The sequence below is a fragment of the Streptomyces mashuensis genome (assembly GCF_014654785.1).
Lineage (GTDB): Bacteria > Actinomycetota > Actinomycetes > Streptomycetales > Streptomycetaceae > Streptomyces > Streptomyces mashuensis.
Genome location: NZ_BNBD01000001.1, coordinates 57,672 through 115,342 on the forward strand (window position 1 = coordinate 57,672; position 57,671 = coordinate 115,342).

43 protein-coding genes, 1 pseudogene and 1 riboswitch (2 of these 45 cut by a window edge) are annotated in these 57,671 nt (G+C 73.8%); of the genes and pseudogenes, 33 read left to right on the plus strand and 11 right to left on the minus strand.

Annotation, left to right across the window (positions count from 1 at the left end; all coding sequences use genetic code 11):
- A protein-coding gene (hflX, locus tag IE305_RS00215; protein WP_190127266.1) for a GTPase HflX crosses the window boundary here: on the plus strand, positions 1-1,221 show its 3' portion. 282 nt of this gene lie to the left of the window's left edge; 1,221 of the gene's 1,503 nt are visible here — the last part of the coding sequence; the start codon falls outside the window, past its left edge; its stop codon occupies positions 1,219-1,221.
- A 75-nt stretch (positions 1,222-1,296) separates the two neighbouring features.
- Here the strand turns inward: hflX and IE305_RS00220 are convergent, their stop codons facing one another.
- Positions 1,297-2,499, minus strand: a complete 1,203-nt coding sequence (locus IE305_RS00220; protein WP_190127267.1) for a trypsin-like serine peptidase — start codon at positions 2,497-2,499, stop codon at positions 1,297-1,299.
- A gap of 250 nt (positions 2,500-2,749) precedes the next feature.
- Between IE305_RS00220 and IE305_RS00225 the strand changes: the two genes are divergently transcribed.
- The 4 genes from IE305_RS00225 (at position 2,750) to IE305_RS00240 (ending at position 9,121) form a co-directional block, all read left to right on the plus strand.
- The gene (locus IE305_RS00225; protein WP_190127268.1) at positions 2,750-4,255 is read left to right on the plus strand and encodes a diaminobutyrate--2-oxoglutarate transaminase family protein; all 1,506 of its coding nucleotides are present in this window, start codon (positions 2,750-2,752) and stop codon (positions 4,253-4,255) included.
- 28 nt (positions 4,256-4,283) lie between these two features.
- Positions 4,284-6,215, plus strand: coding sequence for an IucA/IucC family protein (locus IE305_RS00230; protein ID WP_190127269.1), 1,932 nt, complete (start codon positions 4,284-4,286; stop codon positions 6,213-6,215).
- Between the two features lie 59 nt (positions 6,216-6,274).
- Positions 6,275-7,006: a GNAT family N-acetyltransferase gene (locus IE305_RS00235; protein WP_190128139.1), complete on the plus strand. Its 732-nt coding sequence runs from the start codon at positions 6,275-6,277 to the stop codon at positions 7,004-7,006.
- 126 nt (positions 7,007-7,132) lie between these two features.
- Positions 7,133-9,121, plus strand: a complete 1,989-nt coding sequence (locus tag IE305_RS00240; RefSeq protein WP_190127270.1) for an ATP-dependent DNA helicase — start codon at positions 7,133-7,135, stop codon at positions 9,119-9,121.
- A gap of 122 nt (positions 9,122-9,243) precedes the next feature.
- Here IE305_RS00240 and lexA read toward each other — a convergent pair whose 3' ends face one another.
- Positions 9,244-10,047, minus strand: coding sequence for a transcriptional repressor LexA (gene lexA / locus IE305_RS00245; RefSeq protein WP_190127271.1), 804 nt, complete (start codon positions 10,045-10,047; stop codon positions 9,244-9,246).
- 491 nt (positions 10,048-10,538) lie between these two features.
- On the opposite strand from lexA, the gene nrdR reads away from it, so the two are divergent.
- The 4 genes from nrdR to IE305_RS00265 all read left to right on the plus strand — a co-directional run bounded on the left by nrdR (position 10,539) and on the right by IE305_RS00265 (position 15,643).
- Positions 10,539-11,081, plus strand: coding sequence for a transcriptional regulator NrdR (gene nrdR / locus IE305_RS00250; RefSeq protein ID WP_190127272.1), 543 nt, complete (start codon positions 10,539-10,541; stop codon positions 11,079-11,081).
- A 140-nt stretch (positions 11,082-11,221) separates the two neighbouring features.
- Entirely contained in the window at positions 11,222-14,095 is a 2,874-nt protein-coding gene (locus IE305_RS00255; protein WP_190127273.1) for a vitamin B12-dependent ribonucleotide reductase, read from the plus strand.
- A 78-nt stretch (positions 14,096-14,173) separates the two neighbouring features.
- The gene (locus IE305_RS00260) at positions 14,174-15,004 is read left to right on the plus strand and encodes an arylamine N-acetyltransferase family protein (protein WP_190127274.1); all 831 of its coding nucleotides are present in this window, start codon (positions 14,174-14,176) and stop codon (positions 15,002-15,004) included.
- 33 nt (positions 15,005-15,037) lie between these two features.
- Complete coding sequence (locus IE305_RS00265) at positions 15,038-15,643, plus strand: YdbC family protein (RefSeq protein WP_190127275.1); 606 nt, start codon at positions 15,038-15,040, stop codon at positions 15,641-15,643.
- Between the two features lie 48 nt (positions 15,644-15,691).
- On the opposite strand, the gene IE305_RS00270 is transcribed toward IE305_RS00265, so the two are convergent.
- A complete protein-coding gene (locus IE305_RS00270; RefSeq protein WP_190127276.1) occupies positions 15,692-16,348 on the minus strand; it encodes a TetR/AcrR family transcriptional regulator in 657 nt (218 codons plus the stop codon).
- Between the two features lie 51 nt (positions 16,349-16,399).
- Between IE305_RS00270 and IE305_RS00275 the strand changes: the two genes are divergently transcribed.
- From IE305_RS00275 to IE305_RS00295, 5 genes are all read left to right on the plus strand, one after another.
- Positions 16,400-18,070, plus strand: a complete 1,671-nt coding sequence (locus IE305_RS00275) for an ABC-F family ATP-binding cassette domain-containing protein (RefSeq protein WP_190127277.1) — start codon at positions 16,400-16,402, stop codon at positions 18,068-18,070.
- A 9-nt stretch (positions 18,071-18,079) separates the two neighbouring features.
- On the plus strand, positions 18,080-18,739 hold the full coding sequence (locus tag IE305_RS00280; RefSeq protein WP_190127278.1) for a phosphoglycerate mutase family protein: 660 nt from the start codon (positions 18,080-18,082) through the stop codon (positions 18,737-18,739).
- A gap of 11 nt (positions 18,740-18,750) precedes the next feature.
- Positions 18,751-19,647 (plus strand): ADP-ribosylglycohydrolase family protein, encoded by an 897-nt coding sequence (locus IE305_RS00285; RefSeq protein ID WP_190127279.1) that lies wholly within the window; start codon positions 18,751-18,753, stop codon positions 19,645-19,647.
- A gap of 62 nt (positions 19,648-19,709) precedes the next feature.
- A complete protein-coding gene (rnhB, locus tag IE305_RS00290) occupies positions 19,710-20,411 on the plus strand; it encodes a ribonuclease HII (RefSeq protein ID WP_190127280.1) in 702 nt (233 codons plus the stop codon).
- 60 nt (positions 20,412-20,471) lie between these two features.
- Positions 20,472-21,074: a hypothetical protein gene (locus IE305_RS00295; RefSeq protein WP_190127281.1), complete on the plus strand. Its 603-nt coding sequence runs from the start codon at positions 20,472-20,474 to the stop codon at positions 21,072-21,074.
- Positions 21,075-21,083: 9 nt separating this feature from the next.
- Here the strand turns inward: IE305_RS00295 and IE305_RS00300 are convergent, their stop codons facing one another.
- Positions 21,084-21,674 carry a hypothetical protein gene (locus IE305_RS00300; protein ID WP_190127282.1) on the minus strand — a complete coding sequence of 197 codons (591 nt, stop codon included), beginning with the start codon at positions 21,672-21,674 and terminating at the stop codon, positions 21,084-21,086.
- A 174-nt stretch (positions 21,675-21,848) separates the two neighbouring features.
- Positions 21,849-24,014 (minus strand): RecQ family ATP-dependent DNA helicase, encoded by a 2,166-nt coding sequence (locus IE305_RS00305; protein ID WP_190127283.1) that lies wholly within the window; start codon positions 24,012-24,014, stop codon positions 21,849-21,851.
- 169 nt (positions 24,015-24,183) lie between these two features.
- Here IE305_RS00305 and IE305_RS00310 point away from each other — a divergent pair, with 169 nt between their 5' ends.
- The 7 genes and pseudogenes from IE305_RS00310 to IE305_RS00340 all read left to right on the plus strand — a co-directional run.
- Entirely contained in the window at positions 24,184-25,698 is a 1,515-nt protein-coding gene (locus tag IE305_RS00310) for a DUF4192 domain-containing protein (RefSeq protein ID WP_190127284.1), read from the plus strand.
- A 137-nt stretch (positions 25,699-25,835) separates the two neighbouring features.
- Positions 25,836-27,875: a glycogen debranching N-terminal domain-containing protein gene (locus IE305_RS00315; protein WP_373311481.1), complete on the plus strand. Its 2,040-nt coding sequence runs from the start codon at positions 25,836-25,838 to the stop codon at positions 27,873-27,875.
- Positions 27,876-27,964: 89 nt separating this feature from the next.
- On the plus strand, positions 27,965-28,723 hold the full coding sequence (locus IE305_RS00320) for an NUDIX hydrolase (RefSeq protein ID WP_190127285.1): 759 nt from the start codon (positions 27,965-27,967) through the stop codon (positions 28,721-28,723).
- Between the two features lie 134 nt (positions 28,724-28,857).
- Positions 28,858-30,651, plus strand: coding sequence for an ATP-binding cassette domain-containing protein (locus tag IE305_RS00325; RefSeq protein ID WP_190127286.1), 1,794 nt, complete (start codon positions 28,858-28,860; stop codon positions 30,649-30,651).
- Positions 30,652-30,825: 174 nt separating this feature from the next.
- Positions 30,826-31,767, plus strand: a complete 942-nt coding sequence (locus tag IE305_RS00330; protein ID WP_308440219.1) for a FadR/GntR family transcriptional regulator — start codon at positions 30,826-30,828, stop codon at positions 31,765-31,767.
- Positions 31,768-32,167: 400 nt separating this feature from the next.
- On the plus strand, positions 32,168-33,742 hold the full coding sequence (locus IE305_RS00335; RefSeq protein ID WP_268255809.1) for an RNA polymerase sigma factor: 1,575 nt from the start codon (positions 32,168-32,170) through the stop codon (positions 33,740-33,742).
- A gap of 172 nt (positions 33,743-33,914) precedes the next feature.
- A pseudogene (locus IE305_RS00340) lies at positions 33,915-34,718 on the plus strand (S1 family peptidase); the annotation flags it as partial.
- A gap of 292 nt (positions 34,719-35,010) precedes the next feature.
- Here IE305_RS00340 and IE305_RS00345 read toward each other — a convergent pair.
- Positions 35,011-35,241 (minus strand): DUF7455 domain-containing protein, encoded by a 231-nt coding sequence (locus tag IE305_RS00345; protein ID WP_190127290.1) that lies wholly within the window; start codon positions 35,239-35,241, stop codon positions 35,011-35,013.
- Positions 35,242-35,674: 433 nt separating this feature from the next.
- On the opposite strand from IE305_RS00345, the gene IE305_RS00350 reads away from it, so the two are divergent.
- Complete coding sequence (locus IE305_RS00350) at positions 35,675-37,795, plus strand: DNA gyrase/topoisomerase IV subunit B (RefSeq protein WP_190127291.1); 2,121 nt, start codon at positions 35,675-35,677, stop codon at positions 37,793-37,795.
- Positions 37,796-37,878: 83 nt separating this feature from the next.
- Here IE305_RS00350 and IE305_RS00355 read toward each other — a convergent pair whose 3' ends face one another.
- Positions 37,879-38,571 (minus strand): response regulator, encoded by a 693-nt coding sequence (locus IE305_RS00355; RefSeq protein WP_190127292.1) that lies wholly within the window; start codon positions 38,569-38,571, stop codon positions 37,879-37,881.
- Positions 38,568-40,202, minus strand: a complete 1,635-nt coding sequence (locus IE305_RS00360) for a sensor histidine kinase (RefSeq protein ID WP_190127293.1) — start codon at positions 40,200-40,202, stop codon at positions 38,568-38,570. The genes IE305_RS00355 and IE305_RS00360 overlap by 4 nt, the downstream gene beginning before the upstream one ends.
- A 309-nt stretch (positions 40,203-40,511) precedes the next feature.
- On the opposite strand from IE305_RS00360, the gene IE305_RS00365 reads away from it, so the two are divergent.
- Genes IE305_RS00365 through IE305_RS00375 form a run of 3 tightly spaced genes read left to right on the plus strand, consistent with a single transcriptional unit; the run spans position 40,512 to position 43,366 of the window.
- Complete coding sequence (locus IE305_RS00365; RefSeq protein ID WP_190127294.1) at positions 40,512-41,381, plus strand: ABC transporter ATP-binding protein; 870 nt, start codon at positions 40,512-40,514, stop codon at positions 41,379-41,381.
- Positions 41,382-41,412: 31 nt separating this feature from the next.
- Positions 41,413-42,243 carry an ABC transporter permease gene (locus IE305_RS00370; protein WP_373311513.1) on the plus strand — a complete coding sequence of 277 codons (831 nt, stop codon included), beginning with the start codon at positions 41,413-41,415 and terminating at the stop codon, positions 42,241-42,243.
- A 52-nt stretch (positions 42,244-42,295) separates the two neighbouring features.
- Complete coding sequence (locus IE305_RS00375; RefSeq protein WP_190127296.1) at positions 42,296-43,366, plus strand: ABC transporter substrate-binding protein; 1,071 nt, start codon at positions 42,296-42,298, stop codon at positions 43,364-43,366.
- A gap of 22 nt (positions 43,367-43,388) precedes the next feature.
- Here IE305_RS00375 and IE305_RS00380 read toward each other — a convergent pair whose 3' ends face one another.
- Positions 43,389-44,321, minus strand: coding sequence for a ferredoxin family protein (locus IE305_RS00380; protein ID WP_190127297.1), 933 nt, complete (start codon positions 44,319-44,321; stop codon positions 43,389-43,391).
- Between the two features lie 128 nt (positions 44,322-44,449).
- On the opposite strand from IE305_RS00380, the gene IE305_RS00385 reads away from it, so the two are divergent.
- Positions 44,450-45,517, plus strand: a complete 1,068-nt coding sequence (locus tag IE305_RS00385) for a CobW family GTP-binding protein (RefSeq protein ID WP_190127298.1) — start codon at positions 44,450-44,452, stop codon at positions 45,515-45,517.
- 46 nt (positions 45,518-45,563) lie between these two features.
- On the opposite strand, the gene IE305_RS00390 is transcribed toward IE305_RS00385, so the two are convergent.
- Positions 45,564-48,020 carry a DNA gyrase/topoisomerase IV subunit A gene (locus IE305_RS00390; RefSeq protein ID WP_190127299.1) on the minus strand — a complete coding sequence of 819 codons (2,457 nt, stop codon included), beginning with the start codon at positions 48,018-48,020 and terminating at the stop codon, positions 45,564-45,566.
- Between the two features lie 285 nt (positions 48,021-48,305).
- Here IE305_RS00390 and IE305_RS00395 point away from each other — a divergent pair, with 285 nt between their 5' ends.
- From IE305_RS00395 to IE305_RS00410, 4 genes are all read left to right on the plus strand, one after another.
- Positions 48,306-49,679, plus strand: a complete 1,374-nt coding sequence (locus IE305_RS00395; RefSeq protein WP_229890555.1) for a M16 family metallopeptidase — start codon at positions 48,306-48,308, stop codon at positions 49,677-49,679.
- 41 nt (positions 49,680-49,720) lie between these two features.
- Positions 49,721-51,088 (plus strand): M16 family metallopeptidase, encoded by a 1,368-nt coding sequence (locus tag IE305_RS00400; RefSeq protein ID WP_190128141.1) that lies wholly within the window; start codon positions 49,721-49,723, stop codon positions 51,086-51,088.
- A gap of 249 nt (positions 51,089-51,337) precedes the next feature.
- Positions 51,338-51,495: riboswitch (cyclic di-AMP (ydaO/yuaA leader) on the plus strand.
- Between the two features lie 13 nt (positions 51,496-51,508).
- Positions 51,509-52,306, plus strand: coding sequence for a M23 family metallopeptidase (locus tag IE305_RS00405; protein WP_190127301.1), 798 nt, complete (start codon positions 51,509-51,511; stop codon positions 52,304-52,306).
- 247 nt (positions 52,307-52,553) lie between these two features.
- On the plus strand, positions 52,554-53,381 hold the full coding sequence (locus IE305_RS00410) for a GntR family transcriptional regulator (RefSeq protein ID WP_190127302.1): 828 nt from the start codon (positions 52,554-52,556) through the stop codon (positions 53,379-53,381).
- 29 nt (positions 53,382-53,410) lie between these two features.
- Here the strand turns inward: IE305_RS00410 and IE305_RS00415 are convergent, their stop codons facing one another.
- The gene (locus tag IE305_RS00415; RefSeq protein ID WP_190127303.1) at positions 53,411-53,692 is read right to left on the minus strand and encodes an HPr family phosphocarrier protein; all 282 of its coding nucleotides are present in this window, start codon (positions 53,690-53,692) and stop codon (positions 53,411-53,413) included.
- Between the two features lie 143 nt (positions 53,693-53,835).
- On the opposite strand from IE305_RS00415, the gene IE305_RS00420 reads away from it, so the two are divergent.
- The 3 genes in view from IE305_RS00420 to IE305_RS00430 are tightly spaced (at most 55 nt apart) and all read left to right on the plus strand, a layout consistent with a single transcriptional unit that may run on beyond the window.
- Positions 53,836-56,622 carry a bifunctional acetate--CoA ligase family protein/GNAT family N-acetyltransferase gene (locus tag IE305_RS00420; RefSeq protein WP_190127304.1) on the plus strand — a complete coding sequence of 929 codons (2,787 nt, stop codon included), beginning with the start codon at positions 53,836-53,838 and terminating at the stop codon, positions 56,620-56,622.
- Positions 56,623-56,677: 55 nt separating this feature from the next.
- Complete coding sequence (locus tag IE305_RS00425; protein WP_190127305.1) at positions 56,678-57,268, plus strand: DUF5998 family protein; 591 nt, start codon at positions 56,678-56,680, stop codon at positions 57,266-57,268.
- Positions 57,265-57,671 carry the 5' end (the start) of an alkaline phosphatase family protein gene (locus IE305_RS00430; RefSeq protein WP_190127306.1) on the plus strand. 814 nt of this gene lie beyond the right edge of the window, so the window shows 407 of its 1,221 coding nt (coding positions 1-407); its start codon is at positions 57,265-57,267; its stop codon lies off the right edge, out of view. Before IE305_RS00425 ends, IE305_RS00430 begins: the two co-directional genes overlap by 4 nt.

The window sequence follows — 57,671 nt, forward strand, 5'->3', positions numbered from 1 at the left end:
GAGAACTCCCTCGCGGAGCTCGCCGCCCTCGCCGAGACGGCGGGCGCGCTCGTCCTCGACGGCGTGATCCAGCGCCGCGACAAGCCGGACCCGGCCACGTACATCGGCTCCGGCAAGGCGCAGGAGCTGCGCGACATCGTGCTGGAGTCCGGCGCCGACACCGTCGTCTGCGACGGTGAGCTCAGCCCCGGCCAGCTGATCCACCTCGAGGACGTCGTCAAGGTCAAGGTGGTCGACCGGACCGCCCTGATCCTCGACATCTTCGCCCAGCACGCCAAGTCCCGCGAGGGCAAGGCGCAGGTCGCGCTGGCGCAGATGCAGTACATGCTGCCGCGGCTGCGCGGCTGGGGACAGTCGCTGTCCCGGCAGATGGGTGGTGGCGGCTCCGGCTCGTCCGGCGGCGGCATGGCCACCCGAGGCCCCGGTGAGACCAAGATCGAGACGGACCGGCGGCGGATCCGCGAGAAGATGGCGAAGCTGCGCCGGGAGATCGCGGAGATGAAGACCGGCCGCGACGTCAAGCGCCAGGAGCGCCGCCGGAACAAGGTCCCGTCGGTGGCCATCGCCGGGTACACCAACGCCGGCAAGTCCTCGCTCCTCAACCGGCTGACCGGTGCGGGCGTCCTGGTGGAGAACGCCCTGTTCGCCACCCTCGACCCGACCGTGCGCCGGGCCGAGACCCCCTCCGGCCGGGTCTACACCCTGGCCGACACGGTCGGCTTCGTCCGGCACCTGCCGCACCACCTGGTCGAGGCGTTCCGCTCGACGATGGAGGAGGTCGGCGACTCCGACCTGATCCTCCACGTCGTGGACGGCGCGCACCCGGCGCCGGAGGAGCAGCTGGCGGCCGTCCGCGAGGTGATCCGCGAGGTGGGCGCGGTCGACGTGCCCGAGATCGTCGTGGTCAACAAGGCCGACGCGGCCGACCCGCTGGTCCTCCAGCGGCTGCTGCGCGTCGAGAAGCACGCGATCGCGGTCTCCGCGCGCACCGGCCAGGGCATCGAGGAACTGCTCACCCTGATCGACACCGAGCTGCCGCGCCCGGCCGTCGAGATCGAGGCGCTCGTGCCGTACACGCAGGGCGCCCTGGTCGCCCGGACCCACACCGACGGCGAGGTGCTCTCCGAGCAGCACACCGCGGAGGGCACGCTGCTCAGGGCCCGGGTGCACGAGGAGCTGGCGGCCGAGCTCCAGCGGTACGTGCCGGCGGGGCGCGCCTGACCGCCGCCCCACGCATGAGCGAAGGCCCGTTCCCGGGACGTCCCGGGAACGGGCCTTCGGCCTTCCGAAGGGTGCTCAGCCCTTCTTGGCGAACTTCTTGCTCAGCGCCTCGTACACACCCTTGGCCTCCGGGCCCAGGCGCGGCCCCGCCAGCCAGGTGCTGTTGGACGGGCCGATCGAGGTGTTGGAGATCAGTACGGCCTTGCCGTCGGCGCCCCGGACGAACCAGCCGCCGCCGGAGGAGCCCCCCGTCATCGTGCAGCCGATGCGGTACATCGTGGGCTGCTGCGCGTCGATGGTCAGGCGGCCCGGCCTGTCCACGCAGTCGTACATCCGCTGGCCGTCGAAGGGCGGCGCGGCCGGGTAGCCCCAGGCGCCCATGCTCTGGATCGACTTGACCTGCGGCGTGCTGAAGTCGACCGCGAGCGCGTTGCCGACGGTCTCCTCCAGCGACTTGCCGGCGCCGGTCTCCGACCGGACGTGCAGCACGGCGAAGTCGTAGGGCGCGCCCGCGCCGCCCGTCTCGGCGCCCTGGGCGATCCACTGCGACGAGGTCTGCGCCCAGTCCGCCCACCACACGCCGTAGGGGGCGACGTCCTGCACCGGGGCGCTGTTGACCTGCGTGGCGGGCAGGCCCTTGTCGTTGTACGAGGGGACGAAGGCGATGTTGCGGTACCAGCCGCCCTGCTTGCCGGCGTGCACGCAGTGGCCCGCGGTCCACACCATGTTCGACTTGCCCGGGTGTGCCGGGTCCTTGACGACCGTCGCCGAGCAGACCATGTGGCCCTGCGGGCTGTCGAAGAACACCTTGCCGACCGGGGCGGCGTTGTCGTGGTACGGCAGGCCGACGGCCTGGGCCTTCACGGGGCGCGGCTCGGGGTCGGTGACGCCCTGGTCGCTGCTGATGCCGCCGGGCGCGGAGCCCTGGGCGCCCTGCGTGGCCAGCGTCTTGTCGCTGGAGCGGGCGTCCTTCATCGTGTCGGGCTTCCAGTGGCCCTCGATGATGGGATTGACGAAGTCGCGGGCCTCACGCATCCACTGGTCCTTGTCCCAGTTCTTCCAGGCCCCCTCCTTCCACTTCTTCTTCCACTTCTCGAGGTCCTGGGTGGGGATCCCCTTGGGCAGGGCGGGGAGATCGTCGCTCTGCCCGCCCGCGGTCGCGCTGGGCTTGGCGTCCCCCGCGGCCTTGTCGTCCGACGGGCCGCACGCGGTCGCGGTCAGGGCCAGGACGGCGGTGAGTGCGGCGGCGGCCAGCACCGGCCGGCGTGTCGATGGCATCGGCATCGTAAGTGGGCTCCCCCTGTGTTCTGTTTGCATACGTCCGCGCGAGTTGTCATGTACCGCCTCGGGTGGAGGCGGGCCACCACTATGCCGGTGCCGGAGGAGACGGGCGCGCCGGGGTCCTCGGTTCCGGCGCGAAGGATCTTGACGCCGGACCGTGATCCGCGGCGGTTGCCGTCGTTGGTACGTACGGGGGACACCCGCCCGTAGCGACCCGGGGTGCAACGGCAGGAGGAGGTACCGAGCCATGGCCATGACCCGACGACCGGCCTCGCCCGCCCTTGCGGCCGCCTTCGCCCCGGCCCTCGAGGGCGGCGCGGGAGTGGGGGCGGGGGCCGGGCCCGACGGCATCCTGCGCCGGCAGGCGGCCCGCGAGTCCGCGGCCCGGACGTACGCCCGCTCGCTGCCCATCGTGCCGGTGCGCGCCCGCGGCCTGACGATCGAGGGCGCCGACGGCCGCCGCTACCTGGACTGCCTCTCCGGCGCCGGCACCCTGGCGCTCGGCCACAACCACCCCGTGGTGCTGGAAGCCATCCGCGCGGTGCTCGACGCCGAGGCCCCGTTGCACGTCCTCGACCTGGCCACCCCGGTCAAGGACGCCTTCACCAGCGAGCTGTTCGCCACGCTCCCGGGCGACCTGGCCCGCTCGGCCCGCATCCAGTTCTGCGGGCCCGCCGGTACGGACGCGGTGGAGGCCGCGCTCAAGCTCGTCCGCACCGCCACCGGCCGCGACGGCCTGCTCGCCTTCTCCGGCGCCTACCACGGCATGACCTCCGGCGCCCTGTCCGTCTCCGGCGGCGCGCCCACCGTACGGGTGACGCGGCTGCCGTTCCCGCAGGACTACCGCTGCCCCTTCGGCGTCGGCGGCGAGGACGGCGCCCGGCTCGCGGCCCGCTGGACCGAGAGCCTGCTCGACGACCCCCGCAGCGGGGTGCGCGCCCCCGCCGGCATGATCGTCGAGCCCGTGCAGGGCGAGGGCGGCGTCCTGCCCGCCCCCGACGCCTGGCTGCGCCGCATGCGCGAGCTGACCGCCGCCCGCGGCATCCCCCTGATCGCCGACGAGGTGCAGACGGGCGTCGGCAGGACCGGCGCCTTCTGGGCCGTCGAGCACAGCGGCGTCGTGCCCGACGTCATGGTGCTGTCCAAGGCCATCGGCGGCAGCCTGCCCCTGGCCGTCGTCGTCTACCGCGAGGAGCTCGACTGCTGGCAGCCCGGCGACCACGCGGGAACCTTCCGCGGCAACCAGCTCGCCATGGCCGCCGGCACGGCCACCCTCCGCCACGTCCGCGAGAACGCGCTGGACCGCCGCGCCGGCGACCTCGGCCGGCGCATGCAGGAGCGGCTGCGGCAGCTGGGGCGGGAGTACGCGTGCGTGGGTGACGTCCGTGGCCGCGGGCTGATGATCGGCGTGGAGATCGTCGACCCCGAAGTGCCCGACGCCCCCGGCACCGGTCCCTGCGTCGCGGGCCCGCCGCCCCCCGCGCCCGACCTGGCCGCGGCCGTGCAGCAGGAGTGCCTGCGCCGCGGGCTCATCGTCGAGCTCGGCGGCCGCCACTCCTGCGTCGTCCGCCTGCTGCCGCCCCTCACCATCACCGACGAACAGGCCGAAGCCGTCCTGGACCGCCTCGCCGACGCCGTCGCGGCGGTCTGGCGCTCCGGCCGCCGCATCCCCGTCCCCCGGACGCCGGACACCCCCACCCCACCGGACACCCCCCGAACGCCGAAGGAGGCAGGCGCCCCGTCACCGGCCTGAGCGCCCTGACCCGCGCGCCGCACCCCGCATGAGCGCATCCTTCCCCACCGAGGCGTCCCCCGCAGGCGAGGACCGGGCCACCGCGGTGCCCCGCCAGGGCGGACGGCCCGCCCCGGCCCGGGCCGCCCTGCCCGGCCGGGCCGGCGACACGGACGTCCTGGACCACCCCGACCCGGCGGCGGCCGCCGACGCGGCCGCCGTGGAGAACCTGCTCCGCTGCTGGGTGCGGGAGAACGCCGTGGACCGCCCCGACGGCGACATCCTCTACCTCCCGCTGAACGCCAGCGGCATTCCCCTCAGCGTGCGCGTCGACCACTGGTCCCCGACCGGCTGGCACCGCTTCGGGCCCGTCACCCTCACCGGCGGGCCCGACGACGCGCCGCCCTTCGACGCCGTCACCCTCGCCGCCCTGCTCGGCCGCGAGGCCGCCCACCGCGCCACCCGGACGGGTGAGGCACCCGCCCGCGAAGGCGCCGAACTCGCCGCCCGGGTCGCCGACTCCACCCGCCGCACCGCCCGCTTCCTCGCCCACCGGCGCGAGCACCCCGCCGAACCCGACGCCGAAGAATTGTTCCTCCACGGCGAGCAGGCCCTCCTCCTCGGACACCCCCTGCACCCCACCCCCAACAGCCGCGAGGGCCTCTCCGACGCCGAGGCCCAGGACTACTCGCCCGAACTGCGCGGCCGCTTCCCGCTGCACTGGCTCGCCGTCCACCGCTCCGTCCTCGCCTGCGACTCCGCGTGGACCGAGCGCGGCCGGGCCGTCGACGCCCCGGTCCTGGCCGCCCGCCTCGCCGGCCCCGGCCTGTCCCTGCCGGCCGACACCGTGCCCGTACCCCTGCACCCCTGGCAGGCCCGCGACCTGCCGCACCGGCCGGCCGTCGCCGCGCTGTTCGACGCCGGGCTGCTGCACGACCTCGGGCCGCACGGCGACCCCTGGTACCCCACGTCCTCCGTACGGACGGTGTACCGGCCCGGCACACCCGCGATGCTCAAGCTCTCGCTGGGGCTGCGCATCACCAACTGCCGCCGCGAGAACCTCCGCAAGGAGCTGTGGCGCGGCGTCGAGATCCACCGCCTCCTGCGCAGCGGCCTCGCCGAGCGCTGGCGGGCCGCCTGCCCCGGCGGCATGGGCTTCGACATCGTGCGCGACCCCGCCTGGCTGGGCGTCGACGCGCCCGGCGGAGCCCCCCTGGCCGGGGTGGACGCCGTCATCCGGCACAACCCGTTCGGGCCGGGCGACGACGCCGTGTGCGTCGCCGGGCTCGTCTCGCCCCGGCCGTGGCCGGGCCTCACGGGACCGGACGGCCGGCCCCGCTGCCGGTCCCGGCTGGCGGCCGTCGTCGGCGGCCTGGCACAGCGCACCGGCCGGCCGGCGGGCGCGGTCGCCGCCGAGTGGTTCCTGCGCTACCTGGAGGCCGTGGTGCGACCGCTGCTGTGGCTGGACGGCGAGGCCGGCATCGCCCTGGAGGCCCACCAGCAGAACACGCTCGTCCTGCTCGACGCCGACGGCTGGCCCACAGGCGGGCGGTACCGCGACAACCAGGGCTACTACTACCGCGAGTCGTACCGGGCCGCCCTCGAACAGCAGCTGCCCGGCATCGGCAAGGAGAGCGACAGCTTCGTCCCCGACGAACTGGCCGACGAACGCTTCCTCTACTACCTGGGCATCAACAACGTCCTCGGCCTCATCGGTGCCTTCGGCTCGCAGCACCTGGCCGACGAGCACGTCCTGCTCGCGGCGCTGCGCCGGTTCCTGAAAGCGGTGGCCGGGGAGACGGGCGGTGCCTCGGGCGCCGGGCGGTCGCGGCTGCCCGAGCTGCTGCTGGACTCGCCCACCCTGCGCTGCAAGGCCAACCTGCTGACGCGGCTGCGCGGGCTCGACGAGCTGGCCGGCCCGGTGGACGGCCAGGCCGCCTACGTCACCGTCCCCAACCCCCTTGCCGCGACGGCGGGGTGAGGCGGGTGGCCACCGAGGGGGACGGGCTCCTTGACGACCACGCCTCCGCGAGGGGCGCCATGGACGCCGTGGGGTTCCCGGTTGGCGCAGGCGCCTCGGGTGCCCCACGGGTCGTGGACCCCGCGGACGCCGTGGACACCCTCGACCTGCGGATGACGGAGGAGTTCGCCACGCTCGTCCGGTTCGACCCGGCCGCGGTCGCCGCCGCGGCCGGGCGGCCCGACCTGCTGGACGGCGTGGGGCAGTGGGGGCCGGTCGCCACCGACGTGGGCCCCTTCCAGCTCCTGCCGGTGCTCCCCGAACGGGACCTGCGGCTGGTCAGCCGCTGGATGAACGATCCGGCGGTGGACGCCTTCTGGGACCTGGCCGGCCCCGAGCACGTCACCGAGGCGCACCTGCGCACCCAGCTGGAGGGGGACGGGCGCAGCGTGCCGTGCCTGGGCCTGCTCGACGGGGTGCCCATGAGCTACTGGGAGATCTACCGGGCCGACCTCGACCCGCTCGCCCGCCACTACCCCTCGCGGCCGCACGACACCGGGCTGCACTTCCTGCTGGGCCGCGTCCCGGACCGCGGGCGCGGGCTGGGCACCCGGCTGCTGCGGGCCGTCGCCGATCTCGTCCTGGACCGCCGGCCGCTGTGCGGGCGCGTGGTGGGGGAGCCCGACCTGCGCAATACGCCGTCGCTCGCCGCGTTCCTCGGCGCGGGGTTCCGGATGAGCGCCGAGATCGAGCTGCCGGGCAAGCGGGCGGCGCTGATGGTGCGCGACCGGTCACTGCGCGCGGTGCTGTGAGGGGTGCTGCGCGTGGTGCTGTGAGTGGTGGGGGCGCGTGGAGGGGCGCGACGGGTCGGGTCCGCGCCCGCCGGGTTTCCCGTCGGTGCCCGCGCTGTCAGTGCCGCACCGTAGGCTGACCACGCTATGACTGCCACCTCGTCTGCCTCCGCGACCACCCTGACCGACCTGCTGCACGCGGCCGTCTCCGCCGTCGGCGGCACCGAGCGGCCGGGCCAGGTCGCCATGGCCGAAGCCGTCGCCGAGGCCATCGACAGCGGCACCCACCTGCTGGTCCAGGCCGGTACGGGCACGGGCAAGTCGCTGGGGTACCTGGTGCCCGCCCTCGCGCACGGCGACCGCGTGGTCGTCGCCACGGCCACGCTCGCGCTCCAGCGCCAGCTCGTCGAGCGTGATCTTCCGCGGACGGTCGAGGCGTTGCACCCGCTGCTGCGCCGCCGCCCGGAGTTCGCCATGCTCAAGGGCCGCTCCAACTACCTGTGCCTGCACCGGCTGCACGAGGGCGTGCCGCAGGACGACGAGGACGGTCTGTTCGACGCCTTCGAGGCCGCGGCGCCCACCAGCAAGCTCGGCAAGGACCTGCTGCGCCTGCGCGACTGGGCGGACGAGACGGAGTCGGGTGACCGCGACGACCTCACCCCGGGCGTCTCGGACCGCGCCTGGGCGCAGGTGTCGGTCACCTCGCGCGAGTGTCTGGGCGCGTCCAAGTGCGCGTACGGCGCCGAGTGCTTCGCCGAGGCGGCGCGCGAGCGCGCCAAGCTGGCCGACGTGGTGGTGACCAACCACGCGCTGCTGGCGATCGACGCCATCGAGGGCGCGCCCGTGCTGCCCGGCCATGAGGTGCTGATCGTCGACGAGGCGCACGAGCTGGTCTCCCGGGTGACGGGCGTCGCCACCGGCGAGCTCACGCCGGGGCAGGTCAACCGGGCCGTGCGGCGCTCGGCGAAGCTGGTCGACGAGAAGGTCGCCGACGGGCTGCAGACGGCCGCCGAGAACTTCGAGCGGCTGATGGAGCTGGCGCTGCCGGGCCGGCTGGAGGAGATCCCCGAGGAGCTCGGCCACGCGCTGATGCTGCTGCGTGACGCGGCGCGTACGGCGGTGACGGCGCTGGGCAACACCCGCGACAAGTCCGTCCAGGACGAGGACGCCGTCCGCAAGCAGGCGATGGCCTCCGTGGAGAACGTGCACGCGGTGGCCGAGCGCATCCTGGAGGGCTCGGAGTACGACGTCGTCTGGTACGAGCGGCACGACCGCTTCGGCGCTTCGCTGCGGGTGGCGCCGATGTCGGTGTCGGGCCTGCTGCGGGAGAAGCTGTTCGCCGACCGGTCGGTGGTGCTGGCGTCGGCGACGCTCAAGCTCGGCGGCGACTTCAACGGGGTGGGTGCCTCGCTGGGGCTGGCGCCGGAGGGCGTCGAGGGCGAGGACTGCCCGCCGTGGAAGGGCGTGGACGTCGGGTCGCCGTTCGACTACCCCAAGCAGGGCATCCTCTATGTCGCCCGCCATCTGTCGCAGCCGGGCCGGGAGGGCAGCCGGTCCGACATGCTGGACGAGCTGGCGGAGCTGGTGGAGGCCGCGGGCGGCCGGACGCTCGGCCTCTTCTCGTCCATGCGGGCCGCCCAGGCGGCCGCCGAGGAGCTGCGCGGCCGGCTGGACGTGCCGGTGCTGCTGCAGGGCGAGGAGACGCTCGGCGAGCTGATCCGGAACTTCGCCGCCGACCCGCGGACGTGTCTGTTCGGCACGCTGTCGCTGTGGCAGGGCGTGGACGTGCCGGGGCCCAGCTGCCAGCTGGTGGTGATGGACCGGGTGCCGTTCCCGCGGCCGGACGATCCGCTGATGAGCGCGCGGCAGCGGGCGGTGGAGGCCGCGGGCGGCAATGGCTTCATGGCGGTGGCGGCGACGCACGCGGCGCTGCTGATGGCGCAGGGCGCGGGCCGGCTGGTGCGCGCCACCGGGGACCGGGGCGTGGTCGCGGTGCTGGACCCGCGGCTGGCCACGGCGCGCTACGGGTCGTTCCTGCGGGCCTCGATGCCCGACTTCTGGTACACGACGGACCGCAACCAGGTGCGCCGCTCGCTGGCCGCGATCGACGCGGCGGCGAAGGCGGAGGGCCGCTGAGGGCAGGGGCCGCGCGAACGCCTGGCGAACGCCGGGCGTAAGGCGTCAGGGCGTGGACCGGGGTGTGAAAGAGCCCCGGAACCGGCGCAGTGGTTCCGGGGCTCGGCCTATCGGCACCGGGCTCACACCCGCCGCAGAACGGCCACGACCTTGCCCAGGATGGTGGCCTCGTCGCCGGGGATCGGCTGGTACGCGGAGTTGTGCGGGAGCAGCCAGACGTGGCCGTCCTCGCGCTTGAAGCGCTTGACCGTGGCCTCGCCGTCGAGCATGGCGGCCACGATGTCGCCGTTCTCGGCCACGGGCTGGCGGCGGACGGTCACCCAGTCGCCGTCGCAGATGGCGGCCTCGATCATGGAGTCGCCGACGACCTTGAGGACGAACAGCTCGCCGTCGCCGACCAGTTGGCGGGGGAGCGGGAAGACGTCCTCGACGGACTCCTCCGCCAGGATCGGGCCACCGGCGGCGATGCGGCCGACGAGGGGCACGTACGAGGCGGCCGGCTTGCCGGTGGTGTCGGCGGGCTGCGTGCTGGGCTGATCGGAGCCGCGGACCTCGTAGGCACGGGGCCGGTGCGGGTCGCGGCGGAGGAAGCCCTTGCGCTCCAGGGCCATGAGCTGGTGGGCGACGGACGAGGTGCTGGACAGGCCCACGGCCTGGCCGATCTCGCGCATGGAGGGTGGGTAGCCGCGGCGCTGGACGGAGTCCCTGATCACCTCGATGACCCGGCGCTGCCGGTCGGTGAGCCCGGAGCTGTCCGCACGGATGCCCGGGGGGCGCCCGGGAAGCGAGCGGGCGGGCTTCTGCCCGTCGGCGTTCATCGCCGCGTCGTTCATCGGGTGTGCCTGCGGGTGTGCCTGGTCGAGTCGGCTCTGGGAGCGGTCCTGGGCGGTGATGGTGGCGCTGGCGCTGTCTGCGGTGGTGGTCACGTCGGCCCCTCTCGAGATGTTCTCCCTAGCTGGACAACGGTAGTTGCTTTCGAAAGGTTGCGCCAAACACACGTTCGAGTGAAAAACCGCAGAACGCCTGACTTGATCAGGGGGATGGGTGTACGGGCGAAGATCAATTCGCCCATTTACGGTAATGTCCGGTGTGCGCTCGGCGGCCCGTCGTGAGCCCGTGCCCGCTTCCAGTGTGGCATCCGTGCCGGAGCGATTGCTTCCGGCATCCCCTGCGGCGGGGCGTGTCCCGCGACACGCGGGTGGGCCCCTTCCGCCGCCCGGTACCAGATCTAGTGGTTTGATGGCGCCGGCTACCCACAAGTTGTGGTCGGTGCCCGCCCCGCGGTCATCCGTGTCGGGGGCATCGCCTATGCTGGGGGCTGCTCGGCGGAGGTCCCGGAAGGGGTCCGCCGGAGCCGAGACGTACGCAGTTCCCGGGGTGGCCGGGGTCCATCGTGGGTGAAGGAGGGTGGAGAGCCATGCACTGCCCCTTCTGCAGGCACCCCGACAGCCGGGTCGTCGACAGCCGGACCACCGACGACGGCTGTTCGATCCGCAGACGCCGCCAGTGTCCCGACTGCTCCCGCCGGTTCACCACGGTGGAGACCGCGTCACTCATGGTGATCAAGCGCAGTGGGGTCACCGAGCCCTTCAGCCGGACGAAGGTGATCTCCGGCGTGCGCAAGGCCTGCCAGGGCCGGCCGGTCACCGAGGATGCCCTGGCCCAGCTCGGCCAGCGGGTCGAGGAGGCCGTGCGCGCCACCGGCAGCGCCGAGCTGACCACCCACGACGTCGGGCTCGCCATACTCGGCCCGCTCCGGGACCTGGACCTCGTCGCGTACCTGCGGTTCGCGTCCGTGTACCAGGCGTTCGACTCGCTCGAGGACTTCGAGGCCGCCGTCGCCGAGCTCCGCGAATACCAGCGGGCCCGCGGCGCGACGGCCGGGGACGCACCGGCGGCGGCCGGTGCCGCGGCAGCCGGCGGCGCCGGTGTGCCCGTGCCCGCCACGGCCGGCGACTGACCCCGCCGGCACCGCGGCCACCAGGCACCGCGGCCATCAAGGACCTGCCCGGCGCGCCCCGCGCGACCGGGTGAAAGACACACACCGCACCACGGAAGATTTGGGTGCATCAGGGCGTTTTGCCCGTAAAGGGAGGCGGCATGACCGAGACGACGAGCGGCTCCGCGCGAGGTTCCCGCTCCAAGGGGAACAAGGGCGCCAAGGGGCTGCGCATCGAGCGCATCCACACGACCCCCGGCGTGCACCCGTACGACGAGGTGGTCTGGGAGCGTCGTGACGTCGTCATGACCAACTGGCGCGACGGCTCGATCAACTTCGAGCAGCGCGGCGTGGAGTTCCCCGACTTCTGGTCGGTGAACGCGGTCAACATCGTCACGAGCAAGTACTTCCGTGGTGCCGTCGGCTCCCCCGAGCGCGAGTCCAGCCTCCGCCAGCTGATCGACCGCGTCGTGAAGACCTACCGCCGCGCCGGCGAGGAGCACGGCTACTTCGCCTCCCCGGCCGACGCCGAGATCTTCGAGCACGAGCTCACGTACGCCCTGCTCCACCAGGTCTTCAGCTTCAACTCGCCGGTCTGGTTCAACGTCGGCACCAAGCAGCCCCAGCAGGTCTCCGCCTGCTTCATCCTCTCCGTCGACGACTCCATGGAGTCGATCCTCGACTGGTACAAGGAAGAGGGGATGATCTTCAAGGGCGGCTCCGGCGCCGGCCTGAACCTCTCCCGCATCCGCTCCTCCAAGGAGCTGCTCTCCTCCGGCGGCAACGCCTCCGGCCCCGTCTCCTTCATGCGCGGCGCCGACGCCTCCGCCGGCACCATCAAGTCCGGCGGCGCCACCCGCCGGGCCGCCAAGATGGTCGTCCTGGACGTCGACCACCCGGACATCGAGGCCTTCATCGACACCAAGGTGAAGGAGGAGGAGAAGATCCGCGCCCTGCGCGACGCGGGCTTCGACATGGACCTGGGCGGCGACGACATCACGTCCGTCCAGTACCAGAACGCCAACAACTCGGTCCGCGTGAACGACGAGTTCATGAAGGCCGTCGAGACCGGCTCGAAGTTCGGCCTGCGCGGCCGCCTCAACGGCGAGGTCATCGAGGAGGTCGACGCCAAGGCGCTCTTCCGCAAGATGGCCGAGGCCGCCTGGGCCTGCGCCGACCCGGGCATCCAGTACGACGACACGATCAACCACTGGCACACCTCGCCGGAGACGGGCCGGATCACCGCGTCCAACCCGTGCAGCGAGTACATGCACCTGGACAACTCCTCGTGCAACCTCGCCTCCCTCAACCTCATGAAGTTCCTCCGTGACGACGACCAGGGCAACCAGTCGTTCGACGCCGAGCGCTTCGCCAAGGTCGTCGAGCTGGTCATCACGGCGATGGACATCTCCATCTGCTTCGCCGACTTCCCGACCGAGAAGATCGGCGAGACCACCCGCGCCTTCCGCCAGCTGGGCATCGGCTACGCCAACCTCGGCGCCCTGCTGATGGCCACCGGCCACGCCTACGACAGCGACGGCGGCCGCGCGCTCGCCGGTGCCATCACCTCCCTGATGACCGGCACCTCGTACCGCCGCTCCGCCGAGCTGGCCGCGGTCGTCGGCCCGTACGACGGCTACGCCCGCAACGCCACGGCGCACAAGCGCGTCATGAAGCAGCACGCCGACGCCAACGACACCGCCCGGCGGATGGACGACCTGGACACCCCGGTGTGGGCCGCCGCCACCGAGGCCTGGCAGGACGTGCTGCGCCTCGGCGAGCAGAACGGCTTCCGCAACGCCCAGGCGTCCGTGCTGGCCCCGACCGGCACCATCGGCCTGATGATGGACTGCGACACCACGGGCGTCGAGCCGGACCTGGCGCTGGTGAAGTTCAAGAAGCTCGTCGGCGGCGGCTCGATGCAGATCGTGAACAACACCGTGCCGAAGGCGCTGAAGCGCCTGGGCTACCAGCCCGAGCAGGTCGAGGCGATCGTCGCCCACATCGCCGAGCACGGCAACGTGATCGACGCCCCGGGCCTGAAGCAGGAGCACTACGAGGTCTTCGACTGCGCCATGGGCGAGCGCGCGATCTCGGCCATGGGCCACGTGCGCATGATGGCCGCCGCGCAGCCGTTCCTCTCCGGCGCCATCTCCAAGACGGTCAACCTGCCCGAGTCGGCCACCGTCGAGGAGGTCGAGGAGGTCTACTTCGAGGGCTGGAAGATGGGCCTGAAGGCCCTCGCGATCTACCGCGACAACTGCAAGGTCGGCCAGCCGCTCTCCGCCAAGAAGAAGGAGGAGGAGAAGAAGGCCGAGACCGCGCCCGCCGCCCCGGAGAAGGTCGTCGAGTACCGTCCGGTCCGCAAGCGCCTGCCGAAGGGCCGTCCCGGCATCACCACCTCCTTCACGGTGGGCGGCGCCGAGGGCTACATGACCGCCAACTCCTACCCGGACGACGGTCTCGGCGAGGTCTTCCTGAAGATGTCCAAGCAGGGCTCGACCCTCGCGGGCATGATGGACGCCTTCTCCATCGCCGTCTCGGTCGGCCTGCAGTACGGCGTGCCGCTGGAGACGTACGTCTCGAAGTTCACCAACATGCGCTTCGAGCCGGCCGGCATGACGGACGACCCGGACGTGCGGATGGCGCAGTCGATCGTCGACTACATCTTCCGCCGCCTGGCGCTGGACTTCCTGCCGTTCGAGACCCGTTCGGCGCTCGGCATCCACTCCGCCGAGGAGCGTCAGCGCCACCTCGACACCGGTTCGTACGAGCCGGCCGACGAGGAGGTCGACGTGGAGGGCCTGGCCCAGTCCGCCCCGCGGCAGGTCGAGGCGCCCAAGCCCGACGTCCCGGCCCAGCAGCCGGCCGCGGCCCCGGCGCCCAAGCAGGCCCACAACTCCACCGAGCTGGCGGAGATGCGCCTCGGCCTGAACGCCGACGCCCCGCTGTGCTTCTCCTGCGGCACGAAGATGCGCCGCGCGGGCAGCTGCTACCTGTGCGAGGGCTGCGGCTCGACGAGCGGTTGCAGCTGATCAACTGATCGCTGTGTGAAGTGACGTGAGAGGGAGCCGGCTGTGTGCCGGCTCCCTCTCGGCGTCTAAGGTGCGGGAATGAGTACGTTTCTGTGGAGCGCCGACGAGCTGGACCTGGACGCCTACCTGGCGCGCATCGGGTACGAGGGGCCGGTGCGGCCGGACCTCGCGACGCTGCGGGCGGTGCACCGGGCCCATGTGGCGGCGATTCCCTTCGAGAACCTTGAAGTCATACTCGGCAGACCGGTGCTGCTGGACCTGAAGTCGCTCCAGGACAAGATGGTGGCGCAGCGCCGGGGCGGCTACTGCTACGAGCAGAACTCCCTCCTCGCGGCGGCTCTGGAGCGCATCGGCTTCTCCGTCACGGGCCTCGGCGCCCGGGTGCGCATGCGGGCCGACCGGATGCGGCCGGTCACGCACATGGCGCTGCGGGTGGAGGCCGACGGGGAGGCGTGGCTGTGCGACGTCGGGTTCGGCGGCGAGGGGCTGGTGGAGCCGCTGCGCCTGGTGGACGGGGAGCAGGCCGTCCAGGGGGCCTGGACGTACGCCCTCGCCCATGAGGGCGACGGTGTGCACGTCCTGCGCACGCTGGGCCCCGAGGGCTGGACCGACGTGTACGCCTTCGGCCCCGAGCAGCGCTTCCCGGTCGACTACGGCCAGATGAACTACTACACCTCCACGCACCCCGACTCCCCGTTCGTCTCGCGGGTCATCGTGCAGCAGACGGGGCCGGACGTACGGCGTGCGCTCGTGGGGCCGGTCCTCGTGGTCACGCGCCCCGACGGTCCGGCGGAACAACGTGTCGTGACGGAAGCCGAGTTGGCCGAGGCGCTGCGGAGCGAGTTCGGGATCGGACTGGGACCGGAGGACGAGGAGACCCTCGCACGGGTGTACCGCTCGCGTACGTGACCCGCGCCACTGCCGGGGCCGTACGATGGGTCGGTGCTGGTCAAGTGGATTCGCTGCACCGTGGTGGACCGCCGTGGGTTCGAGCGCGGGCAGCGGAAGTGGGCGGGACTGCTCGGCGAGCCCGGATTCCGCGGGCAGGGCGGCGGCTGGAGCCGTGCCCGGCCCGACGTGGTGCACCTCTTCGGCTTCTGGGAGAGCCGGGCGTTCTACGACTCGTTCATGGCGCGCTCGCACGACAGGCTGGCGGTCTCGCAGGCCGGCACGTTCAAGAACGCCCAGGTCCGCCTGTTCGAGCACCGCTTCGACGTCAAGGTCGGTTTCCAGCCGCAGTTCGCGGACGCGGACGTGGTGAGGTTCGCCCACTGCCGCGTCCGCGAGGACCGGGTGGAGCACTTCGCGCTCATGCAGGAGAAGGTGTGGAACCCGGCCATGGCCGGGTCCCCGGGCATGCTGCGCGGCGTGTTCGGCGAGGCGCCGGGCCAGGAGTTCCTGGTGCTGTCGATGTGGAACTCCGTGGCCGAGCACGGCAAGTACCGCACCGACCGCGTGGAGCGGCTCGCCCTGCGCGCGCAGACGGAGGCGGACGTCGCCGCGATCACGGGTGACGTGGTGGAGATAGAGCAGGCGTGGACGGTGTGACCGGCGTGGGCCGGTGACGGGCTGTCAGGTGTATCCGGTGATGGGCTGTCAGGTGTAGACGCCCGCGCGGGCCGCTGCGAGGGCCGCGTCGGCGGCCCGGTCCGCGAGGGTGCCGTCGATGGGCTCCCGGGTGACGAACAGCCGGAAGAACAGGGGCGCGGAGACTGCGCGGGCCACTTCGCCGGCGTCCGTGCCCTCGGGCACTTCGCCGCGTTCGACGGCGCGCGCGACGAGGGGTGCGCAGCGCGCGAAGCGCTCGCCGTAGAAGCCGCGCAACCCCTCGGCCGCCCGCTCCGACTGGAACGCCGCGGCGATGAACGCGGTGGGGACGGCGGCCTTCGCGGCATCGCCGAAATTGTCGACGATCTCGTGGGCGAGGGCCCGGAGGTCGTTCCGGAGCGAGCCGGTGTCGGGCGGCGTCCAGGTGTCCTCGCCGGCCAGGTCGAGGGCGTCGGCGAGGAGGCCTTCGACGCCGCCCCAGCGCCGGTAGAGCGTCGTCTTGTGGACGCCGGAGTGCTCGGCGACGTACTCGACGGTGAGGCCCGGGTAGCCGTGTTCGACGAGGCCGGTGAGCACCGCGTCGCGGACGGCGGCCCTGGTCCGGGCGGTACGGCCGCCGGGCCGGACGGTTCCGGGGGTGGCCGGGGGAGTCTTCTGCTCGGACAACTGCAACTCCTGTTGCGTTAGGTCGGCGGGGTGTGCCATGCTGAGCGTAACGCAACATCGGTAGCGTTAGTTCTATCGGGGGGTTCACTCATGCCTGCTCAGCTCTCTCTCCACGGCGTCTCCGTCTCCCGCGGTGACCGGCTCCTGCTCGACGACGTGTCCCTCGCGGTCCGGCCCGGCGAACGGGTGGGCGTCGTCGGCGAGAACGGCGCCGGCAAATCGACGCTGCTCAAGCTGCTCGCCCGGGTGGAGGCGCCGGACCGTGGGACGGTCGTCGTCACCGCCGACGGAGGCATCGGCCACCTCGGCCAGACCTCGGCCCTGCCTCCCGGGCACACCGTCGCCCAGGCCGTCGACGTGGCCCTCGGCGACCTGCGCGCCATGGAGCGCCGGCTGCGCGAGCTGGAGGCGGAGCTGGCCGGCGGCGGGCCGGAGGTCCTTGCGGAGTACGGCGAGCTGCTGACCGCCTTCGAGGCCCGCGGCGGCTATGAGGCGGACGCCCGTGTCGACGCCGCGCTGAATGCCCTGGGCGTCGGCCACATCGGCCGTGACCGGCCCCTGGGGAGTCTGTCGGGCGGGGAGCAGGCCCGGCTGGGCCTCAGGTGCCTCCTGGCCGCCGCGCCGGAGGTCATGCTCCTCGACGAGCCGACCAACCACCTGGACGGCGCCGCCCTGACCTGGCTGGAGGAGACGCTGCGCGCCCACCGCGGCACGGTCGTCACCGTCTCCCACGACCGGGCCTTCCTGCGCCGGGTCGCCACCGCCGTCGTCGAGGTGGACGCCGACCGGCGCACCCTGGTCCGGCACGGCGGGGGCTACGCCGGGTACGTCGCGGCCCGCGACGCCGCTCGCCGCCAGTGGGAGGAGGCGTACGCGCAGTGGTGCGCGGAGACCGAGGCCCTCGTCGCCACCGCCGAGAGCGCCGCCACGGCCGTCGCCCCCGGCCGCGCCATGAAGGACCGCAACAAGATGGCCTACGACCGCAACGGGGGCCGTGTGCAGTCCTCCGTGTCCAGCCGCGTCCGCAACGCCCGGGAACGACTGCGCCGGCTCCACGAGCACCCCGTGCCGGCCCCGCCCCCGCCCCTGCGCTTCACCGCGGTTCCGGCCAGCGCCGGAGCCACCGGCACGCTGGTCTCCCTCAGCGGAATCCGGGTCGCGGAGCGCCTCGCCGTCGAGGCCCTCGACGTGCACGCGGGCGACCGGCTGCTGATCCAGGGCCCCAACGGCGCCGGCAAGTCGACCCTGCTCCGTGTGATGGCCGGCCTGACCACGCCCGACGCGGGTACGGTCACGCGCCGCGGCCGCATCGGCCACCTCCCGCAGGACGTCACCGTGGACCGGCCCGCCGAGCGGCTCCTCGACGCCTTCCTCCGCGGCCTGCCGGGGGAGCCCGAGGAGCTGCGGGCGCGCCTGCTGTCGTACGGCCTGTTCCGCGAGCGCGACCTGCATGTGCCGACTGGCTCCCTCTCCGCCGGGCAGCTGCGCCGCCTGGCGCTCGCCCGGCTGCTGGCCCGCCCCGCCGACCTGCTGCTGCTCGACGAGCCCGCCAACCACCTCGCCCTCGGCCTGGTCGAGGAGCTCGAAGAGGCCCTCGACCAGTGGCCCGGCGCGGTGGTCGTCGTCTCCCACGACCGGGCCCTGACCGACCGCTTCGCCGGCCGCCGGTGCGCCATACGCGACGGCCGGGCCGTGATCACGCAGGAGCCCGGCGGCCCGACGGCGGCCCCCGCTCTCGCTGGGGCGTGTCCCCGGGCTTAGGGTGGCGCCATGGCACGGCCCCGGCGCATCGTTCTCCTCCGGCACGGAGAGTCCGAAGGCAACGTGGACGACACCGTCTACGAGCGGGAACCGGACCACGCCCTCGCCCTGACCGACCTCGGACGCAAGCAGGCCGAGCAGGCCGGCGTCCGGCTCAGGGAGCTCTTCGGCGACGAGCAGGTCTCCGTCTACGTGTCCCCCTACCGCCGCGCCCACCAGACGTTCCACGCCCTGGGCCTCGACCCGCGCCGGGTCCGGGTCCGCGAGGAGCCCCGGCTCCGCGAGCAGGACTGGGGCAACTGGCAGGACCGCGAGGACGTCCGCCGCCAGAAGGCCTACCGGGACGCCTACGGCCACTTCTTCTACCGCTTCGCCCAGGGTGAGTCCGGAGCCGACGTCTACGACCGCGTGGGCGCGTTCCTGGAGAGCCTGTGGCGCAGCTTCGACGACCCGGACCACCCGCCGAACGTCCTGCTGGTCACCCACGGCCTGACCATGCGGCTCTTCTGCATGCGCTGGCTCCACTGGACGGTCGCGGAATTCGAGTGCCTGTCCAACCCGGGCAACGCCGAGTCACGGATGCTCGTGCTGGGCCCCGACGGCCGCTACCACCTCGACCGGCCGTTCGAACGCTGGTGCACCCCGGAGTCGTACGGGTTCAGCGGTTAGAGTTCGCTGCGATGACCGCTGACCGATTCCACCGAGCCCTGGCGAGTCTGCGAGGGCTGGCCGTGGGTGACGCCCTCGGCTCCCAGTTCTTCGTCCCCGCCCACTACCCGCTCCTCCGGCGCCGTGAGCTGCCGCCCGCGCCGTGGTCCTGGACCGACGACACGGAGATGGCCTGCTCGGTCCTGGCCGTCCTCGCGGCGCACGGGCGCGTCGACCAGGACGCCCTCGCGGCGTCCTTCGCCGCCCATCACGACGTCGACCGCGGCTACGGTTCCGCGGTCAACCGCATGCTGCGCCTGATCCGGGAGGGCGGCGACTGGCGGGAGCTGGCCTCCGCGCTGTTCAACGGGCAGGGGTCCTGGGGCAACGGTGCCGCCATGCGGATCGCCCCGCTCGGCGCCTGGTACGCGGACGACCCGGAGCAGGCCACCCACCAGGCCGAGATCTCCGCGTACACCACGCACCAGCACCGCGAGGCCGTCGCCGGGGCCATGGCCGTGGCCGCGGCCGCCGCACTCGTCGCGGGGCACGGCGGCCCGGTCGCACCGGAGGCGCTGCTGGACGGCGTGGTCGCGCTCGTGCCGCGCAGCGCGGTGCAGGCCGGGCTGCGCCGGGCCCGCGACATGCTGGACTACGCCGACGCGACGACCGTTGCCGCCGTGCTGGGCTGCGGACGGCGCACCAGCGCCCATGACACGGTGCCCTTCGCGCTGTGGGCCGCCGCCCGCCATCTCGGCGACTTCGAGGCGGTGTTCTGGACCACCGCGCAGGCCGGTGGTGACGTGGACACCACGTCCGCGATCGCCTGCGGTGTGGTGGCCGCGGCGGAACGAGGGGCTCCGCCCGCGGAGTGGCTGGACCGCACCGAGCCGCTCCCCGGCTGGCTGCCGGCGTCCGCCACGGGCTGAGCGCCGACTGCGGGGGCCGGGGTGGGACAGCGGGGCGCCAGGGGCGTACCCTTACTGGCGCCATGCCCTACCAACCGCCTACCCACAGCGTCGAGCGCTCGATCCGCGCGACGACCGGAGCGAAGATCGTCGCCGGTGTGGACGAGGTCGGCCGGGGCGCCTGGGCCGGCCCGGTCACCGTGTGCGCGGCCGTCACCGGCCTGCGTCGCCCGCCGGACGGTCTCACCGACTCCAAGATGCTGACCCCCAAGCGCCGTACCGAGCTCGCCACGGTGCTGGAGGGCTGGGTCACGGCCTACGCGCTCGGTGAGGCGTCCCCCGGCGAGATCGACGAGCTGGGCATGACCGCCGCACTGCGGCTGGCCGCCACCCGGGCCCTGGACGGGCTGCCGGTGCGGCCCGACGCGGTGATCCTGGACGGCAAACACGACTACCTGGGCGAGCCCTGGAGGGTGCGCACGGTCGTCAAGGGCGATCTCTCGTGCGTGGCGGTCGCCGCCGCCTCGGTGATCGCCAAGGTCCGGCGCGACGCGCTGATGGCCGAACTGGGCGCCGACCACGCCCCGTTCGGTTTCTGCGACAACGCCGGATACCCCTCGCCGGTGCACCGGGCGGCCCTGGAAGAGCTGGGCCCCACTCCGCATCACCGGCTGTCCTGGGCCTACCTGGATGCCCTCCCCAGGTGGCAGCATCTCAAGCGGGTGCGTGTCACCCAGGACGCCATGGCGTTGGAGGCCGGTGGCCAACTCGGCTTCGACTTCTGAACGCCCCTCGAACGCCACCCGCCGACACACGTCGAACCGGCGTTTGATAAACATCGACTCATGCCTCTCATCCCCGAGGAGCCTCCGATTCACGAGAGTGTCCCGGGTCCCCGCGCAGGTGCGGCCACCGGCCGGACCGCGCCGACCCCCCGTCCTGTTCCTGGCCCCGGCCCCCGCCCGGCCCCGCCGAAGCCCGGCGCCACCGGTTCCCGTCGCCCCCCGGTCCCGGGTCCGCCCCGGCCGGCTGCGCGGGACGCCGCCGCGGACGCCCCCGCCGGCACGCAGATCCAGCTGATCCCCGCCCCGGCGGAGGGCGCCCTGGACGCGGCCGACGAGGCCGTCGACCTGCTGCTCGACAGCGGCCGCGCGCCCGGCGAGGTCCTGGTGCTGACCACCGGCGACCCGCACCCCTGGGCGGCCCACGAGCTGTCCTTCGGTGAGGCGTCCTACTGGGCGCAGCACGACGCCCGCGACGACGTCTTCTACGCGGCCGCCGACGCGGAGCGACTCGCTCCGCGCCCCGTGGTGGTCGTCGCCGTCAACGGCGGCACGGACGCCGCGGTGGCGCAGGCCCTGCCCGCCGCCATGGCCCGGGCCGGTGCGCTGCTGATCGTCTGTGGCGACCCGCAGCGCGTCAACGCCCTTCTGACGGCGGGCGTCTGACGGACCGGCTCAGCACGCGGCGGTGCGGCGGTGTGCCTCCGGCGCCCCGCCGCCGGCACCGACCGGCCCGGCGGCCCGCATCGCCGGGAGGCGGGGCCCGCACCGCGGCGTACGGCCGCTGCGGCCCTCGCCGAGGACCCGCCAGCCGCCGCCCGTGAGGGTGATGTACGCGCCGCAGCGCAGCCCGTGCAGGACGCAGGCGTCCCGCAGCGCCCACATCCAGGCGCCGTCCTCCTCCGTCCAATGCCCTTCGCCCTGGCGGCAGTAGAGCAGGACGGCCGTGCGCACCGGTGCGCGCAACCGGAGGTCGTGCGGGATGATGCGGCGCAGCTGCGTCAGCAGCGCGTTGCGCAGCAACCAGCCGTCCCCGGCCCCTGCGGGCCGGAACGAGGCGCTTGCGGCGAGGCGTTCGTCCGGGTGCAGGACGGCGACCACCGCGGTCGGTGGCGTCGGAAGGTGCCGGGCGTACAGCCCGCAGACGACCTCGCGGGGATTCCCCAGCAGCGGGACGCCCGATGCCGCCCACTCGGCGGGTTCCAGGAGCCGGCCCAGACGGGAAGCCGGGTCGGCGGACGGCACGGGCGTGAAGCCGAAGGCCATGATGCTCCCTTCGTCTGACGCCCGCGGGCGGCGGGCGGGGGACAGGGCGGAGCGTGCGTCGTGGAGGCCGTCCCGCGAGACCGGCGCACGGCCGGGAGCGGGGGAGCCGGTTCGATTCTCCCGGCCGCACCGGCCGTGCGGCAACGATCAATTGGCGCCAGAGAGCGCCCGCCGTCACCCCTGGACGGCGAGTACCAGCGGTAGCACCTCGGCCGCCCCGGCACGGCGCAGGAGCCGCGCCGCCACCGCCAGCGTCCAGCCGGTGTCCGCGTAGTCGTCCACGAGCAGCACCGGCCCGCCCGCCGTGCTCAGCGCCGCGGCCAGCGACGGCGGTACGGTCAGCGCCCCGTCGAGGGCCCGCAGCCGCTGGGCGCTGTTGGTGCGCGACGCGTGCACGGCCTCCTCGGTGTCGCGGTACTCCACCGAACCGAGCAGGGGCATGCGGCCGATGGCCGCGATGCGCTCGCCCAGCGACCGGATCAGCTGCGGCCTGGTGCGGGAGGCGACGGTGACGACGCCCACCGGGCGCGCGGGCGCGCCGGGTGCCCCGGACGCCCAACCGCCGGGGCCACGGGCCCAGTCGGCCAGCACGGTCACCACCGCGTCGGTCACATCGTCCGGAACGGCTGCGTCCGGTGTCTGCGGGGCCAGCAGCGGACGCAGCCGGTTGCCCCAGCCGATGTCCGACAGCCGGCCCAGGGCGCGGCCCGGCGCGGCCTGCTCGCCGGGCGGGATCCGTCCCTTGAGGTCCACGCCCACCGCCGCCATGCCCGTGGGCCACATCCGCCGCGGCTCCACCTCGACGCCGGGGCGCCCCAGTTCCCCGCGGGACGCCTCCAGCGCCAGGGCCGAGACGTCGGCCGTGAACCGCGCGCCCGCGCAGTTGTCGCAGCGCCCGCACGGGGCGGCCTGCTCGTCGTCCAGCTGCTGCCGCAGGAACTCCATGCGGCACCGCGTGGTCGTGGCGTACTCCCGCATGGCCTGCTGCTCGGCCTCGCGCTGCCGCGCGACCCACGCGTACCGCTCGCCGTCGTAGCTCCACGGCTCGCCGGTGGCGGTCCAGCCGCCGCGGACGCGGCGCACCGCCCCGTCCACGTCGAGGACCTTGAGCATGGTCTCCAGCCGGGAGCGGCGCAGCTCCACCAGCGGCTCCAGGGCGGGCAGCGACAGCGGGCGGTCCGCCCGGGCCAGGACGTCCAGCGTGCGCCGCACCTGCTCCTCCGGCGGGAAGGCCAGCGACGCGAAGTACTTCCAGATCGCCTCGTCCTCCCGCCCCGGCAGCAGCAGCACCTCGGCGTGCTCGACGCCGCGGCCGGCGCGGCCGACCTGCTGGTAGTAGGCGATGGGGGAGGAGGGCGACCCCAGGTGGACCACGAAGCCGAGGTCGGGCTTGTCGAAGCCCATGCCCAGCGCGGAGGTGGCGACGAGGGCCTTGACGCGGTTGGCCAGCAGGTCCTCCTCGGCCTGCTGGCGGTCGGCGTTCTCCGTCTTGCCGGTGTACGCGGTGACGGTGTGCCCGCGCCGGCGCAGGAACGCCGTCACCTCCTCGGCCGCGGCGACGGTCAGGGTGTAGATGATGCCGGAGCCCGGCAGCTCGTCGAGGTGATCGGCGAGCCAGGCCAGCCGGTGGGCGGCGTCGGGGAGGGTGAGCACGGCCAGGCTCAGGCTCTCCCGGTCCAGCGGCCCGCGCAGGACCAGCGCCTTCTCCGCGCCCTCGCCCGTGCCCAGCTGTTCGGCGACGTCGGCGGTGACGCGCGCGTTGGCCGTGGCGGTGGTGGCGAGCACCGGCACGCCCGGCGGCAGGTCGGCCAGCATCGTGCGCAGCCGCCGGTAGTCGGGGCGGAAGTCGTGGCCCCAGTCGGAGATGCAGTGGGCCTCGTCCACCACCAGCAGGCCGGTCGCGGCGGCCAGCCGGGGCAGGACCTGGTCCCGGAAGTCGGGGTTGTTGAGGCGCTCCGGCGACACGAGGAGCACGTCGACGGCGCCCGCCGCGATCTCCGCCTGCACCTCGTCCCACTCCTCCGTGTTGGAGGAATTGATCGTGCGCGCGTGGATGCCCGCGCGCGCGGCGGCCTCCACCTGGTTGCGCATGAGGGCCAGGAGCGGCGAGACGATCACCGTGGGGCCGCTGCCGCGCTCGCGGAGCAGCGCCGTCGCGACGAAGTACACGGCGGACTTGCCCCAGCCGGTGCGCTGCACGACCAGCGCCCGCCGGCCCTCGGCCACGAGGGCCTCGATGGCGCGCCACTGGTCCTCGCGCAGTCTGGCCGATCCCGTGTCGTCTCCCACGAGACGGGCGAGGACGTGGTCCGCCGAGGCGCGGAGGGCTTCGTTGGTCATGCCCCCATGCAACACGAGAGCTCGGACAATGCGCGAATGCACGGGCGGGACCTGTGGAAAACCTGGGTACCGTGCTTGTCCACAGGCGTGAAGGCAATGATGTGATCATCGCTCCGGAAGTTATCCACAGGGCTGGCGGGGCCCGAGCGGATCACGGGACGCTCGGGCCATGACGCAGCCCGACGAATCACTCAGCCCGTCCGCCTCCTCCGCCTCCTCCGCTTCCTCCTCCGAGCCCGACGCCCAGCTGGTCTCCCTGCGCACCGCCGCCGAACTCGCCGACGCCCTCCCGTACCTGATGGGCTTTCAACCGACCGACAGCATCGTCCTCCTCGCCCTGCACGGCGCCCGCGGCCGCTTCGGCGGCCGGCTCCGGCTCGGCATCCCCGCGAACACCGACGAATGGGCCGACGTCAGCGACCAGCTCGCCGAGACGCTGGTCACCAGCTGCACCCGGCACGGCACCCGGCCCGACGGCATCGTCCTCTACCTCTGCCAGGAACCCCGCGCGGGCGAGACGGCCGTCCAGGCCGTCGAGCGGCTCCGCCCGCTGGCCCAGAGCCTGCGGGTGGCCTGCGGCCGGCTGGAGGTGCCCGTGTACGAGGCCCTGTGCCTCTCGGACGGGCGGTTCTGGTCCTACTGCTGCCCCGACGAGCGCTGCTGCCCCGCCGAAGGAACGCCCCTCGCCCTGCCCGGCACCACGGTGATGGCGGCGGCCGCCACCTACGCCGGGATCCAGGTGCGGGGCAGCCTGCGGGACATGGAGGCCCGGTACGCACCCTTCACCGGCGCGCGGGCCGTGGAGCAGGAGACCGCGTTCCACGAGGCCGCCGCCGACCTCATCCCGCGCATCCTGATCCGCGGCGAGAGCGAGACCGTGCGCCGCGAGACGCTGGCCCTGATCGGCCTGGTGCGGGACCGCTTCCAGGAAACCCCCGCGGCCCCCGCCCGGAAGGAGGCCGACGCCCGCGACGACGCCTTGGTCTCCCCCGACGAGGCCGCCATGATCGTGCTCGGCCTGCAGGACCGCGTCACGCGCGACCAGGCGGCGGAGTGGATGGAGGGACCGTCCGCCCCGGTCATGCTCCGCGTCTGGCGCGCCCTGGCCAGGCGCTGCGTCACCCCGTACGGGGAGCACGCCGCCGCCCCGCTCACCCTCGCCGGATGGGTCGCGTGGTCCCTCGGCGACCACCCCGAGGCCCGCGTCGCCTTCGGCCAGGCGCTGCACGCCGACCCCGACTACCTCTTCGCCCAGCTGCTGCACCGGGCCTGCAACGAGGGCATGGACCCCGAACTGCTGCGCCGCTGCCTGCGCCAGGAACGCGACGCCCGCGAGACCCGGCAGGCCCGCGAGGCAGCCCGTACGGCGACTCCCGCCCCGGCTGCGCCCGACGCCTCCCCGGTCACGGCCCCCGCCCCCGCCCCCAGGGCCGCCGCCCCCGAGGCGCCCGCAGCCGATGGGCCGCCGGCCGGCGTGCCCGAACAGCTCGCCCTGCCCGACCCGGCGGCCGACCCCGCCCCCGCGCCCGCCCCCACTGCGGACGTGCCCCCGCAGGGTGCCCTGGCCTCCACCGCGCCCGGAGGGCCGCGGCGGCCCAGTGGGCCCGCGGGGGCCAATGGACCGGCGGGCAAGGCTGCCACGCGCCGGCGTGTGGGCCAGCGCGGAGCGCGGGGGAGGAGGTGAAGCCGTACTGCGGGTCGCGCGGGGCGGGCCCGCCGCGCGGCCACCGTGACCTCGGCGGTGCCCGCGCCGTTCACCTGGGTGGCCCGCACTCGTTGTCGGTCGTTCCGGTCCGTGACGTGCCCAGGGAGCCCAGGGAAGTGCAGAGCATCGCCACCGGCGGACCCTCCGTCCACCGCCCGCCCGAACAGCGGCGCACCGGCTCGGTCCGGGCGCCGGGACCGCAACCCGTGCACGACGCGCTGATCTGCGTGGCCCTCCCGGCGCTCGTCGTCTCCGGGGTCCACGGGCAGCTCGACGGGCAGGGACTCGAAGGGTTCTACCGGTCCGGGCGCCGGCTGCTGGCGCGGTGCCGGGTCCGGGTGGCGGGCGCCGAGCCGGTGCCCCTCCAGGGGCGGTTGCTCGCCGCGGACCGGGCCCGCTTCGTGGGGACCGTGCGCACCGGTGCCGACGCGGGGCCCGACCCGGTGGTCACCGTGGAGCGGCTGCGGGAGGCCGAGGGGGTCGAGCGCATCACCCTGCGCAGCGCGGCGGTCCGCGAGCTGAGGGTTCCGCTGGAGGTGGTGCTCGGCACGGACCTCGCCGAACTGGGCGCCGTCGCCACGGGCCTGGCGGGGCCCGAGCTCCCGGCGGGCGTGCACGCCTCCGGGCTGCGCTGGTCGGCGCGGGGCGCGCAGTCCGTGGTCATGGCCGACCCGCCGCCCGGCGACGTCGTGGCCTCCGCCGGACTGCTGCGCTGGGAGATACGGCTGCCGCCCGGTGGCAGCCGCAGCGTGGAGCTGCGGGTGCGGCCCGAACCGCACGGCGCCTCCGGCGGAGCGGTGGCGCCGGCCCCGGGCCGGGCCGCGGCGGTTCCCTGGGGCGAGGCCACGGCCGAGGGCGACGACCCGCGCGCGGCGGCGTTGCTGGCGGCGAGCTTGGACGACCTGCGGGCGCTGCTCGTACGCGACCCCGAGCGGGCCGGCGACGTCCATCTCGCGGCGGGCATCCCCTGGCGCTGCGGCCAGCTGGCGCCGGCCGAGGCTCTGTGGGCGGCACGGATGGCGCTGCCCCTGGGCGTACGGCTCGCCGCCGGGACGCTGCGGACGCTGGCCCGGGGCCAGGTGGGCGGGGCCGGAGCGGACAGCGGGCGCATTCCCGGGCCGCTGCGGCACGCCGGGCCGCATCTGCCACCGGGGTGCACCGGCATCGAGGCGACGCTGCTGTTCCCCGTCGTGCTGGCCGAGGCACGGCGGTGGGGACTGCCCGAGCAGGAGACCGAGGCGCTGCTGCCGGCGGCCGAGCGGTGCCTGGCGTGGCTGCGGCACACCGCCGCCGAGGGCGACTTCCTCGCCGACCCGGTGCCCGGGGGCCCGTACCGCTGCGAGACCCAGGCCCATGCGCACCGGGCGGCGGTCCTGGGAGCGGACCTGCTGGAGAGCCACGGGCGGCCCGGGGCTGCGGAGCTGCGCGGCTGGGCAGAGGCGCTGCGGCAGCGCTTCCGGGACGAGTTCTGGACCGACGACCTGGGCGGCGGGCGGCCGCTGACCGCCCTGACGCCCGGCGGCGGACGCATACCGCACCTGGGGTGCGCCGCGGCCCACCTGCTCGACACCGGGCTCCTGGGCGGCGGGCGGTACGCCCCGGGGCTGCTCGACAAGGTGCGGACCGAGCAGCTGGCCCGGCTGCTGGGCGGGCCCTCCCTCGACTCCGGCTGGGGGCTGCGCGGGCTGGGCGCGAAGGAGCCCGGGCACAACCCCTTCGGGCACCGCAGCGGGGCCGTCCGTGTGCACGAGACGGCGGTCGCCGTGGCGGGGCTGCTGACGGCCGGTTACGAGAACGAGGCGGCCGGGTTGTTGCGCGGGGTGCTGGACGCGGCCGAGGCGTTCGGGCACCGGCTGCCGGAGATGTACGCCGGGGAGCAGCGCACGGCCGGCAGCACGCCGCTGCCGCACCCGGCCGCCTGCCGGCCCGCGGCCGTGGCGGCGGCGGGGGCCGTGCAGCTGCTGACCGCGCTGGCGGGGGTGCGGCCGGACGTGCCGGCGGGCGGGGTGACGGTCCGTCCGCCGCGGTCGGCGCCGCTGGGGGAGCTGAGGCTGACGGGGCTGCGTGTGGCGGAGCAGCCGTTCGCCGTCAGGGTCAGCAGGCTGGGCCTGGGCATGGTGGAGGAGGCCGCCGACGGTCTCCAGCTGAGGGTGTGAGCGACGTGCGGGCCGGCCTGCCCGGCGGACCTGCGGAGAGGGGTGCCGAACGGCCTGATTATCGTCAGGCAGACGACTATGATCGCGTCATGCCCTACGACCCGTCGGCCTTCCCGCCCTTCGCCGTCACCGTCGACCTGGTGGTGCTCACCGTACGGCGGCACGCGTTGTGCGCGCTGGCCGTCCGCCGCGGCGAGCCGCCGTTCCAGGGGCGGTGGGCGCTGCCGGGCGGGTTCGTGCGGGGCGACGAGGACCTGGAGACCGCCGCGGCCCGGGAGCTGGCCGAGGAGACGGGGCTGCTCGCGCACGACCCGGCGGGCCCGGTCGCGCCCAACGCCGCCCACCTCGAACAGCTGGCGACGTACGGCGACCCCGGCCGCGACCCGCGGATGCGGGTGGTGAGCGTGGCGCACCTGGCGCTCGCCCCCGACCTGCCCGCGCCGCGCCCCGGCGGCGACGCCCGCAGCGTCAGCTGGGTGCCCGTCGAGGAGCTGCTGCACCCCGCCGGGTACGGGCGCGACGGCGACGTCCGGGCACCGCTGGCGTTCGACCACGCGCGGATCCTCGCGGACGGCGTGGAGCGCGCCCGGTCGAAGATCGAGTACTCGTCGCTGGCCACCGCCTTCTGCCCGCAGGAGTTCACCGTCGGCGAGCTGCGGCGGGTCTACGAGGCCGTGTGGGGCGTGGCGCTGGACCCGCGCAACTTCCACCGCAAGGTGACCGGCACGCCCGGCTTCCTCGTGCCCACCGGCGGCACCACGACGCGGCAGGGCGGCCGTCCGGCCCAGCTGTTCCGCGCCGGCGGCGCCACGCTGCTCAACCCGCCCATGCTGCGCCCCGAGGCGTAGCCGGCGGCGGCCCGGCCGGGGTGCCCGGCCGCTCGTCAGGGTGATGCGCGGAACCGTCCGGCGACGCTGCGCAGCAAATAGGACATACCGGGTTACGGTGCTCCGGTACGTGCCGTCGTTCCGCGAGTGAAGCCATGATCCAGGCCATCGGACTGACCAGCGTGACCCGCCGCAACCAGCCCCCCGCCGTCGACGACCTGACCTTCGAGGCCCGCCCGGGCCACGTCACCGCCCTGCTCGGCGCCCCCGGCGCCGGCAAGACCGCCGCCCTGCGGCTGGTGCTGCGGCTCGACGCCGGGCGCGGTGTCGCGCTGTTCCGCGGCCGCACCCTCGACCGCGTCCCGCACCCCGCCCGCGAGGTCGGCGCCCTCCTCGGCGACGTCCCCGGCCACCCCGCCCGCACCGCCCGCAGCCACCTGCGCATGCTCAGCGCCGCCGCGGGCGTGCCCGCCGGGCGCGCCGACGACGTCCTGGAGGTCGTGGGCCTCAGCGGCCTGGCCGACCTGCGCCTCGGCGACTTCTCCCTCGGCATGGACCGCCGTCTCGGCCTGGCCTCGGCCCTCCTGGGCGACCCGCACACCCTCGTCCTCGACGAGCCCGCGAAGGGCCTCTCGCCGCGCGAGACGGCCTGGCTGCACGGCCTGCTCCGCGGCTACGCGGCCCAGGGCGGCACCGTGCTCGTCACCTGCCGCGACCCCAAGGAGGCGGCCCGCATCGCCCACCGGGTCGTCACCATCGACCAGGGACGGCTGGTGGCCGACCAGGAGGTCGCGGAGTTCGCCGGCTGCCGGCTGCGGCCGCGCGTCGTGGTGCAGTCGCCGCTGGCCGGCCGGCTCGGCCACCTGCTCGCCACCGAGTCCGAGGCCCTCGGTGCCACGACCGGCAGCCCGCCCGTCGAGATCGTGCAGCAGAGCGGCAGCAGCATCCACGTCTACAACAGCACCTGTGCGACCGTCGGCGAGACCGCGTACCGGCACGGCATCCTGTTGCACCGGCTCGCCGAGGAGACCGCCGACACCGGCCCCGTGACCCCGCTCCAGCGCGCCGACGGGCGTGCGGACCCCGGGCGGAGCGCGCAGGCCCCCGCCGGGCGCCCGCCCGGCCCGACCCGCCCGTCGCGTCCGGCCGGCGCCACGGCCGCCGTACTGCCCCGTCTGCCGGGCCCCGCCCCCGCCCGGCCGCTGCGCTACGAGCTGCACCGGGCCCTGGGCGTGCGCACCGCGTGGACGGTCATGGCGCTGTCGCTCGGCGCCTCCCTCGTCGCCTCGGTCCTGCTCGCGCGCGCCGGGGCGCCCGCCCCGCGCCTGCTCACCGGCTGGCCCTCGTGGTTCCCGCTGCCGCCCGCGGCCCTCGGCGCCGGGCTGCTGGGCGCGCTCTCCTTCGGCGAGGAGTTCCGCTACCCCGCGCTCGCCCCCGACCAGGGAACCGTCCCGCGCCGGCTGGCGCTGCTCGGCGCGAAGCTGGCCGTCACCGCCGCGACGGCGCTGTTCCTGGCCGTGGCCGGGGTGGTGCTCGACGCGCTCGCCGTCGACCTGCTCTTCGGGGACGCGGCGGCCCTGCTGGCCGGCGGATGGGACGTGCGGCTCGCCGCCTGGGCCGGCCTGGCGCTCGGCTGCGCCTGGGCGGGGCTGCTGACCGCCGGGCTGTTCCGGTCGACGGCGCTGGGGCTGGTGGCGGTGCTGGCGGTGCCCACGCTCGTCGTCCCCGTGGTGGGCGGGCTGCTGGCGCGGCCCGCGGCCCGGTCACTGGTGGGGCTGCCGGAACGGCTGCGCTCGGCGGCGCTGATGCACTGGCCCGCGGGGCTCGACGGGGCGCTCGCCTCGGCGCTGCGGCTGGTGCGGCAGCCCGCCGGGTGGGCGCTCGCGCTGGCGCTGGCCGTGCTGCTCGGCGCGTACGTCCTCACCGTGTTCCGTGGGCGCCCGAGGTGAGGGCTGTGCTATTGCGACGCTCAGGGCGAGGGAGGACGCAGAGTGACAACAAGTCCGGAGAGACGGGAGAAGACCGGCAAGCCGACTCACGCTGTGTGATGACCCGCCCCTGACCTCTGCCCTTTCTGTCCGTTTGGGCGTCAATTGCGAGGTAATGGGCGATCACCCTTTCGTGTGCTTTTCACCAAAGACCTCAAGGGGCCTGGAGGTGTCGCCGACAAAGGAAGCGTGAGTACCCTTGCGCACACCATGATGACCGCGGCTCGTTCCGCCGACTCCGGCCTCGCCGGTCCGGGCGAGCTTGACCGCTACTCCTACGCGGAGGCCCCCGGGGCCGACCGCGGCTCCGCCCCCGCATGGGACGGCGGCGACGCGGAGCTGAGCCGGGCCGGCCGCCGCGCCGCCGGCAGCCGGGGCCGGGGCCTGCACGGCCAGCTCGTACAGCAGCTCGGCCAGATGATCGTCTCCGGCGACCTGGGCGCCGACCGCCCGCTGGTCCCCGAGGAGATCGGGCAGCGCTTCGAGGTCTCCCGCACCGTCGTCCGTGAATCCCTGCGCGTCCTGGAGGCCAAGGGGCTGGTCAGCGCCCGCCCCAACGTCGGCACCCGGGTCCGCCCCGTCAGCGACTGGAACCTGCTGGACCCCGACATCATCGAGTGGCGCGCCTTCGGCCCCCAGCGCGAGGACCAGCGCCGCGAGCTGTGCGAGCTGCGCTGGACCATCGAGCCGCTGGCGGCCCGGCTGGCCGCCGGGCACGGCCGCGAGGACATCCAGCAGCGCCTCGCCGACATGGCCGAGATCATGGGGCACGCCCTGGCCCAGGGCGACTCCCTCACCTTCTCGCGCGCCGACGCCGAGTTCCACTCGCTGCTGCTCCAGGTCGCGGGCAACCGCATGCTGGAGCACCTGTCCGGGATCGTCACCGCGGCGCTGCACGTCTCGGGCGCCTCGGGCGGCGGCTGCGACCGCCCCACCGAGGCGGGCGTCGGGCAGCACCTGCGGATCGTCGACGCCGTCGGGGCGGGCGACGCCGCCGGGGCGGAGGCGGCGATGCGGCAGCTGCTCGTCGCGCACCCGGAGGTCGAGCGCGTGGTCCCCGCGCCGCGCGAGCACTGAGCGCGGGAGGGACCGTACGGGCGGGCGGTGCGTGCGGGACCGCTCGTCCGGCATGCGCATACGGCCGGAGCGGCCGTGCGCGCGAGCCGGACGGGCCGTCCCGTGCGGGGCCGTCCAAGGCGGGCCGGCGATGCCGGAGGCGGCGATCTGTCCAGTTCAGGGGCCTTCGCTGTGAAATGCGGTGTGACTCGGGCCACGAGGATTGGGCGTAACGCTCCTTGGGGCAGCGCGATGACTAAAGAGGTGGTAGCCGCGGAGGGAATACGAGCCTCGCCCGAGGTGCTGTGTTGCTCTGCACTGCCGCCCGCGCCGCCGGCCTCATCCCTGCCGGCGGACGTCGGCCCAATCCACACGGGGACGGGGCCGCAAACCCCGTTCCCATCGTTCCGAGAGGTTGTTCGTGTCGGCCAGCACATCCCGTACGCTCCCGCCGGAGATCGCCGAATCCGAGTCTCTGATGGCGCTCATCGAGCAGGGAAAGGCCGAGGGGCAGATCGCCGGCGACGACGTGCGTCGGGCCTTCGAGGCTGACCAGATTCCGCCAACCCAGTGGAAGAACGTCCTGCGCAGCCTCAACCAAGTCCTCGACGAGGAGGGTGTGACGCTGATGGTCAGTGCCGCAGAGGCGCCCAAGCGCACCCGCAAGAGCGTCGCAGCGAAGAGCCCGGCGAAGCGCACCGCCACCAAGGCCGTCTCCTCCAAGACGACCACGTCCCGGCAGTCGGCCGCGTCGGCCGCCTCCTCGGCGTCCTCCGCCGCCTCGGCCGCCGAGCGCGGCGCGTACGAGGGCGAGGCCGACGAGACCGCCGCGCCTGCCAGGAAGACCGCCGCCAAGAAGACGGTGGCCAAGAAGACGACGGCGAAGAAGACCGTCGCGAAGAAGACGGCGGCCAAGAAGACCGCCGGCAAGAAGGACGCCGACGAGCTGCTCGACGACGACCTCCTCGAGGACACCGCCGCACCCGGCAAGGTCGAGGAGGAGGACGAGTCCGGCGAGAGCAAGGGCTTCGTGCTCTCCGACGAGGACGAGGACGACGCTCCCGCGCAGCAGGTCGCCGTGGCCGGCGCCACCGCCGACCCGGTCAAGGACTACCTCAAGCAGATCGGCAAGGTCCCCCTGCTCAACGCCGAGCAGGAGGTCGAGCTCGCCAAGCGCATCGAGGCCGGCCTGTTCGCCGAGGACAAGCTGGCCAACTCCGACAAGCTGGCGCCCAAGCTCAAGCGCGAGCTGGAGATCATCGCCGAGGACGGCCGGCGTGCCAAGAACCACCTGCTGGAGGCCAACCTCCGTCTCGTGGTCTCCCTGGCCAAGCGCTACACCGGCCGCGGCATGCTCTTCCTGGACCTGATCCAGGAGGGCAACCTCGGTCTGATCCGCGCGGTGGAGAAGTTCGACTACACCAAGGGCTACAAGTTCTCCACGTACGCGACCTGGTGGATCCGCCAGGCGATCACCCGCGCGATGGCCGACCAGGCCCGCACCATCCGTATCCCGGTGCACATGGTCGAGGTCATCAACAAGCTGGCCCGCGTCCAGCGCCAGATGCTCCAGGACCTGGGCCGCGAGCCCACCCCGGAGGAGCTGGCCAAGGAGCTCGACATGACCCCCGAGAAGGTCATCGAGGTCCAGAAGTACGGCCGCGAGCCCATCTCCCTGCACACCCCGCTGGGCGAGGACGGCGACAGCGAGTTCGGTGACCTCATCGAGGACTCCGAGGCGGTCGTGCCGGCCGACGCGGTCAGCTTCACGCTCCTCCAGGAGCAGCTGCACTCCGTCCTCGACACGCTCAGCGAGCGCGAGGCCGGCGTGGTCTCCATGCGCTTCGGCCTCACCGACGGCCAGCCGAAGACCCTCGACGAGATCGGCAAGGTCTACGGCGTGACGCGTGAGCGCATCCGTCAGATCGAGTCGAAGACGATGTCGAAGCTGCGCCACCCGTCCCGTTCGCAGGTGCTGCGCGACTACCTCGACTAGTCGCGCCGTCGCCCGCGGCGATCGGCTGTTCGCAGGGCCCGGTTCCTCCTCGGAGGGGCCGGGCCCTGCGGCGTTCGGGGGCCGCTCCCGCGATTCGGGATGCGCACGGGGCGCGGGGGGCTGACGCTGGGTGAGCAAGTGATGTCTCTTTGTCGTCCCGTCAGGAGGCCGTGTGCGCCGGGTCCTGCGTCTGCCGCTGCTGGGAGCGCTCGTCCTGCTCGCCGCCGTGCTCGCGCCGGCCCGGGCGGTCGACCGGGCGGTGGACCGGGGGGTCGTCGGGGGCCAGGTGGTGAAGGTCGTGGACACCCCGTGGGCGGTGGCGGTGGCCAGCCGGGAACGGTTCGGCCCGGCCCGTTCGGGGCAGTTCTGCGGCGGCGCGCTGCTCGGCCCGGCGACCGTGGTCACCGCGGCCCACTGCCTGAGCCGCGAGGTGCTCGGCGTGGACGTGGCGCAGGCGAAGGACCTGCGTGTCATCGTCGGCCGCGACGACATGCGCACGTCCACCGGCAAAGAGGTGCCGGTGCGGCGGATCTGGGTCAACCCCGAGTTCAGCATGGAGACCAATGCCGGGGACGTGGCCGTGCTGACGCTCGCCGAGGCGGTGCCGGAGGTCCGGCCCATCGCCATGGCGCCGGCCGGCGACTCCGCGTACGAGGCGGGCACGACGGCGGGCGTCTTCGGCTGGGGCGACCTGACCGGGCACGGCACGTACGCGCAGACGCTGCACGCCGCGCGGGTGCTCATCCTCGAGGACGCCTCGTGCGCGCGCGCCTACCCCGGGGGCCCGGAGGGCACCTACCGGCCGGCGACGATGCTGTGCGCCGGGCTGTCGCTGGGCGGCCGCGACGGGTGCCAGGGGGACAGCGGAGGGCCGCTGGTGTCCCGGGGACGGCTGGTGGGGCTGGTGTCGTGGGGGAGCGGTTGCGCGCAGGCGGGCCGTCCGGGGGTCTATACGCGGATCTCCGCCGTCGCGGACCTGGTCCGGGCCCACGGGCCCGACGTCCCGCCGGGGACGCCTGTGGCGCCCGCACAGCCGCCGGCGCAGCACCCGGCGCCGCCGCCCCCCGCACCGCCGGCCCCTGCCAAGCCGCCGGCCCAGACCACTCCCAAGCCGCCGCCCGCTGCGCCGAAGCCCTGAGGGCGTTGCGGGTACGAGAACGGGCGGCAGCCCCGGAAGGGGTGCCGCCCGCGGCTGTCCCGCACTGGACCGGCGGGACCTCGCTCGTCGTCGGATGCGATGTGCAGTCGTTCCGTTACGGGACCGGGACTCAGCGGTCCTCGTCGGACGGGGACGCCGGCACGGCGGTCAGCCGCTCCGTCTCGTCCTGTATCTCCGCGGCGATCTTCTTGAGTTCCGGCTCGAACTTGCGCCCGTGGTGGGCGCAGAAGAGCAGTTCACCGCCGCTCAGGAGCACGACGCGCAGATATGCCTGAGCGCCGCACCGGTCGCAGCGGTCAGCGGCCGTCAGCGGGCTCGCGGGGGTCAGAACAGTAGTCACGTCGCCTCTTCTCTAGCTCGACGAGCTGTCGTACCAGGGTCAACATCCAACCAGGCCGAAAACGTTCCCGCTCGTGGCTTTTCCTCGAAAGTTGCTTCCGAGTGAGCCGGATCCTGACGATTTGGCGGCGAATGAGCCGTAGTGCGTGGGCTTACGGTTTCACATCGCTGGGGGCTGTCGTCCCCCCGGCTGGCTGCCGGGTTGTTCTTGAGGACGTGCCCGGAGCCTAAATGGTTCATGCCTCGAAGGGAACGTGATGTGCATGTCACCCCATCGAGGGATCGAACACATGCACGACTCTGGATTAGCATGGGCGTTCCCAAGGGTGGCGGCACAAAGGCTCTATCAAGCCTCGGTACCCTCTGAACGGCAAACAGAGCCACCCATGTGCCCGAACTCGGGTCAGTCAGAAATTCAGCGAGGAGCGAACCGCGTGACCGCCGAGACGTCCGTGCCGTCCACTGCGTTGCTGACCGGGGCAGACCGGGACGGATCCAACTACACCGCGCGGCACCTGCTCGTCCTCGAAGGACTGGAGGCCGTCCGCAAGCGGCCCGGCATGTACATCGGCTCGACCGACAGCCGCGGCCTGATGCACTGCCTCTGGGAGATCATCGACAACTCCGTCGACGAGGCGCTCGGCGGCTACTGCGACCGCATCGAGGTGATCCTCCACGACGACGGCTCGGTCGAGGTGTGCGACAACGGCCGCGGCATCCCCGTGGACGTCGAGCCCAAGACCGGCCTGTCCGGCGTCGAGGTCGTCATGACCAAGCTGCACGCCGGCGGCAAGTTCGGCGGCGGCTCGTACGCCGCCTCCGGTGGTCTGCACGGTGTCGGTGCCTCCGTCGTCAATGCCCTCTCCGCCCGGCTGGACGTCGAGGTCGACCGCAACAGCCGCACCCACGCGATCAGCTTCCGCCGCGGTGTGCCCGGCATCTTCACCGAGCCCGGCCCCGACGCCCCCTTCGACCCGGCGAGCGGCCTGCTCAAGGGCAAGAAGATCCCCAAGACCCGCACCGGCACCCGCGTGCGGTACTGGGCCGACCGCCAGATCTTCCTCAAGGACGCCCGGCTCTCCCTGGAGACCCTGTACGACCGCGCCCGGCAGACCGCGTTCCTGGTGCCCGGCCTGACGATCGTCGTCCGCGACGCCCGCGACCCCGAGGGCGAGGGCGTCCGCGAGGAGGTCTTCCACTACGACGGCGGCATCAGCGAGTTCTGCGAGTACCTCGCCAAGGACAAGGCCGTCTGCGACGTGCTGCGCCTGTCCGGTCAGGGCACCTTCAAGGAGACCGTGCCGGTCCTCGACGACCGCGGTCATATGACGCCGACCGAGGTCACCCGCGAGCTGGGCGTCGACGTCGCGCTGCGCTGGGGCACCGGCTACGACGCCACCGTCAAGTCGTTCGTCAACATCATCGCCACCCCCAAGGGGGGCACCCACGTCACCGGTTTCGAGCGCGCCGTGACGCGTACGGTCAACGAGGTGCTGCGCTCCACCAAGCTGCTGCGGGTCGCCGAGGACGACGTCGTCAAGGACGACGCCATGGAGGGCCTCACCGCCGTGGTGACCGTCCGCCTGGCCGAGCCGCAGTTCGAGGGGCAGACCAAGGAGGTGCTGGGCACCTCGGCCGCCTCCCGGATCGTGGCCAACGTGGTGGCCAAGGAGCTCAAGGCGTTCCTCACCTCCACCAAGCGCGACGCCAAGCAGCAGGCGCGGGCCGTGCTGGAGAAGGTCGTGGCCGCCGCCCGCACCCGCATCGCCGCCCGGCAGCACAAGGAGGCGCAGCGCCGCAAGACGGCCCTGGAGTCCTCCTCGCTGCCCGCCAAGCTGGCCGACTGCCGCAGCGACGACGTGGAGCGCAGCGAGCTGTTCATCGTCGAGGGCGACTCCGCGCTCGGCACGGCGAAGCTGGCGCGGAACTCCGAGTTCCAGGCGCTGCTGCCCATCCGCGGCAAGATCCTCAACGTTCAGAAGGCGTCGGTCTCCGACATGCTCAAGAACGCGGAGTGCGGCGCGATCATCCAGGTCATAGGAGCCGGGTCCGGGCGGACCTTCGACATCGACGCGGCGCGCTACGGCAAGGTCATCTTCCTGGCCGACGCCGATGTGGACGGCGCGCACATCCGCACCCTGCTGCTCACCCTCTTCCAGCGCTACATGCGGCCCATGGTCGAGGAGGGCCGGGTCTTCTCGGCCGTGCCGCCGCTGCACCGGGTGGAGCTGATCAACCCCAAGAAGGGGCAGGACAAGTACATCTACACCTACTCGGACGCCGAGCTGCGCGAGACGCTGCTGGAGCTGGACCGCAAGAACATCCGCTACAAGGACGGCATCCAGCGCTACAAGGGCCTCGGTGAGATGGACGCCGACCAGCTCGCGGAGACCACGATGGACCCGCGGCACCGCACCCTGCGCCGGATCAACATCGGCGACCTGGAGGCGGCGGAGCGCACCTTCGACCTGCTGATGGGCAACGAGGTCGCGCCCCGCAAGGAGTTCATCACCAACTCGGCCGCGACGCTCGACCGTTCGCGCATCGACGCCTGACGCCTGACCCCTGACGCCGGAGGCGGCGGGGCGCGCGCCGGTTCCGGCGAGCGCTCCCCGCGCGGGCGTGCGCGCCGTGGGCGTCAGCGCTCGTGCTCCCGGGCGGCCTCCCAGGTGTACCGGTGCTCGGGCCGGCCCGTCTCGCCGTACCGCAGGGTGAGGCGCAGCCGGCCCGACTCCTCCAGGCGCTTGAGGTACCGCTGCGCCGTCGACCGGCTCAGCCCCGAGCGCTCGGCGACCTCGTGCGCCGACAGCGGCCGTGCGGCGTCCGACAGCACCCGGCGGATCAGGTCGGCCGTCGGTGCCGAGTGCCCCTTGGGCAGGGGCGCGGCCACCGCGGCCGTACGCAGCGTGCCGAAGATCCGGTCGACCTGGTCCTGCCCGGCCTCCCCGGCGCTCTCCAGGGTGCGCCGCAGCCGCGCGTACGCCTCCAGCTTCACCCGCAGGCCGGGGAAGGTGAACGGCTTCACCAGGTACTGGAGCGCCCCGTAGCGCATCGCGGCCTGCACCGTGGCCATGTCCCGGGCCGCCGTGACCATGATGACGTCCGTGTGGTGGCCCAGCTGCCGGATGCGGCGCATCAGCGACAGGCCCGTCTCGTCCGGCAGGTAGTGGTCGAGCAGCAGCAGGTCGACGCCGCCGCGCTCCAGTTCGGCCAGCGCCTGCGCCGCGTTGTGCGCCGTGCCCCGGACGCGGAAGCCCGGAACCCGTGACACGTACGCGGAGTTGACCTCCGCGACGCGGAAGTCGTCGTCGACGACCAGGACGTCGATCACCCTCCCACCTCCTCCAGGGAGCACCGCTCCGGTGCGTCCCGCTCCGGGCCGGCCGGCCGCAGGGCGTCGGGCAGTTCGACCGTGAACACCGCTCCGCCGCCCTCGCGTTCCGTCACCCGGGCCGACCCGCCGTACCGTTCCGCCAGCCGCCGCACCAGCGACAGGCCCAGGCCACGGGGCCGGTGCGCGGTGGCCTCCTTCGTGGTCCAGCCGTCCGTGAACACCAGCTCCCGCGCCTGCTCCGGCACCCCCGGCCCGTTGTCCGCCACGCTCATCACCACCGCGGTGCCCACCGCCCGCACCTCGACCTCCACGAACGCCTCGGGGCCGGGCCGCGCCGCGTCGAGCGCGTTGTCGACGAGGTTGCCCAGCACCGTCACCAGGTCCGTGGGGTCGACCACGCCGTCCGGCAGCCGGGTCGCCGGGCCGACGCGCAACGCCACGCCGCGCTCGGCGGCGACCGCGCCCTTGCCGACGAGCAGCGCCGCCACCAGCGGCTCGCGCACCCGCTCGGTGACCTGTTCGGCCGTGGACCGGTCCGCGCCGGTCACCTCGGCGACGTACTCCACCGCCCGGTCGTACATCTCCAGCTCCAGCAGCCCCACGAGCGTGTGCATGCGGTTGGCGTGCTCGTGGTCCTGGGCGCGCAGCGCCTCGGTCAGGCCGCGGGTGGCGTCCAGTTCGCGGGCCAGGCGTTCCAGTTCGGTGCGGTCGCGCAGGGTGGCCACCGTGCCGAAGCCGGTGGTCATCCGGTTGGCCACCAGCACCCGTTCGCCGCAGACGGTCAGCAGGTCCGTGCCCTCGACGCGGCCGGTGAGCACGTCGGCGGTGCGGCCCGGCGGCAGGACGTCCTCCAGCGGCCGCCCCACGGCGTCCTGGCCGAGCCCCAGCAGCCGCCCGGCCTCGTCGTTGACCAGCCGTACCCGGCCGTGCCGGTCGAGGGCGAGCACGCCCTCGCGTATGCCGTGCAGCATGGCCTCGCGTTCCTGGAGCAGCGCTGCGATCTCGGACAGTTCGATGCCGTGGGTGCGCTTGCGCAGCCGCCAGGAGACGCCGAACGCGGCGAGCGCGCCCACCGCCAGCGCCGCGCCGGAGTAGACGAGGATGCCCGGCAGGGCGTGCAGCAGGACGTCGCGCACGTCGTCGTAGGCGATGCCCACGGACACCTCGCCGACGATGGCGCCCTCGGTGTCGCGCAGCGGCACCTTGCCCCGTGCCGAGCGGCCCAGCGTCCCCTTCTCGATGCCGGTCCATTCGTGCCCGGCCAGCGCCGGGCCGGGGTCGGTGCTCACATGCCGGCCGATCTCCGCGGGGTTGGTGTGCGACCAGCGGATGCCGCGGGTGTCGGCCACGACCACGTAACTCGCGCCGGTGGCCAGGCGGATGCGCTCGGCCGCGTCCTGCACGGGCCCCTCGGGGTCGGGTGCGCCGGCGAGCACCGCGCGGGCGATGCCCGGCTGTGCGGCGGTGGCCTGCGCGACGGCCAGGGCCCGGTGCTCGGCCTGCTCGTCGAGCTGGGCGGCCAGCGGGGCCAGGAAGAGGCCGGTGGCCAGCGCGGTGACGCCGGCGGTGATCAGCAACTGGGCGGACAGGACGTGGGCGAAGACGCGGCGGGGCCACCAGGGAAGCATGTTTGTCCCTTTCGTCTTCTTCGCGGTCCTGTGCTTCGGTTGTTGTTCGGTTCGGGCGGAAGTGTGTACTCACCGTAGCCGGGTGATGGCCACTGGTGTCCCTCTCGTGTCGCTTTTGTTGTTCTATCGCGAGCAAAACGAGCAGAACAGGCTTCGTGCGCACAACCCGCACAGCGCTCACAAGGCTGCCCCCGCCCCGCACCCCCCTCCTAGCCTCCAGCACCGGCCGCCCCACGACAGCGAACGAAAACGGTGGGGCGGAGCAAGCGCGAGACGAGCCGGCCCGTGGCCGGCAGCGGAGGCGGACGCATGAACAGCGGCACACCACGCGGCAACCCACACGAGGGCACCGCGCCGGCGATCGAGCTGCGCGGCGCGAGCAAGGCGTTCCGCACGCCCTCGGGCACGCTCCACACAGCCGTACGCGATCTTGATCTCACCGTGGAGCGCGGCGAGTTCGTGGCCGTCGTCGGCCCCACCGGCTGCGGCAAGTCGACCACGCTGACGCTGGTCAGCGGCCTGGAGGAGCCCACCGAGGGCGAGGTCCTGGTCGGCGGCGAACCGGTGTGCGGCATCCGGCAGGACGTCGGCTTCGTCTTCCAGCAGGACGCCGTCTTCCCCTGGCGCACCGTGCTGTCCAACGTGATGGCCGGCCCCCGCTTCCGCGGCGTGCCCAAGGCCGAGGCCCGCGAGCGGGCCCGCGTCTGGCTCGACCGCGTCGGCCTGGGCGCCTTCACCGACCGCTACCCGCACCAGCTCTCCGGCGGCCAGCGCAAGCGCGTGGCCCTCGCCCAGACCTTCGTCAACGACCCCACGATCCTGCTCATGGACGAGCCGTTCTCCGCGCTGGACGTGCAGACCCGCGCCCTGATGTCCGACGAGCTGCTGGAGCTGTGGGGCGGTGCGGGCACGGACCGGCCGGACGACGCGCCGCCGGCGTCCGTCGTCTTCGTCACCCACGACCTGGAGGAGGCCATCGCCCTCGCCGACAAGGTCGTGGTCATGACGGCGGGCCCGGCCACCGTCAAGCAGGTCTTCCCGGTCCCCCTGCCAAGGCCGCGCAAGGTCGAATCGGTCCGCCTGGAGCCGGAGTTCATCGACATCTACCGCGAGATCTGGTCCTCCCTCGGCGAGGAAGTCCGCATCACCCGGGAGCGAGGTGCGAGTCGTGTCGCTTGAGTCCCCCGAAGCCGTCGTCGCTGTCGCCGCTCTGGAGAAGCCCACCAGCCGCGGCGAGGCCCGGCTGCGCGCCGCCCGCAACCGCCGCCTCCTCGTCCACACCGTCCGCGTCCTGCTCCTCGCCGCCGTGCTCGGCGCCTGGGAGGCGCTGTCCCGCGCCGGCACCATCGACCCGTTCAACTTCTCCATGCCGTCCAAGATCTGGGACCAGCTGGTGCAGTGGACGATGCACGGCACCGCCCAGGGGTCGCTCGGCGAACAGATCTGGGTCACGCTCTACGAGGCGCTGATCGGCTGGGCCGTGGGCGTCGGCGCGGGCGTGGTGGCGGGCATCGTGCTCGGCCGGATCCGGCTGCTCGCCGAGGTGCTGGGCCCGTACATCAAGGTGCTGAACGCACTGCCCCGCATCGTCCTCGCGCCGATCTTCCTCATCTGGTTCGGCCTCGGCCCCGCCTCGAAAATCGCCTCCGCGGTCGTGCTCGTCTTCTTCCCGGTCTTCTTCAACGCCTTCCAGGGCGTGCGCGAAGTCGACCGCAATCTGATCGCCAACGCCCGCATCCTGGGCGCGAACAACCGGCAGGTGACCCTCCAGGTGGTCGTCCCCGCGGCGACCTCCTGGATCTTCACCAGCCTGCACGTCAGCTTCGGCTTCGCCCTGATCGGCGCCATCGTCGGCGAGTACATCGGCGCGGACAAGGGCATCGGCCTGCTCGTCTCGTCCTCCCAGGGCAACTTCAACTCCGCCGGCGTCTACGCCGCGATGGTGATCCTCGCCGTCGTCGCGCTGCTCGCCGAGGCCCTGCTCACCTTCGCCGAGAAGCGGCTCTTCCGCTGGAAGCCCGCCTCCGGCGGCGACCGCTGACACCCCCCGGCTCCCCGTTCCCCGTCCACCGACACCCTCAAGGAACCAGATCATGCGTACCTCCATAAAGCTCGCCAAGGTCTGTTCGACGACCGTTGCGGGGGTGATGTGCCTGGCCCTGGCGGGCTGCGCCGACGACTCGTCCGCCACCAGCTCCAAGGTGTCGGCCAACGAGAACTACAAGGGCGAGACCGTCAAGATCATGGTGGGGGGCCTGGACAAGGTCATCTACCTGCCCGCCGTCCTCACCGAGCGGCTCGGCTACTTCGACCAGGAGGGCGTCCACGTCAAGCTGCTCAGCGAGCCCGCCGGCGTGCAGGCGACGACCTCGCTGGTCTCCGGCGACGTCCAGGGCGTCGTCGGCTTCTACGACCACACCCTCGACCTCCAGGTGAAGGGCAAGCAGGTCGAGTCGGTCGTGCAGCTGGCCCAGACGCCGGGCGAGGTGGAGATCGTCTCCAAGTCCGCGGCCTCCGGCCTGGCCTCGCCCAAGGACTTCAAGGGCAAGAAGCTCGGCGTCACCGGCCTCGGTTCCTCCACGGACTTCCTCACCAAGTACCTCGCGGTGAAGAACGGCGTGCAGGTCAGCGACATCACGCCGGTGGCCGTCGGCGCCGGGCAGACGTTCATCAGCGCCCTGCAGAAGGGCTCGATCGACGCCGGTATGACCACCGACCCGACCGTCGCCCAGATCGTCGCCAAGGACCTCGGCAAGGTCCTCGTCGACATGCGCACCCCCGAGGGCTCGCGGGCCGCGCTCGGCGGCCTCTACCCGGCCTCCAGCCTCTACATGAACACCGAGTGGGTGAACAGCCACAAGGAGACCGTGCAGAAGGTCGCCAACGCCATGGTGAAGACCCTCAAGTGGATGTCGGAGCATTCGCCGGAGGAGATCGCGGCCAAGATGCCCGACGACTACGCCAAGGGCGGCCGGGACCTGTACACCAAGGCCATCGCCAGCACGCTGCCGATGTTCACCAAGGACGGCGTCATGCCGTCCGACGGCCCGTCGACCGTCCTCGAGGTCCTGAAGTCCTTCAACCCCGACCTGAAGAACCGCACGGTCAACCTGTCGCAGACCTACACCACCGAGTTCGTGCGCAAGGCGGGGGAGCGCGGCTGACGTCCGGCCGGCGGAGGCCGGCTCAGGCCAGCGGTACCAGGGCCACGACGTCCATCCGGGCGGGCGTGGCCAGGGCCTTGCCGCAGCTCTCCGGCCGGGCCGGCGCGGCCGCACCCTGCTCCACCTCGACCCGCCAGGCCCGCCCGTCGCTGTGCGCGACGGTCACGGACCAGCGCGGCGCCGAACCGTCGGCCACCGGCACCGCCACCGTCGCCGTCACGTCCAGCGCGTCCGCGCCGTCCTCGCCGGTCAGGGCCCGTACGGCCAGTTCGGCGGCCTGGCCCGGCCGGTCCCACGCGGAGCGGCCCCGGCAGTTCGCGGTGGCCACCCGGCCCTCCCGGGCGGCTTCCAGGGCGTCCTTCACGGCGTGCGCGGTGGCCCGGCCGTACGCGTAGCCGTACGGCAGCACGAACAGCGTCGGCGCGAAGCGGTGACCACCGATGTGGGTGACCTCCCACACCTCGACGCCGCCCGCCGCGGCGAGCTCCGCCGCCAGCGGCCGGCCGAGCAGAGCACAGCAGCGGTCCCGCTTGCCGTTGGTGCACACCAGAGCCATCGGCTCCCCGTCGTACGTCGCGTACTCCGGCCCCAGCCCGTCGGGCACCCCCGCGCCCAGCGCGGCGAAGTCCAGGTGGAGCAGGGCGCCGACGTCCGTCAGCGAGGCGCTGCGCATCCAGGAGCGGCCCGGCGCGGTGTGCGCGAGGACGACGCGGTGCCGGGCGGGCTCGTGGCAGTCGGCGTGGCGCCCGGGGCGCCGGATGAGGGCGACGCGTACGCCCGTACCCGCCGTGGCCTCGGCCAGGGCGCTGCCGGTGGCCGGATCGAGATGGCTGGAAGCGAGCGCGTCACGGCCCCACGGGCCCGGCTGTTCGATCAGCAGCCAGGTCCGCGCGGTGGCGGCGGTGCCGGCCAGCGGCTCGGCCAGCAGTCGGGAGGCAGTCGCGCACGTGCTCACGAAGGCGAGCCTAACCTGACCGGGGCACGTGCTGCACGGGCGGCGAACCGGACGGACGGCTCCCGGCCACCGCCGCCCGCCTATCCTGGAGCGCCCCGGACGGACCCCACCCACAAGGAGGAGCCCCCTTGGCCGCGCGACCCAGACGACAGATCCCGGTCATCGTGCTCGCGGGGTTCCTCGGAGCGGGCAAGACCACCCTCCTCAACCACCTGCTCACCCGGAGCGGCGGCACCCGCGTCGGGGCGATCGTCAACGACTTCGGGTCCATCGAGATCGACGCCATGAGCGTCGCCGGGCAGGTCGACTCCATGGTGTCCCTCGGCAACGGCTGCCTGTGCTGCGCCGTGGACACGAGCGAGCTGGACGGCTTCCTCGACCGGCTGTCCCGCCCCTCCGCCCGCATCGACGTCATCGTCGTGGAGGCCAGCGGGCTCGCCGAGCCGCAGGAGCTCGTCCGCATGATCCTGGCCAGCGAGAACAGCGCCATCGTCTACGGCGGCCTGGTCGAGGTCGTCGACGCCGCCGAGTTCGCCGCGACCCGGGCCCGCCACCCGGAGCTCGACCGCCACCTCGGCATCGCCGACCTGGTGGTCCTCAGCAAGGCCGACCGCGTCGGCGAGGCCGAACGCGACGGCCTGCTGGAACTGCTGGCCGGCCTCGCGCCCGGCACGCCCGTCATACCCGTCGAGCACGGACGTCTCGACCCCGGGCTGTTCTTCGACCGCAAGCCGCGCGAGGACCACCTGGAGGCCGTCCGCCAGCTGTCGTTCGAGGACCTGTGCACGGACGACGAGACGGACGACGAGGAGGACGACGCCGAAGACGCCCACCACGGCCACCTGCACGCCGGCTACGAGAGCGTCGAGTTCACGTCCGCCGAGCCGCTGCACCCGCGCCGGCTGATGGAGTTCCTCGACAGCCGGCCCGAGGGCCTCTACCGGATCAAGGGCTTCGTCCACTTCGGCCTGCCCGGCCACCGGCAGAAGTTCACCCTGCACGCCGTCGGCGACTTCCTGCGCTTCTACCGCTCGCCGTGGGCCCGTTCCGAGCCCCGGCTGACCCAGCTGGTGATGATCGGCCGGGGCGTCGACGCCCCCGCGCTCCGCGAGGGCCTCGACGCCTGCCGGAACCCCACCCCGCAGGACACCGATGACAGCGCCATGTGGGGCGTCCTGCGCTACGCGCAGGGCTGAGGCGCCACCGCACCCCGGCCCCGCGCCAGCACCCGGCGCCGCCGGACTACACCGGCCCCGCCACCGTCGCCACCGGCTTGGCCAGCGGCGTGCCCGAGCCGTCGCGGCGCGGGTCCGGCTCCGGCAGCGGCACCGGGGCGCCCTTGGCATCGGCCGCGCGGGCCGGGGCGGCGCCGGCCCAGGCCAGCACCAGGCAGTCCTCGCCCTTCAGGAACCGCTGGCAGCGCACGCCGCCGGTGGCCCGGCCCTTCCGCGGGTACTGGTCGAACGGCGTCAGCTTGGCCGTGCCCGTCACCGCCGCGCCCGGCAGGCCGCCGCGCGCCCCCGCCACCGTGAACACCACCGCGTCCTCGGCCGGGTCGACGGCCGTGAACGAGATCACCTTCGCGCCCGACGCCAGCTTGACGCCCGCCATGCCGCCCGCCGGCCGGCCCTGCGGCCGTACCTGCGACGCCTGGTAGCGCAGCAGCTGGGCGTCGTCGGTGACGAAGACCAGGTCCTCCTCGCCCGTGCGCAGCTCGGCGGCGCCGACGATCCGGTCGCCGTCCTTGAGGGTGATGACCTCCAGCTCGTCCTTGTTGGCCGGGTAGTCCGGCACCACGCGCTTGACCACGCCCTGCTCCGTGCCGAGCGCGAGCCCCGGCGAGGACTCGTCGAGCGTCGTCAGGCAGACCACCGTCTCGTCGTCCGCCAGGGTCAGGAACTCCGCGACCGGGGCGCCGCCCGCCAGGTTCGGCGGCTGGGCCGTCTCCGGCAGCTGCGGCAGGTCGATCACGCGCAGCCGCAGCAGCCGCCCGGCCGACGTGACCACGCCGACCTCGCCCAGCGCCGTGGCCGGCACTGCCGAGCGGATCACGTCGTGCTTGACGCGCCCGGCCCCGCCCGCCGCCGGCACCGGCTCACCGGTGGCCGTACGGGCCAGCAGGCCCGTGGAGGACAGCAGCACCCGGCACGGGTCGTCGGCCACCTGGAGGGGCACCGCCGTGGCCTGCGCGCCCGCCGACTCCAGCAGCACCGTGCGCCGCGGGGTGCCGAACTTCTTCGCCACCTCGCCCAGTTCCGAGGAGACGAGCTTGCGCAGCTCCGCGTCCGACTCCAGGATCCGGGTCAGCTCCTCGATCTCGGCGGTCAGCCGGTCCCGCTCGCCCTCCAGCTCGATCCGGTCGAACTTCGTCAGGCGGCGCAGCGGCGTGTCGAGGATGTACTGGGTCTGCACCTCGGAGAGCGAGAACCGCTCCACGAGTGACTGCTTCGCAGCCGCAGCGTTCTCACTCGATCGAATGATTCGGATGACCTCGTCGATGTCGGCGAGCGCCACCAGCAGACCCTCGACCAGGTGCAGCCGGTCCCGCCGCTTGCGGCGCCGGAACTCGCTGCGCCGGCGGACCACGTCGAACCGGTGGTCGACGTAGACCTCCAGCAGCTCCTTCAGGCCCAGCGTCAGCGGCTGGCCGTCCACCAGCGCCACGTTGTTGATGCCGAAGGACTCCTCCATCGGCGTCAGCTTGTACAGCTGCTCCAGCACGGCCTCGGGGTTGAAGCCGTTCTTCACCTCGATGACCAGGCGCAGGCCGTGGGCGCGGTCGGTGAGGTCCTTCACATCGGCGATGCCCTGGAGCTTCTTCGAGCCCACCAGGTCCTTGATCTTGGAGATGACCTTCTCCGGGCCCACAGTGAACGGCAGCTCGGTCACCACCAGGCCCTTGCGGCGCGCCGTGACGTTCTCCACGGACACCGTCGCGCGCATCCGGAACGTGCCGCGCCCGGTCTCGTACGCGTCGCGGATGCCGCTGAGCCCCACGATCCGGCCGCCCGTGGGCAGGTCCGGGCCGGGGATGTACTTCATCAGCGTGTCGAGGTCGGCGCCCGGGTGCTTGATCAGGTGCCGCGCGGCGGCGATCACCTCGCCCAGGTTGTGCGGCGGCATGTTCGTCGCCATGCCGACCGCGATCCCGGACGAGCCGTTGACCAGCAGGTTCGGGTACGCGGCGGGCAGCGTCACCGGCTCCTGCACGCTGCCGTCGTAGTTCGGCGCGAAGTCGACCGTCTCCTCGTCGATCGACTCCGTCATCAGCGTCGTCGGCGCCGCCATGCGGGCCTCGGTGTACCGCATGGCGGCCGGCGGGTCGTCGTTGCCCAGCGAGCCGAAGTTGCCGTGCCCGTCGACCAGCGGCAGCCGCATGGAGAACGGCTGCGCCAGGCGCACCAGCGCGTCGTAGATCGAGGCGTCGCCGTGCGGGTGGAGCTTGCCCATCACCTCGCCGACGACGCGGGCGGACTTCACGTGCGCCCGGTCGGGCCGCAGGCCCATCTCGTTCATCTGGAAGAGGATGCGGCGCTGGACGGGCTTGAGGCCGTCCCGGGCGTCGGGCAGGGCGCGCGAGTAGATGACGGAGTAGGCGTACTCGAGGAAGGAGCCCTGCATCTCGTCGACGACGTCGATGTCGAGGATGCGCTCCTCGAACTGTTCCGGCGGCGGGGTCTTCGTGCTGCGGCGGGCCATCGCGGCTGCGGCTCCTTCGATCGGTTGCCGGGGGCGGTAACGCACTGACGGGAAATGACGCGGTCCATTGTGGACCGCGCCACCGACAACACCGACCGCGACCCGTCCGGAGGATCCCGGGCCGGTCCGGGAACTTCGCCAGAGCCCGGCGCGCTTGCATACAGTGACAGCACTTGTTCACCACGCGCGTCCCCCGCGGTCCGCCCGAATGGCCCGGCACAGCACCGGGCCGGCGGTGCGCGGGACAGCGCGAGATCTCCCGAGGATCGAAGGGACTACATGCCCATGGGTCACACGGCCACGCAGCAGGCCGGTTCCGGCGGCCTGACAGCGACCGAGCACCGCCTGGCCAACGGCCTGCGGGTGGTGCTCTCCGAGGATCACCAGACGCCGGTCGCGGCGGTCTGCCTCTGGTACGACGTCGGCTCCCGCCACGAGGTCGCGGGCCGCACCGGCCTCGCCCACCTCTTCGAGCACCTGATGTTCCAGGGCTCCGCCCAGGTCAAGGGCAACGGCCACTTCGAGCTGGTGCAGTCCGCCGGCGGCTCGCTCAACGGCACCACCAGCTTCGAGCGCACCAACTACTTCGAGACCATGCCCGCCCACCAGCTGGAGCTGGCGCTGTGGCTCGAGGCCGACCGCATGGGCTCGCTGCTCACCGCGCTGGACGAGGAGTCCCTGGAGAACCAGCGCGACGTGGTGAAGAACGAGCGCCGCCAGCGGTACGACAACGTGCCCTACGGCACCGCGTTCGAGAAGCTGGTGGCCATGGCCTACCCCGAGGGCCACCCGTACCACCACACCCCCATCGGCTCCATGGCCGACCTGGACGCCGCCTCCCTGGAGGACGCGCGGGCCTTCTTCCGCACCTACTACGCGCCCGGCAACGCCGTCCTGGCGGTCGTCGGCGACATCGACCCGGAGCAGACGCTCGCCTGGGTCGAGAAGTACTTCGGCTCCATCCCCGCCCACGACGGCAAGCAGCCCCCGCGCGACGGCAGCCTGCCCGACACCATCGGCGTGGAGCTGCGCGAGGTCGTGCGCGAGGAGGTGCCCGCCCGCGCCCTGATGGCCGCCTACCGGCTGCCGCACGACGGCACCCGCGAGGCCGACGCCGCGGACCTGGCCATGACCATCCTCGGCGGCGGCGAGTCCTCCCGCCTGCACAACCGCCTCGTCCGGCACGACCGCACCGCCGTCGCCGCCGGCTTCGGCATGCTGCGCCTGGCCGGCGCGCCCTCGCTGGGCTGGCTGGACGTCAAGGCGTCCGGCGGCGTCGAGGTGCCCGCCATCGAGGCCGCCGTCGACGAGGAGCTCGCCCGGTTCGCCCTGGAGGGCCCCACGCCCCAGGAGATGGAGCGCGCCCAGGCCCAGCTGGAGCGCGAGTGGCTGGACCGGCTCGCCACGGTCAGCGGCCGCGCCGACGAGCTGTGCCGCTTCGCCGTCCTCTTCGGCGACCCGCAGCTCGCCCTGACCGCCGTCCAGCGCGTGCTCGACGTCACGCCCGACGAGGTGCAGGCCGTCGCCAAGGCCCGGCTGCACCCGGCCAACCGCGCCGTGCTCGTCTACGAGCCCACCGGCCCGCAGGGCATCGCCGAACAGACCGCCGAGGACGCGATCGCCGCCGGCACGATTCAGGAAGAGGAGACCGACCGGTGAGCGAGACCGCAGCCCCCGGCACCACCCAGGACGCCCCCGCCATGCAGTTCCACCCCCGGCCGGAGCCGGGCGCCCCCACCCCCTGGGCCTTCCCCGCCCCCGAGCGCGGCCAGCTGCCCAACGGCGTGACCGTGCTGCGCTGCCACCGCCCCGGCCAGCAGGTCGTCGCGGTCGAGATCAGCCTCGCCGCGCCCCTGGAGGCCGAGCCGGCGGGCCTCGACGGCGTCGCCACGATCATGGCCCGCGCCTTCTCCGAGGGCACCGACAAGCTCAGCGCCGAGGACTTCACCGCCGAGCTGGAGCGCTGCGGCGCCACCCTCGACGCGCACGCCGACCACCCCGGCGTCCGGCTCTCCCTGGAGGTGCCGGCCTCCCGCCTGCACAAGGCGCTCGGCCTGCTCGCCGACGCCCTGCGCGCCCCGGCCTTCCCCGACGGCGAGGTGGAGCGCCTGGTGCGCAACCGCCTCGACGAGATCCCGCACGAGCTGGCCAACCCCGCCCGCCGGGCCGCCATGGCGCTGGCCGCCGAGCTGTTCCCGCCGCACGCCCGCATGTCCCGCCCCCGCCAGGGCACCGAGGAGACCGTCGAGCGCATCGACGCCGCCTCCGTACGGGCCTTCTACGAGGCCCATGTGCGCCCCGCGACCACCACCGCGGTCGTCGTCGGCGACTTCACCGGCGTCGACCTCGACGAGGCCCTCGCCGACACCCTCGGCGCCTGGACCGGCGCCCCGGCCGCGCCCCGGCCCGCCACGCCGGTCACCGCGGACGACACCGGCCGCGTGGTCATCGTCGACCGCCCCGGCGCGGTCCAGACCCAGCTGCTCATCGGCCGCACCGGCCCCGACCGGCACGCCGCGGTCTGGCCCGCCCAGGTGCTCGGCACCTACTGCCTGGGCGGCACCCTCACCTCGCGCCTGGACCGGGTGCTGCGCGAGGAGAAGGGCTACACCTACGGCGTACGGGCCTTCGCCCAGGTGCTGCGCTCCACCCCGGACGGCAGCGGCACCGGCATGCTCGCCATCAGCGGTTCCGTCGACACGCCCAACACCGGCCCCGCGCTGGCGGACCTGTGGCAGGTGCTGCGCACCCTGGCCGAGGGCGGGCTCACCGACGCCGAGCGCGACGCCGCCGTGCAGAACCTGGTGGGCGTGGCCCCGCTGAAGTTCGAGACGGCCGCGGCCGTCGCCGGTACGCTCGCCGACCAGGTCGAGCAGTTCCTGCCGGACGACTACCAGGCGCACCTGTACGAGCGGCTGGCCGCCACCGGCACCGTGGAGGCCACCGCGGCCGTGGTCAGCGCCTTCCCGGTCGGCGGCCTGGTGACGGTCCTCGTCGGTGACGCCGCGGCGATCGCGGAGCCCGTCAAGGCGCTGGGCATCGGCGAGGTCACCGTCATCTCCTCCTGACCCTCCCGATCCTCCGGATCCTCCTGACGCCGCCTCAGTCGGCCGCCGTACGGCACCGGCTGGGCACCCGAGGGGGGCGCGTGGGCCCAACGAGGCCCACGCGCCCCCCTTATGTCCGTTTTGAAGGTGTGGTTGCAGGTTGGTCGTGTGGCGTACGTCATAAAAGCGGTGATCTGTTTGCCGATCGAATCTGACGCCGATTAGCGTCAGCTCGGCAGTCCGTCAGATCGGAGCCGCAACCGCGGCCCCGGACAGCCATCGCCGAGTCCCCACGGCGCAAGCCACGGGGAGCCGGGGACCCATAGCCAGTCCCTGGGGTGAATCGGCTCCCTCTCACGAGGGCGCCGTAGGAGACCTTCCTGCTCCGAACCCGTCAGCTAACCCGGTAGGCGAGAGGGAAGGAAAGGATCAGCCGCAGCCATGGCTTCCGGTAAGCACCGCCGTCCGAGCCGCGCCGTCCGTGTCGGCGCCAACGTCGCGGGCATAGCCACCCTGACGGCCGCCGGCGTGGTCGCCGGTGTCGCGGCCCCCGCCTTCGCCGCCCAGGGCGACGACGCCCACCGCGGCCCGGAGGACACGGGCCTCACCCAGGCCGTCGTCATGAGCGACGTCATGGCCGGCAACGTCGACGCGCAGGCCCAGACCCTGCGCTACTCCGCCGACGAGTCGGCCGCGATCCAGCAGGCCCAGGTCCTGGCCCAGCACCAGGCCGCCGAGGCCAAGAAGCAGGCCGACGAGGCCAAGCGCAAGGCCGAGGCCGAGCGCAAGGAGCAGGAGCGCGCCGCCCGCGAGGCCGAGCGCAAGCGCCTGGGCGTCTACGTGAGCCCCATCGAGGGCTCCTACGTCTCCACCTCCTACAAGGCCTCCAGCGGCCTGTGGTCCTCCGGCAGCCACACCGGCGTCGACTTCCACGCCGAGACCGGCACCTCCGTGCGCTCGGTCGCCGCGGGCACCGTCGTCGAGGCCGGCTGGGGCGGCGCGTACGGCAACAACGTCGTCATCAAGCACAACGACGGCACCTACACCCAGTACGGCCACCTCTCCTCCATCGACGTGTCCGTCGGCCAGACCGTCACCGCCGGTCAGCAGATCGGCCTCTCCGGCGCCACCGGCAACGTCACCGGCCCGCACCTGCACTTCGAGGCCCGCACGGCGCCCACCTACGGCTCCGACATCGACCCGGTCGCCTACCTGCGCGCCCACGGCGTCGACGTCTGACCGTCACCCCAGAGCTTTCCGCAAGGCCCCGGCGCGAGCCGGGGCCTTCGCGCTGTCCGCGCACCCTGTCCCGTCCGTCCACCGGTGCGCCTTCCCCGCTGGCCGAAACGCATGCCCGGCCTCCGGGAAACGGTCGGACTCCGCCCGGAATTGCCCTAGAGTCGCCGCCACGGACGACAGGTCACCGGGGCACTGGGTCACCAGGGCAGCGAGCCAGCAGCGGAGGCGGCATCATGCGGGTCCGTTCGTGAACGGCGACGGCACGGCACCGGGCGCCGGCCGCCGCGTGTCCGCCCACGCCGTGTGCACCGCGGTCCGCGACGACATCGTCTCCGGCGTCCTCCCGCCCGGCACCCGCCTCGTCGAGGAACTGCTGGCCCGCCGCTACGGCGTCTCCCGGGTGCCCGTGCGCGAGGCGCTGCGCACCCTGGCGTCCGAGGGCTTCGTCACCACCCGGCGGCACGCCGGCGCCTGCGTCGCCGAACCCACCGCCGACGAGGCCGCCGACCTGCTGGACGTCCGCCTGCTGCTGGAGCCGCTGGGCGCCGCCCGCGCCGCCCAGCGGCGTACGGAGGCCCATCTGAGGGTGCTGCGCGGCCTGGTCCGGGTCGGCCGCGACCGGCTGGCCGCCGGGCGGCCGGGGGAACTGGCCCGGCTCGGCGACTGGTTCGACGAGACCCTCGCCCAGGCGTCCGGCAGCCCGTCGCTGGCCACGCCGCTCACCCAGCTGCGCCGCAAGATCGCCTGGATGTACGCGCCGGAGCCGGCGGCGCGGCCCGAGCGGGAGTGGGAGGTGTGCGCCGCGCTCGTGGACGCGGTGGCGCGCCGGGACGCCGAGCGCGCGCGGGAGCTGGCCGCCGTGCGCGCCTCCCGCCCCACCGGCACGTTCCGCCACACGCCCCCCGCGCCGCCCCGCAGCGCCCCCGCGCCCCACACCGTCCCCACGCCCCCGGCGCCGCCCGCACAGCCCACCCGGTCCGCCCGCCCTGCGCCGCCGCCCCCGCAACGCAACAGCGGGGCCGCGACGCCTGTCAAAGGCTGTCGCGGCCCCGCCGCACGCATGTCCGCCTCCTAGGGCGCCGGCCGCGCCCCGGGGTTCAGCGGTCAGACGGTCTCCGGGAGCTCCTCGAGGCCCTCGGCGACCAGCTTGGCCAGACGGTCGAGCGCGGCCTCGGCACCCTCGGCCTCGCTGGCCAGGACGATCTCCTCGCCACCCTGGGCGCCCAGGCCCAGCACGGCCAGCATCGAGCCGGCGTTGACGGGGTTGCCGCCCGCCTTGGCGATGGTCACGGGGATGCCGGCGGCGGTCGCCGCACGGACGAAGATCGACGCGGGCCGGGCGTGCAGGCCCTCGGCCCAGCCGACGTTGACGCGGCGCTCAACCATGGTGTTGCCCTTCGAGTCGGTGAGGTTGTCTAGACCATTGTGGCACGCGGTCCGTCGTGCCCCTGCACGCGCCCGCACGGGGGCCGTCCGCCGCGCCGGCCGGCCCTCCCGGCACTGTCGGTGGCCGGTCGTACGCTTGCCCCATGCAGACGCCGTCCGAGCACGCGTACCCCGCCCACTGGGAAGCCGACGTCGTGCTGCGCGACGGCGGCACGGCCCGGATCCGCCCCATCACCCCCGACGACGCCCAGCGCCTCGTCAGCTTCTACGAGCAGGTGTCGGACGAGTCCAAGTACTACCGCTTCTTCGCGCCCTACCCCCGGCTCTCCGACCGGGACGTGCACCGCTTCACCCACCACGACTACGTCGACCGCGTCGGCCTGGCCGCCCTCATCGGCGACGAGTTCATCGGCACCGTCCGCTACGACCGCGTCGACGCCCGCGGCATGCCCGCCCCGGCCCCCGCCGACCAGGCCGAGGTCGCCTTCCTCGTCCAGGACGCCCACCAGGGCCGGGGCGTGGCCTCCGCCCTGCTGGAGCACGTCGCGGCCGTCGCCCGCGAGCGCGGCGTGCGCCGCTTCACCGCCGAGGTGCTGCCCGCCAACACCAAGATGATCAAGGTGTTCACGGACGCCGGCTACACCCAGAGCCGCAGCTTCGAGGACGGCGTCGTCCGGCTCCGCCTCGACCTGGAGCCCACCGACGCCTCCCTCGCCGTGCAGCGCGCCCGCGAGCAGCGCGCCGAGGCCCGTTCCGTGCAGCGCCTGCTGGCCCCCGCCTCCGTCGCCGTCGTCGGCACCGGCCGCGAACCCGGCGGCATGGGCCGCACCGTGCTGCGCAACGTCCTGGCCGGCGGCTTCACGGGCCGGGTGCACGCCGTCAACCGGGCCTTCCCCGAGGACCTGACCACCCTGGAGCCCGAGGACGTCCCCGCCCACCGGTCCGTCACGGAGATCGACGCGCCCGTCGACCTCGCCGTGGTCGCCGTGCCCGCCGACCGGGTGCCCGCCGTCGTCGACGACTGCGGCCGGCACGGCGTGCAGGGCCTCGTCGTGCTCTCCGCCGGGTACGCCGAGAGCGGCCCCGAGGGCCGCGCCCGGCAGCGCGCCCTGCTCCGCCAGGTCCGCTCCCACGGCATGCGGCTCATCGGCCCCAACGCCTTCGGGCTGATCAACACCGCGGACGACGTCCGGCTCAACGCCTCCCTCGCGCCCGAGCTGCCCGCCGCCGGCCGGGTCGGCCTCTTCGCCCAGTCCGGCGCCATCGGCATCGCCCTGCTCTCCGGACTGCACCGGCGCGCCGCCGGGCTCGTCGGCATCTCCACCTTCGCCTCCGCAGGCAACCGCGCCGACGTCTCCGGCAACGACTTCCTCCAGTACTGGCACGACGACCCCCACACGGACGTGGCGCTCATGTACCTGGAGTCCATCGGCAACCCCCGCAAGTTCACCCGCCTGGCCCGCCGCACCACGGCCCGCAAGCCGCTCGTCGTCGTCAAGGGCGCCCGGCACGGCGCCGCCGCCGCGCCCGCCGGGCACACCGTGCCCACCACCCGCATCCCCGACGCCATCGTCACCGACCTGCTCCGCCAGGCCGGCGTCATCCGCGTCGACACCGTCACCGAACTGGCCGACACGGGTCTGCTGCTGGCCTCCCAGCCGCTGCCCACCGGCCCGCGCGTGGCCATCCTCGGCAACTCCGAGTCGCTGGCCCTCCTCACGTACGACGCGTGCCTCACCGAGGGGCTCCGCCCCCGGCCCCCGCGCGACCTCACCACGGCCGCCGCCCCGGACGACTTCCGCGCCGCCCTGGCCGAGGCGCTCGCCGACCCCGCGAACGACGCGGTGGTCGTCACGGCCATCCCCTGGGTGGGCACGGCCACCCCCGCCGAGCTGGCGACGGCCCTCCGCGCCGCGGTGGCGGCCGCCCCGGCGGCCAAGCCGGTGGCCGTCGTCCACGTCGAAATACCGTCCCTGGCCGAAGCCCTGGCGGCCCCGCCGCCGGAGAGGCCGGAGCAGCCGGCGCCGCAGGACGCCCCGCCGCCCCCGGCCCCCGTCCGTCTCCCCTCCTACCCCGCCGCCGAACGGGCCGTACGGGCCCTCGCCGAGGCCGTGCGGTACGCGCAGTGGCGGCGGCAGGCCACCACCCCCGGCCGGGTGCCCGAATTCGACGACATCGACGAGGACGGGGCCGCCGCCGACATCGAGGTGCTACTGAAGGCCCACCGCGCCGCGCCCGCGCGGGCCGTCACCCTCTCCGCCGCCGACACCCAGCGCCTCCTCGCCCGCTACGGCATCGCCGTGCTGCCCGCCCTGCCCGCACCCGACCCCGACACCGCCGTGCACGCCGCCCGGCGCCTCGGCTTCCCGGTCGCCCTCAAGCCCACCGCCCCCCACCTGCGGCACCGCGCCGACCTCGGCGGCGTCCGGCTCGACCTGGACGGCGAGGCCGGGCTGCGCCGCGCCTTCGCCGAGCTGACCGACCTGCTCGGCGACCCCGCCACGCTGCGCCTGGTCGTCCAGGCCATGGCGCCCCGCGGCGTCGACACCGTCGTCCGTGCCGCCATCGACCCGGCCGCCGGCGCGGTCCTGTCCTTCGGCCTGGCCGGCGCCCCCTCGCTGCTCCTCGGCGACACCGCGCACCGGCTCGTGCCGGTCACCGACCGCGACGCCGCCGACCTCATCCGGTCCATCCGGACCGCCCCGCTCCTCTTCGGCTGGCGCGGCTCCACCCCCGTCGACACCCCGGCCCTGGAGGAGCTGCTGCTCCGCCTCTCCCGGCTCGTCGACGACCACCCCGAGGTCGTCGGCGCCGACCTGGAGCCGGTGATCGTCGCCCCGAAGGGCGTGCACGTCCTCGGCGCCTCGATACGCCTCGCACCCCCGCCACCGCGCAGCGACCTCGGCCCCCGCAGCCTGCCGCCGTCCTGAGCCGGCCCGGGGATCGGCGGCGGACGGGCGCCGTACGCCCCGTAGGATGGTGGCCATGGCGAAGACCGGTACGACGACCCAGGGCCTGCGCACGGCCATCGAGCGCAGCGGCTACTACCCGGCTCTCGTGGCCGAGGCGGTGGAGGCCGCCGTGGGCGGCGAGCCGATCGTGTCGTACCTGGTCCACCAGGAGACGACGTTCGACGCCAACGAGGTGCGCCGGCACGTCACCGTGCTCGTGCTCACGGGCAGCCGCTTCCTGGTCAGCCACACCGACGAGCAGGCCGCGGACAACACCTCCCCGTCGCCGTACGCCACGACCTCGACCGAGTCGGTCCGCCTCGACCGCATCTCCTCGGTCGTGCTCAGCCGCGTCGTCGCCAACCCCGAGTCGTACACCCCCGGCACCCTGCCCCGCGAGATCGTGCTGACGATCGGCTGGGGCGCGGTCTCCCGCATCGACCTGGAGCCCGCCGCCTGCGGCGAGCCCAACTGCGACGCCGACCACGGCTACACCGGCTCCTCCACCGCCGACGACCTGAGCCTGCGGGTCAGCGAGGCCGGCGACGGGCCCGACACGGTCCGCCAGGCCCTGGCCTTCGCCCAGGCGCTGTCCGAGGCGACCGTGGCGACCGCCCGCCGATGACCCCCTCACCCTCCGGCCACCCGGCCGCGGGCCACACCTGGCACGAGCCGCCCGCCCTCGACCCCCGCTCGGCCCCCCTGCCCCGGTACGGCACCGGCTCCCTCGCGGACCTGCTGCCCTCCGTGGCCGCCGGGCTGGGCGTCCCCGGCCTGTCCACCGGCCTGGAGCTGGAGCCCGCCGACCGCGTCTGCGTCTTCCTGATCGACGGCCTGGGCTGGGAGCTGCTGCGCGACCACCCCGCCGAGGCGCCCTTCCTGCACTCGCTGCTGTCCACGTCCCGCAACCGGACCGGGCAGCCGCTGACCGCCGGATTCCCCTCCACGACGGCCACCTCCCTGGCCTCCGTCGGCACCGGCCTGCCGCCCGGCGCGCACGGCCTGCCCGGCTACACGGTCGCCGACCC

Excerpts from the sequence above, each read along its gene's own strand:
- IE305_RS00220 (WP_190127267.1), bottom strand. The coding sequence starts at position 2,499 with ATGCCATCGACACGCCGGCCGGTGCTGGCCGCCGCCGCACTCACCGCC.
- IE305_RS00225 (WP_190127268.1), top strand. The coding sequence starts at position 2,750 with ATGGCCATGACCCGACGACCGGCCTCGCCCGCCCTTGCGGCCGCCTTC.
- IE305_RS00230 (WP_190127269.1), top strand. The coding sequence starts at position 4,284 with ATGAGCGCATCCTTCCCCACCGAGGCGTCCCCCGCAGGCGAGGACCGG.
- IE305_RS00235 (WP_190128139.1), top strand. The coding sequence starts at position 6,275 with ATGGACGCCGTGGGGTTCCCGGTTGGCGCAGGCGCCTCGGGTGCCCCA.
- IE305_RS00240 (WP_190127270.1), top strand. The coding sequence starts at position 7,133 with ATGACTGCCACCTCGTCTGCCTCCGCGACCACCCTGACCGACCTGCTG.
- nrdR (WP_190127272.1), top strand. The coding sequence starts at position 10,539 with ATGCACTGCCCCTTCTGCAGGCACCCCGACAGCCGGGTCGTCGACAGC.
- IE305_RS00255 (WP_190127273.1), top strand. The coding sequence starts at position 11,222 with ATGACCGAGACGACGAGCGGCTCCGCGCGAGGTTCCCGCTCCAAGGGG.
- IE305_RS00260 (WP_190127274.1), top strand. The coding sequence starts at position 14,174 with ATGAGTACGTTTCTGTGGAGCGCCGACGAGCTGGACCTGGACGCCTAC.
- IE305_RS00270 (WP_190127276.1), bottom strand. The coding sequence starts at position 16,348 with ATGGCACACCCCGCCGACCTAACGCAACAGGAGTTGCAGTTGTCCGAG.
- IE305_RS00275 (WP_190127277.1), top strand. The coding sequence starts at position 16,400 with ATGCCTGCTCAGCTCTCTCTCCACGGCGTCTCCGTCTCCCGCGGTGAC.
- IE305_RS00280 (WP_190127278.1), top strand. The coding sequence starts at position 18,080 with ATGGCACGGCCCCGGCGCATCGTTCTCCTCCGGCACGGAGAGTCCGAA.
- IE305_RS00285 (WP_190127279.1), top strand. The coding sequence starts at position 18,751 with ATGACCGCTGACCGATTCCACCGAGCCCTGGCGAGTCTGCGAGGGCTG.
- rnhB (WP_190127280.1), top strand. The coding sequence starts at position 19,710 with ATGCCCTACCAACCGCCTACCCACAGCGTCGAGCGCTCGATCCGCGCG.
- IE305_RS00295 (WP_190127281.1), top strand. The coding sequence starts at position 20,472 with ATGCCTCTCATCCCCGAGGAGCCTCCGATTCACGAGAGTGTCCCGGGT.
- IE305_RS00300 (WP_190127282.1), bottom strand. The coding sequence starts at position 21,674 with ATGGCCTTCGGCTTCACGCCCGTGCCGTCCGCCGACCCGGCTTCCCGT.
- IE305_RS00305 (WP_190127283.1), bottom strand. The coding sequence starts at position 24,014 with ATGACCAACGAAGCCCTCCGCGCCTCGGCGGACCACGTCCTCGCCCGT.
- IE305_RS00310 (WP_190127284.1), top strand. The coding sequence starts at position 24,184 with ATGACGCAGCCCGACGAATCACTCAGCCCGTCCGCCTCCTCCGCCTCC.
- IE305_RS00320 (WP_190127285.1), top strand. The coding sequence starts at position 27,965 with ATGCCCTACGACCCGTCGGCCTTCCCGCCCTTCGCCGTCACCGTCGAC.
- IE305_RS00325 (WP_190127286.1), top strand. The coding sequence starts at position 28,858 with ATGATCCAGGCCATCGGACTGACCAGCGTGACCCGCCGCAACCAGCCC.
- IE305_RS00360 (WP_190127293.1), bottom strand. The coding sequence starts at position 40,202 with ATGCTTCCCTGGTGGCCCCGCCGCGTCTTCGCCCACGTCCTGTCCGCC.
- IE305_RS00365 (WP_190127294.1), top strand. The coding sequence starts at position 40,512 with ATGAACAGCGGCACACCACGCGGCAACCCACACGAGGGCACCGCGCCG.
- IE305_RS00375 (WP_190127296.1), top strand. The coding sequence starts at position 42,296 with ATGCGTACCTCCATAAAGCTCGCCAAGGTCTGTTCGACGACCGTTGCG.
- IE305_RS00390 (WP_190127299.1), bottom strand. The coding sequence starts at position 48,020 with ATGGCCCGCCGCAGCACGAAGACCCCGCCGCCGGAACAGTTCGAGGAG.
- IE305_RS00395 (WP_229890555.1), top strand. The coding sequence starts at position 48,306 with ATGGGTCACACGGCCACGCAGCAGGCCGGTTCCGGCGGCCTGACAGCG.
- IE305_RS00400 (WP_190128141.1), top strand. The coding sequence starts at position 49,721 with ATGCAGTTCCACCCCCGGCCGGAGCCGGGCGCCCCCACCCCCTGGGCC.
- IE305_RS00405 (WP_190127301.1), top strand. The coding sequence starts at position 51,509 with ATGGCTTCCGGTAAGCACCGCCGTCCGAGCCGCGCCGTCCGTGTCGGC.
- IE305_RS00415 (WP_190127303.1), bottom strand. The coding sequence starts at position 53,692 with ATGGTTGAGCGCCGCGTCAACGTCGGCTGGGCCGAGGGCCTGCACGCC.
- IE305_RS00420 (WP_190127304.1), top strand. The coding sequence starts at position 53,836 with ATGCAGACGCCGTCCGAGCACGCGTACCCCGCCCACTGGGAAGCCGAC.
- IE305_RS00425 (WP_190127305.1), top strand. The coding sequence starts at position 56,678 with ATGGCGAAGACCGGTACGACGACCCAGGGCCTGCGCACGGCCATCGAG.